Here is a 57,671-nt window from a genome sequence, read left to right as displayed (position 1 = left end):
ACAAGAATTAATTAAATTTATTACAAAAAAAGGTTCTGTAACGCTAGATGGAGTTTCCCTTACAGTAAATTCAGTTGTCGATCAAGAATTCACTGTGAATATAATTCCCTATACATGGAAAAACACAACTTTTCAGCATAATAAAACAGGTAATTACCTAAATTTAGAAGTTGATATGATTGCCCGGTACTTAGACCAGCTGATAAAATATCAATACAATTAATTTTACAACTTTGTTATTTACAACTATTATATCTTGAAAATCATATAGATACAAAATATGTTTTTCGATAGCCTAATTATCTTTATTATTGTCTTGTGTGTAATAATATCGATAACTAGAGGTTTTATAAAAGAGCTATGTGCATTAATGTTCTTGCTCTTATCAGTCTTTTTGACAGCTAGTTACTATGATTTTTTTATTATAAATTATAGTAAGTATTTTAACTCTAAAGTTACACAAAACATACTTTCTACAATCTCTGTATTTATTATACTTAATCTTACATTCATGACAATGAATAACTGGCTAATGTACATATTATCACCTATAAGGTTGGGATTAATGGATAGAGTTACTGGAATCTTTGTCGGAGCACTCAGAGGAATATTGCTTTCTTATGTACTATTTTTTGCTGTGCACTTATATTGCCACACAGTATATGATAAAAAAGAGGGAGAGTCTAAAATAGACGCAGAAGACATATTGCCCAATTGGATAATAAATTCACACTCTTATCAGGCTTTATTTGTGACAACAGAAGAAGTAATTAACATGTATGTACCAGAGTCATTGATACTAAAAATAAAAGAGATTGGTGAGGAAATGGTTGATCAAGAAAAACCTCAAAACAATAAAGAAAAGTGAGTGTTGATTTTCTATAGCTAAACTAGCCTAGACAGCTATTATCCACAGCAGTGAGCCATAGGTTACCAATTCCTATTACTAATCAAACAAAACTGCAAACATTGACGAATAAGTAAATCATCAAAAAAATTTAAATGTATAATTTTAGTTCATCAATGTAATAAAACAAAACTTTTTTAGTGAGTTCAAAATCTTCTAAGGTATTTCCTTCACATCTTGCTGTTATGCAGTTTTGCGTATTTGATACTCTAAGAAGCCACCAACCTTTATCATCAGTTACCTTAATTCCATCAAGCTCTGAAAATACAATGTTTTGCTGCTTTAGTGTCTCCTTGATTGATTCAATTATTTGAAATTTTTTCTCATCCTTCACCACAATTTTCACTTCATGAGTGATATATAACTTTGGTAAATCTTCAATCGCCTCAGATAGGCTTTGGTTTTTCTTAAGTAAAATGTCAATGGCTTTAATAGCAGAATATAGTCCATCATCAAAACCCAGCTCAGAAAAGAAAAAATGCCCACTCAGTTCACCGGCAAACTTGGCCCCTTCTTCTACCATCTTTTTCTTAACTAGTGAGTGTCCAGTGGCACAGGTAATTATTTGTCCTCCTAATTTGCTAACGAAATCATGCACTTTCATACTCATTTTTACGTTGGCAATAACTTTGCTTTTTGGGTATTCCGCCAATACTTCACGTGAAAAAATCATAAACAAGTGATCATTGGAAACAACATTACCTTTATTATCAATCAAGCGTACCCTATCACCATCACCATCAAGTGCAATACCAAGATCACATTTATCTTTCTTGACAATACTGATTAACTGAGCAAGATTTTTTTCTTCTATGGGATCTGGGTCATGCAGTGGAAACGTCCCATCTATAGAGTTATTGGTTATGATGTGTATATGACTTGGTAAAACTTTTTCAATATACCTTACAATTGTTGGACTATTGCCAAAATCCCAAGCTATTTTTAGTTTTTGTGTAGCGTTATTCTTGAGCGCATTTTTTAATATGTTAACGTACTCACTATATATATTCGTGTTAATTAAGCTTCCAATTTTCGTGCTGTTTTTAATTGTATTGCCTATAATTTCCTTCATTTCTTGATCTGAGTAAACTTTTTTACTACTGAAAAATTTAAAGCCGTTATATTCTCTGGGATTATGAGAAGCAGTGATCATAATCCCAAGATCTGCCTGCATTGTTGCAGCGTAGAGCATAGGTGAAGAACAGAGCCCAACGCGTATAACATTCGCACCGGATAAAATCAAGCCTCTGATTAATTCTTTTTCTATGCTTGGTGAATCTATCCTGCTGTCATAGCCTACACAAACGTTAGCTGCAGTTTGACCGAATTTTCTACCTATTTCATACCCATCACTGATTTGCAGGTCTCTGCCTACCACACCTCTAATATCGTATTTTCTTATAATAGTATTGTCCATACTGCACTTCTTGGAGTGGTTAATATATAACATTCCCGCCAAATACTCAAGTTTATTTAACTATAAGATTAGTTGATTTTTTAAGAAAATATGCTAATATTATAATATAGTTCTCTAAAAATAGAAATTATGCTAAAAGAAAACTTATTTATAGCTGAAAATCAAGGTTTAGATGTAGATGAGCAAAAGAAAAATGATATTTTAAGTTTCATTAAATCTTGCAAAAATTTTCAGGATTTTATCAGAAAACTAGAAGAAGAAAATTTAATCTGGTACTTTATTGGTCCTTTACACAAAGATGAGAACATTAAAGAACAGGTAAGTTCAAAGTGGAAAGAGGAGTTTCAAAAGTTTGAGCAATCAATAAATGCAACACATAAAAAATTCGCAGAATCTCTACCAAGTGAAAATTTCTTAGTATATACAACACAAGATAATGAATTTAAAATTAGATTTGAAAATAAAGAAAAACCAATAGAGATTAGCACCCTTTTAAGAGCCAGTGACGAAGGCAAGGTTTATAACCTATCTTTAGGGAAAGATAGTCAAATAACTGCAACCAAAAAAGGCAGCGAAAGGCACTATGATTTTACTGGTTCAAGCTCATGTGAGATGACCATTAACTGGCAAGCTAAGGATTCTAAAGGCAATAGCATAGATTGTAGCATGACTGTAGAAGTAAATTCTAAGGGCATAAAAAGAGTGATTGATGAACCAAAATTTGGAGAAATAACTGACCCAGAAGAGGTATTAAAATTAGTTGAGCAGAATAAAGAAGTTTTTATCAATGGCAAAACTCTATATCAAACTTTCACTGACATGGTCAAAAGTGTGAACGAGCAGCAAACACCAGCAGATGAAACATTTACAAAAGATTCACCACAGTCAGCTACACCAAGTAGCAGTGGATATTCTTCTCTTAATACACCTTCTTCACGCAGAAGTTCTTTGTCTATTAGTAGTGAGGTTAGTGATGGTGCGCCAAGGTGCGCCAAGGTGCGCCAAGAAGTGCTTGGAGAACAGTTGGTGAAAATCCAACACAAACAAAGTCTAGCCAACAGTTTGGAACAGACCACTATGTTGCATGAGGTAACGAGTGTAATAGAGCTAGTGGGATGGACAATGCAGGGTACAACGAAAGTGAAGGGATTGAGTTCCGAAATACCTGAAGACATAGAGGTCGACATTTTCATGGCCATGGAAGACAGCATGAAGGATAGCGTAAAGGCAAGTTATCACTCACTCTATCGGGATCTGAGACCGTGCCATGTATTGAAATGGACTTCAAGTGAACTTGGGAGATCCTATGCATTCCTACAAAGGTACGCTGGAACAAGTCAACAAAGGCAAGAACTAGCGGAAGATGCAGGGGAAGTCGGACTGATTGATAGTACTCAGAATGTGGGAAAGCCACGTACAAGGGGAAGCGATCAGCAATATAGTAACTGGAATAGGGATTGCTAGGCCAATACAACGGAGGTTGGAATAACATGCAAAATAAACTAAACCAGATAGCAGTAAGAGCAAAGCAAGATAAGCGACTAAAATTCACATCGTTAGTCCATCTGATAAATACAGAGAATCTTGCGAGATGTTATAAAGAACTGAAGCGTAACAAGGCTTGTGGAGTAGACCAGATAACAGTGGAATCATACGGAGAAAATCTGAATGAGAAACTCGAAGTGCTAGTAGAAAGTATGAAGAGGAAGCAATATCAACCACAACCAGTAAAGAGGGTATATATACCGAAAGCTGGAAGTAAAGAGAAACGCGGACTCGGAATACCATCGACCGAGGATAAATTAGTACAGATTATGCTGAAGAAGATACTAGAAAATATTTACGAGGCAAACTTTCTGGACAGCTCATATGGATTTCGACCTGGAAGAAACTGTCATCAAGCGGTAAATGCACTAGATAAAGCAGTTATGTACAAGCCAATAAACTACATTGTAGAAGTGGATATCAAGAAGTTCTACGATAATATACAGCATAAATGGCTAATGAGATGTCTAAGGGAACGAATAACTGACCCAAATTTGCGGTGGTTAGTAAAGCGGTTTCTCAAGGCAGGGATAGTCGAAGCTGGAAATTATGAAGCAACAAAACAAGGTACACCCCAAGGTGGTATAGTAAGTCCTGTATTAGCAAATATATACTTACATTATGTGTTGGATTTATGGATAGAAAAGAAATTTAAACCAAGATCCAGAGGATATATACAACTAATAAGGTTTTGCGACGATTTTGTGGTTTGTTGCGAAAGTAAGGTAGACGCGGAAGAATTTCTGGAATTACTGAAACAAAGGCTAAATAAATTTGGGTTGGAAGTATCTGAAAACAAGACCAGAGTAGTAAAGTTTGGCAAGAGGGAGTGGCAACAAGCGATAAGAGAGAAACGAAGGACGGAAAGTTTCAATTTTCTGGGGTTTACGCACTATGGTGCAAAAAGTCGTCGTGGTAGATTAATAATGGGACATAAAACCTCAAAGTTAAATCTAGCCAGAAAACTAAAAGAAATCAAGGAGTGGTTGAAAATAGTCCGCGGAAGTATTCGACTTAAAGCTTGGTGGCAAGTACTGAAGGCTAAATTAACAGGACACTATAACTACTTTGGTATTAGCGGAAATTATTGGTGTTTGAAACAATTTTACACATCAGTAAGAAAGCTAGCATTTAAATGGATAAATCGGCGTAGTCAGAAAAAGAGTATGACCTGGGAACAGTTTGTACACTACGTAGAAGTAAATCCATTACCAAAGCCAAAAATACATTTTTCTTTATATGCATAAGAGGGACGACTGTGAAAACTAATATTGATGAGCCGTGTGCGGGAAATCTGCAAGCACGGTTCTTTAGGGGGAGTTGTAGTAATAAAACTCAAACGAGAGGAGTAAAGCTACAGCTTCTACCGAACGAGATGAAGTATTTGAAAGTGATACGTTTAATGATGAAGAAGAGCATAAACAAGGAGGGAAAGGATTAGAAGATAGAGTAGCGGAATTAGAGAAAGAAAATACATATCTCAAGAAGGAAAATGCAGAGTTAAAAAGCCATAATACAAAGATAATACAAGAAGTTGATGAGGAACTAAGTAAATTAACTGAGGAAAAGCAAGATTTGGCAAAAGAAGTCACAAGACTTAAAGATGAATTGAAAAGAAAGGAAAAAGAGTTAGCTAAAAAAGATCAAGACATTAAGCAATTAGAACGAAAAGTAACCGTACTAGAACAAAGTCAAAAAGATAAAAATGTTAAAATAACACATTTAATGAGTCAATTGAACGATAAAGAAAGTGAGATTCAGTCAACAAATAGAATAAATGAGGAACTACAGGAAAAATTTAAGCAAAGTGAAGCTAAGTTAAGTACACTAGAAAAAAAGAATACAAATTTTGAAAATGATCTCAAGAAAATATTGGTAGAAGGTTCACAAGATAATCACGAAAAGCAGTTGGTAGAAGAATTGACGGAAGAAAAAGGGAAAAACAATACATTGGCTAAAAAGATGAAACAATTGTCTCAAGAATTCAATGAACTACAAAGAAAAAATGAAGATTTAGAGAGGAAAATTCGACAACTTGAACCCGGAAGATCACTTGCGGATGAGTTCAGTGAAGTAAATGCGAAAGTAGCTACTTCAACTGAAGCTGAATATGAAAGTAGAGGAATCGAGGCAAGTAATCACGAAACTACAGTTCCTAAAACACAAGACCAAGGTACACAAGCTGCGGATAAATCTTCAAGCAAAAGAATTAGTAAATTAGGAAAGGAAAATAAAAGTTTGGCTAGGGACAAACTAATGATATCTGAACAATTAAAGCAAAAAACAAAAGAGATTGGTGAGTTAAAGAAAAATTCAAAGCAATTACAAGAAGAAAATACACAACTAAGACAAAAAGCTACTAAAGATAAAGAAGTTAATGCATCATCTTCAACAGATCAAAAAAAGACTAATACAGTGGAAGTTCAAACTGATGTGCAAATGAATGATTTTCGCGATTTATATGATAAAGAAGGCAAATATGTCAGAACAGAACTATCAGATCCAAACACAGTTCCTGCTAAGACTACGGAAAAATCTACTCCTTCAAAAGGATGAGTTTTGCTTCAACTATAGCTAATCCAAACGAGATATTATATTGCAATAATCACTAATTTTCTGTGCTTTCAAAAAAACACATCAAGCAAAATCATTTGAGAGTAAGTGGACATTGTTAGATGAATTAACCCTAACTTAAGAATCAGATATATACAATATTAGTATGTTTAATTAATAGTGAGGTTAAAAATGTCACCTAGTGAAAAAAACTCTTCAAATTTTGTTGAAACTAAGCAAGATGATCTTAAAATGATTCAAGATTCTTCATTAAATTCAGATATCATTCACGATCCCAAGAAGCTAAAAGACAGAATTATGGATCTGTTAAAAGGAGATACAGAATTCTCCAAGATGAAGCAAGGAGATAAGGCCCTTGTAGTAGGTACAGCAAGTGGATTATTTGCAGCAGTGTTACCATTTTTGGCAGTTGGTGCAACACTTGCTATACCAAGTGCTATAGTTGGTCTTACTCTATTTTTCGCTGCGAAAGTTGCTGTAAAAGCAGTTCAATCTGGATATAAAGGGCTCAAATGGTCAGCAGAAAAAACAGTTGAAGGAGCGAAGCATATTGGCGGAAAAATCAAAGATGGTGCTGTATATGCCAAGAATTCGGTAAAAGAAACTGCAAGTTCTGTAAAACAGGCAACACAAGAGAGAGCTAGCTCTACATTAAGAAAAATGGGGGATAACATTCAAAACCTTGGAAGGAAGATGAGTGATAGTGGTGCAAGCGTGTCTAGTTTAGATGGCATCGCATATTCAATAGGTAATGAAGATCAAACTGTTATTTTGAAAACAAAAGAAAAAACGAGAAGTTTTAATAGTGTAAAGGAAATGTTTGTCAAGGAAGTTTTTGAAGACAAAGGTGTGAATAGCTCTGCTTTAACTAGGAAAATATTTTCTAAGCTGGGGGAAAAAATATTAGAGAAAGCTTATTCTGTTGATGGTCAACACAGTGCCAAAAAGGACCAGTTGATCAACCGATTGAAGCAGCAAATAGATTTTATCAATAAATTAGATGCTAAGAAGTTGCAACATTTGTTAGCTAAAGATAATAGCAGCCTATATGAAATTTTTTCTGAACATCATGATGAGATTAAGGAAGTTATTAAAGAATGCAAGGAAGAGCATACTCGTTTTAATACTTTAGAAAGGCTTAATAAGTCAGCAAAAAGGCATAAAGCAAGTTCTATGAATTCACTGGAAAATAGCTTATCAGGTAGTAGTTCAACGAGTTCTATAAGTACTGTTAGCAGCAAAGCAGAATTATTAAATCCTAATGAGCATAAGGAAGTAAAAGAACCTACTTCATTTTGGAGCAAGTTGTTACCATCACTAAAAGGTGGCAAAAAGCCAGAGGAAGCTACTTATATAAGATATCAAGATTCTGAGTTGGATCAGATACAATCTGCGGAGATAGGAAATAGCCGTTTTTATGTTGCTCCGGAGAAACCGCCAAGAAGCAATTCAACGGGTTCTTTAAGCACTGACAGTACTGCTACAACTTCTAGCTTTGCCAGTTACCGTCGTAATTCTGATAGTGGGTTCAATTCACCAAGTTCTTCTCCGCAACATGGTATGTTCACTGAGAAAAATGGCAAGCTAAAAACCCAAGCTGACTTAAGAAAGACAGGTTCTTTGGACAAATTGGTGGGACCTTCTTCAACAGTAACTGCTGAAGTCGATGTAGAGCATCAAGCTCCAAAAATGAAGATATAGAGAGTAAACAAAACTATCTATCTTCTTAAAAAAGATGTTACTCAGTGAGTAACATCTTTTTTTCATTTGATCAAAAACATTCGCTTATTTAAGATCAGTTTTCTAGCACTGGGCCAATTATGGAGTTTCTTTTGCCTTTTTTCTAGGTTATGCAAGAAACTTGAAAAATAAAATTTTTATTCAATAATTTGTGTATAAGGGATATCATTTTACTGCTAGCAAAATAAACCAGAATGAAGTCTATTTTATTGACAAGGCCTTTATTAGATTCGTTGAGCACAAGAAGCACGCTAAAAAAATATGGATACAAAGTTTTTATAGAGCCAGTATTCACAATAAAGTACTTAAATCCTGATATATCCGCGCACGAATTTGATGTTGTGATATCTACAAGTAAAAACAGTGTAAAGGCTTTCAGTCAAATATGCAAAGAGGATAACTTTTCGATTATTACAGTTGGTAATTCAACTATGCAGGCTGCAAAAAATTTGGGATTTTCCGATATAATCTCAGCAGACAGCAACGTTGATGGTCTGATATCATTCATAAAATCTCATTATTCAAATGCAATAAAGTTCTTATATATAAGGGGACAAGAAGTATCATGTGACCTAAAAAAAAGATTATCTGAAGAAGGTTTTAACGTAAGAGAAGTTGTACTCTATAAAACAATTACTAAAAGGAGTCTAACTAATAGGTGTAAAAATTTACTATTGGACGGTAAAATTGATAGCGTTGCTTTTTTTTCCTCACAAACTGCAAGGGTATTTTGTTCATTAGTTCTAAAAAGTGGGCTATCTCCTGTGATGAATAATACAATTGCATATACCATGAGTAAAAACATTGCTGATAGTTTAAAGTTAATCAAGTGGAAAAAAATTATAACATCGAGGTTGCCCACAGGGGAGAGTTTAATTGATATAATTAATAAGGATTGTTGATGCTAAAGATTGCAACTTGGAATGTAAACTCCATACGTAAAAGAATTAACCAACTTTGTAGTTTTATAGTTGATAGTCAGATAGATATAGTTTTGCTGCAAGAGATAAAATGTACAGAAGAGCAATTTCCTTATGCAGAGATAGAAAAGTTAGGATATGAATATGCTGTCTATGGACAGGTTGCAAGAAATGGTGTTTGTGTTTTATCTAAATATCTAATACTGGAAAAATTAAAAATTGATATTGTAGAGAGTCATCAAGAAGCACGTTATATAGAGTGTGTGATAAAACACACCAATAATAAGGTAAGGGTAGGAAGTGTATACGTTCCAAACGGTCAAAGCCCAGACTCTCATACTTTTGAGTATAAACTCAAGTTTTTTGATAACCTATATAAAAGGATGGGCACTTTGTTGAAAAATGAAGAGTTAACTATTATAGCTGGCGATTATAATGTTGCACTGGATGAAATTGATGTTTTTGATTCAAATTTATTAAATGGCCAAGTGTGCTTTCATATAAAAGAGCGTGAGAAATTAAGAGCGATCTTGAATCTTGGTTTTAAAGATGCATTTAGAATATCTCACCTCAACTTACAACAATTCACTTGGTGGCATTATCAAGGTAATTCACTCAGAAACAATCAAGGAATGCGAATAGATCATATGCTGCTATCGCCACAAGCTGCAGATAAATTGGAAACATGTTACATAGATGATAGGTTGCGTAAACTAGAAAACCCATCTGATCATACTCCTGTTGTATGTGTTATAAAACAATAAAAGACCTATTACACAATTCACCTTTGGCAAATAGGTCTTACTTGACTGCTGTCTTTTCTGTGCTTTTGGCTGGCTGATCTATAGTAATTTTTCCATCAAGCATAGTAAGCTGCTCACCCCCTTTATTTCCCACCTGAGGAGCTTGTTCCGGAGTAGGTTGTTTTTTACTCCCGTCAGCAATTGTTTCAAGAGAGCTTTCAATTGGGGTTTTTAAAATATCATCAATACCCTTGCGAATTTTTTCATTCAATTTTGCTCTCTTTTCTGTATCATCTTTATCTGGTGAGCTAGGGTCATATAAAGTACCTGGCCTATTATTTGAAAAAAGAACTTCAATTCCTCCCTTTACAGCAAATATTGTACCAATAACAGCAGCAACTATCGCAAGTGTAGTAGGACCAAAAATTAATATTGAAGCAATGGAAAAAAGAATAGGAAGAAAAACCTTACGTAAGCACTTTGTTACCATCTCTTGATCACTAAGTAGTGGTTCATCCTCTTCTTTTTTATCTCCACCTAAAAATGGTATTTTTTCTTTCACTCCATCCATAAAGGAGCCAGAAACATTTTTCGGGTCTATTTTTATTCCCAATGGGAACCCAACAAGTTTTATTAGTAAATCTTTAGCTTCTGTACCACGTACATCATCTAAGCATTCCTCTACTACTTGCTTTACTTTACTATCTTCCTCTCCAGCCAATTTTTTCTCTCTAACTTCTTTAAATATAGAAAGTAAAAACTGACAAAAATTCTCTTCACTGAGTGGTCTTATTTTTTCCGGATTGACATTAGTTAGTAGTATCTTCTTATAAGCTAATATAAAATAATCAGTTATTCCTTTGCTCTCCTTTAATTTGGCTTTAACTTCTAATACTTTTACAAAGTAATCGTAAATTTCCTTATGTTCCTTCTTGAAGAGCATCTCATTTTGCCCGGTCACCTGAGTAGATGACTCTAAAGGCTTATTTTTTGCTTTTGGAACTGTCATAACGATCTATTTGTACTAACCTATGCTATAATTATAGCATATTTTTCGCATTAATTCAAATTTCTTAGAACCTGTCTTGAAAGGGAAAAAAGAAAAGAATAAAGCAAGAAATAGAAAAGTAACAAATGATAAGGGAATGTAAAAAATTGCTTCCATATATTTTAAATCTGATTATAATTACAGTTAGAGATATTTTAAGAGCTCAAAATCTATCTTTGTCTGCAGACTTTTCAGTCAAATTTTTAATCAAAAAGCGTAGCGTATCTTCTTTAGTGCATGTAAATATGCTTAATCTCTGTTGTATGTGCGCTGCACTTTTTTCTAATCTTTTTTTTACACAGGGGGATTTTATGTCCAGAATTCCAGATATTTGACCTTTACTTTAGCTAAAAACCAATAGGCGCCTATTGTTTAACGCTAATTAAAATAAAAATTTTTCTAATATATAGAAAAATCACTGTTTACTGAAAACGGGGCAAGAAAGCTGCTAATGTCACAGAATTTTAGGTAAACGTTGTTTGCTTAACGTGCTCTCCTTACTTCAAGAACTCTTTAATATGACTACTATTATACTTGCGAAATTAACCACTCAAGGCATCCGTTCAGGGGTGTGGCAAAATAAGGTAAAAGTGAATTTACAACAATAAGGCAGTGCCCAGACACTGGAATCCAGCCTTTTGTAGTCTCATTGAAAGCGTTGCTTTTAATATCTATGATTAGGTTGCTTGTGAGCACCAGTGTCAAGCACTGGGATGACATTATTTTTGCTTCAATATTTACACATTAGCCATGCATCTGAACAGATACTACTTAAGTCCTTTCAAGACAGGTTCTTAGGGTCTACGGTATAATTAAGAAAAGCCCCAGTTGTCGCTAATTTTTATTTCTACTTCAAGTGGTATAGAGATTTCTATCGCATTTTCCATTACGTCTTTCATAAGTTTTGCTGTTTCTTGTACCTTGTCGTCCTCTACTTCAACTAGTAGCTCATCGTGAACTTGGAGGATTATTTTACCTGTTTTCAATTGATCAAAAAGCTGAATCATTGCACGTCTTATTATATCAGCGGCGGTTCCTTGCAGTGGTGCATTTATTGCTGCCCTTTCTGCAAATTGTCTTAGATAAGGAATTTTATTGTTGATGTCTCTTACAAAACATCTTCTACCAAACAAAGTCTCTACATAACCGTGCTGTCTTGCGATAGATACTGCTTTTTCCATATAGGCTTTTATTTCTGGATAACAAGAAAAATAGTAATTAATATATTCAGCAGCCTCCTGAAAGGTAATGCCAAGTCGCTTTGCAAGGCCAAATGGACTAATGCCATATATAATGCCAAAATTAATGGTTTTTGCTTTGCGTCTTAATTGCTCATCTATTTCTTGCACTCCAAAAACTTGTCTTGCAGTGATATCATGAATATCTTGCCTGTTTGCAAAAGCTTCTTTAAATGCGGTAACATTTGCAACGTGTGCCAGGAGTTTTAATTCTATTTGTGAATAGTCGGCAGAAATTATCTTGCAACCTTTTGGTGCAATAAATGCTTGTCTGATGAAATTTCCTTCTTCGCTCCTGATAGGAATATTCTGCAAGTTAGGGTTGCTCGAGCTCAGCCTTCCAGTTGCAGTCACAGTTGTTGAGAAACTTGTGTGTATTCTACCATCAATAGGATCAACTTGCTTTATTAGCGCATCAGTGTAGGTACCCTTTAATTTACTTAAATGTCGCCAATTTAAAATTTTACTTGCAATTTCTACTCCTTCTTCTTCAAGAGCCTCTAGAACTTCATAATTAGTGCTATACGACCCAGATTTTGACTTTTTCTTTTTACTTAGCTCCATTTTATTAAACAAAACATCACTTAATTGTTTTGGCGATGCAATGTTGAATTTTTCTCCTGCTAAATTATGTATATCGTTTTCAAGTACAGCAATTAGCTGCTCAAACTTATCAGACAATTCCTGTAGTTTTTGAATATTGAGCAGTATTCCATTTTTCTCCATATCAAATACTACTTTCATGAGAGGCCTGTCGAAGCGTTCGTAAATCGTAAAAAGTTTTTCCTGAAATAATCTTTGTGTCAGTTTCTCATGGATCGCCATTAAAGTTTTTGCCGAAAAATTTTCTACATTCTCACTCAAATTATGCGCAACTATGTTTGGAATGCTGTGATCATGCTTACCTGTGTCAAAACTATATGACATGATCATCAAGTCATCAATTGAGTCTAGCACTCTCTCTATTGTAGGAAATATTTCTCTGATCTTTCTAATATCATGTATTATTTTAAGCACCCCATTTGAAAATAAAGTTGAATTTATTATAGTGAGTGCATCTTGTAGGCAGCTTTGATCTATGTAGAAAATATTATCTTCACTGCAAGATAAGGAGATTTCGTTTAATGCATTGTTTTCAAAGTGGCAATGAATTGCAATTTTACCTTCATATCTGCAATACTCCAAAAATTTTTCTAATTCTTCACTACTATATTCTGTTTTCTCTTTTGTGCTAGATCCACTATAAGAAAAAAGCTTTTCTACTTTTCCTATCAATGAATTAAATTCATATTTCTTCAAAAAGGATAACAATTTTTCCATATTTGGAGGATGGACTTCATATTTTACAATATCATGTTGAAGATCTACTTTTTTGCATAGTGACAAAAGTTCTCTTGAAATTAGTGCTTTTTCCTTATGCTCAGTAAGAATATTACGAACTCTTGTTTGCTCAATGTTATTGATGTTTTCTATAATGTTATCCAATGAATCAAATTCATCTAGTAATTTAGCTGCAGTCTTTGGCCCTATTCCTGGAACGCCTGGAATGTTATCAGATGCATCTCCAGTTAGAGAAAATAAATCAAGAAGCTTATTTGAATTTACACCAAATTTTTCTATCACTTGTTTTTCATCTACGTATATATTTTTGATAGGATCAAATATTAGAATGTTGTAATTCAAAAGTTGAAATAAGTCTTTATCTGATGAGACTACTACTACTTTAAAGTCTTCGTGGTTGGCATATTTTGCAGCTAGTGTTGCAATTATGTCATCTGCTTCATAGCCTTCAATCTCTTCATAGCTGAAGTTAAAAGCTTCTACCGCTTCTCTCAGTATTGTAAATTGTGGAATTAGATCCTCAGGAGGTGTTACTCTGTTTGCTTTGTACTCAGAATATAAACTGTGCCTGAAATTTTTTTTGCCAGAATCAAGTGCTATAGTTAAGTAGTCCGAATGGGAAATATACTTCAGAACCATATTAAGAAAACCGTACACAGCACCTACTGGAATACCAGCTGTGGTAGTCAAATGATGCAAAACGTAATAAGCTCTGAAAAGAAAACCATAACCATCAATGATTGTGAAAGTTTTTTCTTTCATTGTAGATATTTATGTGTGCCTTTGATGGTCTGTTATTTAGCTGTAAAAATCAAGCTCTTGTTTCCTATAGCCAAAATAATCATAATGCTATAGTTACTATAAGAAAACATATTACGTAAGGGAATTAACTATTCTGCCACAATTTTGCTCTATCACACTTGCCATATTTAATATTCCAGCTTCATCGTAATAATTTCCAATTACTTGCAAAGCAAGTGGTAAGCCTTCATTGGAAAGTCCAACAGGAACAGAAATAGCAGGTAACCCCGCTAAGCTTGCCGGCACGGTAAACACATCATTGATGCACATAATTAGCGGGTCTGGCTTTTCATTTAAGCCAAAAGCTTCTGTTGGAGCAGATGGCACAAGTATGTAATCTATTTTTTCAAACGCTTTTATAAAATCATTTCTAATTAATGCCCTAATGCACTGTGCTTTTTCATAATACTCATTGTAATGACCTGAAGAAAGCGCATAAGCACCAATTAAAATTCTCCTTTTCACTTCTTTACCAAAACCTTCTGCTCTTGTTAGCGAATACATTTCTTCAAGGGTATCAGCATCAACCCTGAATCCGTAACGTACACCATCATAGCGAGCAAGGTTAGATGAAGTTTCAGCAGAACAAATTAGATAGTAAACCGGTATCGCATATTTAGTATGAGGCAGAGTAATGTCAACAACTTCAGCACCATTTTCTTTTAAATTGGAAGAAACTTTTTCCCAATGATGAACGATTTCTTCTGAAATTCCATCCATCTTATACTCTTTTGGTATACCAATGCGCTTACCCTTAATATCACCATTTATAAAACTGGAAAATTTAGGCACTGTCCTTTTGCTCGATGTTGAATCTTTTTCATCATAGCCACAAATTATTTCAAGCATTAATGCTGAATCAGAAACGGAACGAGTAATTACTCCTGCTTGATCGAGAGAACTTGCAAACGCAATCATACCAAAACGCGAACACCTTCCATAAGTTGGCTTTATTCCAACAACTCCACAATAAGCTGCTGGTTGGCGTACAGAACCACCAGTATCACTTCCTAGTGCTCCAGCACATAAAAACCCAGCAACTGATGCTGCAGATCCACCAGATGATCCACCAGGAACAACTTTTTCTCCGTCACTTTTTCTAATCCATACATTTTTAACAGGACCAAAATAGCTGTTTGTGTTCGCAGAACCCATAGCAAACTCATCCATGTTAAGTTTACCAAGCATGGCTGCTCCATTTTTTAAAAGCAAGTTAGATACCGTAGATTCATAAGTAGGGATGAAATTTTCCAGCATTTTTGAGCATGCTGTTGTTTTTATTCCTTTTGTACAGAATAAATCTTTAACACCAACTGGTATGCCCATAAGTGGTGAAATATTATCTTTTTGTTTCAAGAAGTATTCATCTGCTATTTTAGCAGCTTTTATCGCGATTTCTGGGGTTTTTGTTACAAATGCATTTAGTTGCTCATTTTCAACTGCATTAACATGCGTCTCTACAAGCTCAACAGCAGAAAAATCCCCCCGCCTTAGTCCATCATGCATCTCTGTAATAGTGAGCCTTCTCAATTCATTCATTAATATTCAATTTAGCAAGGTGTTAATTATAACAACAATAGGGCAGAAAATCTATATATTTATGATCGAAAACGGAAATACAACCGAGATCAATTCAGATTTCTGAAATGGATTGGTTAGTAGTACGTTTTAAATAGCCGGTTTGGCACACAATGCTAAGCCATAAGGGTTTAGCGTTTCTAAAATCAAATATCAACATCATGCACGTTAAGTGCATTGTTATTTATAAAGTCACGACGTGGTTCAACTATATCACCCATTAACACCGAAAATATACTATCTGCTTCTTCACAATCTTTTATTTCAACTTTTAACAGAGTTCTAGTTTCTGGATTGAGTGTAGTTTCCCAAAGCTGATCAGCATTCATTTCACCAAGGCCTTTAAATCTCTGCAGAGTTAAACCTTTTTTACCATAATCCATCACTATTTTTGCGAGTGCACTTGGAGACTTTATTTTTATTTCAGTTTCTTGCGACTGTAAAAATGAATCACCATTAAATAAGTCAATTATGTTATCAAGAGAACTCAATATATTCCGTATTTCTTTACTTTCAAGCATACTAAGCGAGAATACATATTTGTCTGCTAACCCTTGAAACAATTTAGCAATGTGAATTTCCTCATCTTTTACTTCTACTTCCCAATTATATTCACTATACATCAATTTTAAATATTTTAATATCTCATCAGCAGACAATAGAGCATTCTTTTTGCTTAAAATTAGCAATGATTCTAAGAGATCTTTTGGTATTTCCCTATCATAATTTTTGCTAATGTTTGAAATACTGAGGCACTTATTCAAAACGAAACGCAAATCTTTGCCTACACCATTTAATGTTAATCTTTTAATCGCTGAATTTACTATATACTCTTCAAAAGTTTCATCATCTTTGATATAAGTATCTTTAGCATTTTTTGTAACTTTATAGAGCGGTGGCTGCGCTATGTATAAATACCCTTTCTCAATTACTTCACGCATATGTCTAAAAAAGAAAGTTAGAATCAAAGTTCTTATATGCGAGCCATCAACGTCTGCGTCTGTCATAATGATAATTTTATGATACCTAGTTTTTTCAATATCGAAGTGCTCACTCCCTATTCCAGCCCCAATTGCCGTGATCAGAGAGCCAATTTCTGCAGATGAAAAAATACGATCCAGCCCTGCACGTTCTACGTTTAGAATTTTCCCTCTTAAAGCAAGTACCGCCTGTGTTTTACGATTACGTCCCTGCTTTGCAGTACCACCTGCGGAATTACCCTCTACTATAAACAATTCCGATAACTCAGGAACTTTTTCCTGACAATCGGCAAGCTTTCCCGGTAGAGTTGCAATATTAATATTGTTTTTATTTTTAACTAACTCTCGTGCTTTTCTTGCGGCTTCTCTTCCTTTTGCTGACCTAATCGCTCTTTCTACTATACTTGCTGCTAACTTGGGGTCAGTTTCAAGTATTGTACTCAACTTGTCAAAAACTATGCTCTCTACAACTGCCCGCGCTTCAGAACTGACCAATTTATCTTTTGTCTGTGAAGAAAATTTAGGATCAGGCATCTTGAGAGATAAAACACAAGTTAAGCCTTCTCTAACATCTTCTCCAGTCAAATTCACTTTTGCCTTCTTCAAAAAACCTTCATTGTTTGCATAGTTATTGATACATCTGGTTAGTGCAGATCTAAACCCTGCCAAATGCGTACCACCATCCCGTTGTCTTATATTATTTGTGAAGCATAGCATATTCTCATAGTAGGAATCATTCCACTCCATTGATATTTCTACACTGGTACCTAGATCTTTTACATTATCTCTAATGCTGGCAATTTTAGTAACATGTGTCTTATTCTTGTCTAAGTACCGTACAAAATTAGCTGTACCAAAATTATCTTCAGACTCTTTACTATCGTTAAAATGAGACTCTACATGTGGTTTATTACGGAGATCACGCAAAATGATCTCAATATTTGAGTTTAAAAATGCCAATTCTCTGATGCGACTCTCAAGAGTGGAGTAACTAAAATCAATACTACTAAAAGTCCCCGTTGATGGCATAAACGTTACTCTAGTTCCTCTTTTATTTGTGTTTTCATTAATTATCTTTAAAGATTCAATAGACTCACCATCTTCAAAGCGCATAAAATGTTCTTTTTTATTGCGCCAGATGGTTAATTCCAGCCAACTTGATAATGCATTCACAACTGAAATTCCAACACCATGTAATCCTCCGGAAACCTTATAGGTATTGCTGTCAAATTTACCTCCTGCATGCAATTGGGTCATTATTACTTCTGCTGCCGATATTCCTTCCTCTGGATGAATGTCTGTTGGAATGCCACGACCGTTGTCGGTTACAGAAACTGAACCATCTTCATTTATGCTAACTTCAATCTTACTACAATAACCAGCTAAAGACTCATCTATCGCATTATCAACAACCTCATACACCATATGGTGCAAGCCTGATCCATCATCAGTGTCACCAATATACATACCTGGACGCTTTCTTACAGCATCAAGACCTCTTAGGATTTTTATTGCGTCGGCGTTGTAGTTACTTTCCATGGAATTGCTTTATTTATAAATATTAATTAATATTACATTTGTATGTGCTGATTAGCAACATCTTTAAGTTGAGAGAAGGATCCTTGACATGTAGATAAAACATAACATATCACCTACACGAAGTGGTTTTACATGTTATTTCAATACATAAACTTAAGTTCAAATAATCATACAAAACTCTGCTTCATATTTTAAAATAAATGGCGACAATCAAATACAATTTACCTTCTCCTTTCAATTGGACTTTCTAGCTCAACACAGGATAAGTTGCTCATACACTCTTCTAATATTTCATTCTTTTTATCATTGTTTAATCTATTGCTGAACTCTTGACACCTTCTCTCAAGAGCTGAATGCGTAGTCATAATATACCTTACTGTTTCAGATGATAACTCTGGTAACTCGCTACGGATCCTTTCTTGTTCTGTTCCAGAGAAATTGGTGAAATTGGCTCTGGCCATTTCAGGGAATTTTTGTGTGATCGTTTCTTTTATCATTTCTCTAGCCTCTTCTCCATCGAGTGTAATAACCACTGATAGATGTAAGCCAGATAAAGACTCAAATAATTTATTGTATGTTCCACCTGCACAACTTTGACCTTGATTACCATAAGTTGTTGCAGCGTCTACAAGACCTTTTACAAACATATCCTTTCTATTTTTTATGCCTGCATCACTCAAAGGAATTCTTTGATTCTCTGTTCCTGTATTTCTATCATTGCAGGCTTTCCAACATAAAATAGCTGCTTGCTTTAATGTTAACTTACTATGATTGTCTTTAAAATTATCTCCTGTTCTATTGATAAATCTTAAGCATTCAAGTGCATGAGATTTATCGCCTTCTGTAAATTCATTTGATTGTTTGATGTACTCTTCAATGTCGGTTGTGTTGCCTCTATTTAGCTGTACATAGAATTCATCTTTGCTTAAATTCTCTTTATACTTTTCTATGAGTCTATCAACACTCAAGTTTATACTAGCAACTGCACTTGGGTCATGAGTAGTTTGTGCCATAAAAGGAATGGCTGCTAAATCTTGAAAGAAAATAGGCCTTTCTTCCTCTGGAATTTGTTGTATTAAATAGTTAAACTGCTGTATTTCTTCAATGAGTGATTTGTTTAGCAAACATAAGCACAATATAGGCAGTACCAAAAGCACACAGGAATTAATAATGTGTATAATTAAAAAAATGCTTAATGTTATTCTAATAACATTTTTTGGCCACGCTGATAATCTTTTTTCATTTTCCCTTGGTTTGAAAAAATAATTTACTAATGATAAATACAAAGAGAGCTGTACAAGAAGAAAAAATGAAGGAATCATACTTACTATTCAACCACTATGGATTAAAATCCAAAGATTGAGAGAGAGCATAGAATGCTAACTTTCGACTTGAAAGTCACCAAATTTATCTTCTTTTTTAGAGTGATTTTCAATATAATTTTTTATCATTTCGTCAGTTACATTTCCGCTAGTCCTGACAAAGTAGCCTACTGCCCACAACCCAGTATCTCTTTTTTAGCTCTGGAAAGTTTTGCTGGATTTTTCTGGAACTTTTTCCTTTTATTAACTGCACTAACTTACTAATACTTAAGTATGGGGGTACAGAAACGTATACGTGTACATGACTTGACGCAACTCTACCTCTGATAATTTCTACTTGATTATTTGCACATACTTCTTGTACAACTTCTTTAGCTTTCTTTCCAATATCTCCAACTAGTACTGGATATCGATATTTTGTTATCCACACTATGTGATATATATACAGAGTGACTGCTTTTTCTATAATATTCCACATTCTTTCAGATTTTTCACCTTAAAATTATATTCTTAAAAGGATGGACTTCAAGTCCAGGGTTTTTCTCCCAAATTTGGGACAATAAAACTATATTAATGAATCTTTTAATTTTATTAGTGTTGTTGTAAGCATTTTGCACTCTTTCTATTAAAGCCTGTACTCTATTTCTATTTTGCTGTTGATTATTATTTTGACCTGCAAACATAACACACACCCTATTCTAACATTAATATGTCATGCTATAGAAAGAATGTAAATAAAGCAAGGAATTTAGAGCTGCTTTTATTTTTGTTTGATTGGGGATACCACTTCTATACTTTCCGCTCCATCTAAGGTACTATTTGGTTTTTCTACAGTAATCTTGGGAGTTACTTTATTCTCGATATCTGCTCCATATGAGCTAAGTACTTCAATGGCCTTTTCATTCCCACTATTGAGTGCAATATCCAAGGCATCCATTCCAGCTTTATTTTTGTGATTGATAAAATTCTTCAACCGATCTCTACCAAAGCTTTCTATATATTGTTTAATGATGAGTTCCACTACTTTTCCAGGACAATTATTAGCAGCAGGAAAAAGTATTGTGTTGTTATTATTATCTTTTTTCGTTATGTCTGCTTTGAGTTTATTTATCAAATACTCGATAACTTCTACTCTGCTATCATCCTTTGCTTCAGTGCATTGCCTAATAGCTAAAAATAAAGCTGTACGCCCATTATTATCAATATCTTCAATATTCTGTCCCTTGTCAACTAAGGCTTGTATTACACTTTTATTTCCATATAAAGTAGCAAGGTGAAAAGGTGTATGTCCTTCAGTGCTTTCTCTTTCATCAATTGACGCACCATTGCTAGCTAGCAATTCTATAAACTCTGGCGTGTTTGCAAAAATTGCAAGGTGCATTGGTGTTAAGTCATCTTTGCCATGATTTCCAGTTTTTGCGTTAACGTTTGCTCCGTTATTTATCAGCAATTTCGCTATTTCAAACTGCTTATACCCGATAGCAATATGTAGTGGTGTACGATTACGTTCATAATTATCATTGACATTTGCACCAAACTTTATTAGCAGCTCTGTAGCTTCAATATCACCCATCCGAATTGCAGAGTATAAGGAAGGAGATTCATCTTTTTCTATTTCCCCTGTCATACGAAATTAAGAACACAACAATTCATATATTATTAAGAATTATTATTAAGTTTTTATTAAAATAATATTAACAATAGCTAAGAAATTAAATTTTCATTAAAAATTAATCTCTATCAATGGTTATATAAGCAAATGTTTATATAACCATTCCAAAAGTGAAGAAGTGAAAAAAAGCTTTTCATGAGAAATTATAAATGATAAATTGTTAATAATGAATTATCGAGAATAAATTATGTGCTTTGGTTTACCTAACATAAACAGAGAAGGTTATTTATTTATAGTTGTTTCCTTTATCGTAACATGTATAGCATTCTCTATATCTTGGGGAGCTGGAATTACTTGCTTATTTCCAACGTTATTATGTACCTATTTTTTTCGTGATCCAGCAAGAGCTGTACCAAACAATAAGGACTTTATATTAAGTCCTGCTGATGGTGTAATTTCAAAGATAGAAGAAGTTAGTTACTCTTTATCAGAAGAGAATGAAGAAGAAAAGAAGTTTACGCTTGTTAGCATATTTCTAAGCGTTTTGAATGTCCATGTGAATCGTATACCAATATCTGGTACGATAAAGGCAATGAGCTACAAGAAAGGCAAGTTTGTTTCTGCAATGAGTAATAGGTCCAGTAATGAAAATGAAAAGCAGATTATTGTGATTGAATATGAAAAGGGAAAAGAAATCATTGTGGAACAAATAGCTGGATTTATTGCACGCCGCATTGTTTGTAATTTGAGGACATCTCAGAGCGTAAAAGCAGGTGAAAGATTTGGAATTATAAGATTTGGTAGCAGAGTAAATATTTATATTCCTATTGGTATAGAAGTAAGAGTTTCAGAAGGACAAACTGTTATTGGTGGTGAAACAATTATAGCAGATTTTAATAAACAAGAAAAGCTTACTTTTGATGTTATATGAATAACGATGAAAGTAACAGTAAATTTTTACCTATTACCAAGTTATTCCCAAACTTTATAACTTTATTAGGTTTATGTGCTGGCCTTACTTCACTTAAATTCACATTTAATGAACAATGGGAATTTTCAGCAATTTTTATTATCATTGCAGCAATAATAGATGGAATGGACGGCAGGATAGCCAGAATTTTAAAATCAACCAGCGATTTTGGAGCACAACTCGATTCTTTTGCAGATTTTCTAAATTTTGGTTCAGCACCTGCTTTTCTTTTATATTTTTGGAAGTTAAATGAAATTAAAGTTGTAGGATGGATTTTAGTAATGATATATGTAATCTGCATATCAATAAGACTTGCAAGATTCAATGTTTCGCTACATTTAGAGCAATTATACTGGAAAAAATTTTTCTTTTCTGGTGTTCCAGCCCCTGTATGCGCTTTACTTGTTCTGTTTCCAATAATTATTACCTTTCAATCTCATGAAAGTGAATATCTACTTCTTATAGAGCAATTTTTTAACGTAAAGAATACAGCTTGTTACTTTTTGACCATCTCATTTTTTTCGATAAGTCATATTCCAACTTTCTCTGCAAAATACATTTATGTCCCTAAAAGTTTATCCTATATATTTGTGTCATTTTTTGGAATATTGATCATATTTTTTATAAGTAAGCCCTGGATAACACTACCAATTTTAGGTGTAGTTTATATCTTGACTATTCCAATAAGTATCGGACTTTATATACATTACGCATATAAAACTAGTCAGCTACATAAAAAATAGTGAGCAGCATGATTATAAAAGTAACTGATCTATTAAACTCTTTTTTATATATAAAGATATTCAACATACCATTTATAATTATTTGGGTAATTGCAACTGGGGTTTTTTGTACGATTCGATTCAAATTCATTAACTTTAGGTTGTTCAAATATGGAATACAAACACTATTCAACCTAGAGAGCCATAATAATAACGGCATAATCACCCACATTCAGGCATTTGCAACGGTAATTTCAGGAACAGTTGGTCTTGGAACAATATCAGGAGTTGCAATAGCTATTACAATAGGGGGACCAAGTGCAGTTTTTTGGATGATAATTACCGGGGTACTTGGCATGTCAATAAAATTTGCTGAAGTAGTGCTTGCATTTACTCATCGCTCTGAAAACACAACTGGTGGGGCTTTTTATTATATGGAACATGGACTTGCAAAGATTGGATTTATGAAGACTGGCAAATTCCTTGCATTTATCTACGCAGTTATGCTGCTTGTTGCAATGATTCTAGGCGGCATACCATTTCAGGCAAATCAAATTGCAGCGTTGTCAAGTAACTTATTTGAATACAACACATCTGTTATTATCTCGCTATTTGTATTAATTGTAATACTGGGAGGAATAAAGCGAATTGCTTTAGTTGCAACAGGTTTAGGGCCGATCATGATAATGTTATATATAGGCATGTGTATATATTTAATCTGTGTAAACGGAAATAATCTACTGAATGCTCTATCTATAATATTTCAAGATATCTTTAACAAATCAGCTATAGGAGGTGGAGTATTGAGTGGATTAATAGCAGGGGTAAGAAGGTCAGTGTTTGCTAATGAAGCAGGTACTGGAACAGCAGCTATAGCACATTCGATTGTAAAAGAGAAAGACCCAGTTAAAGTTGGAAGTGTTGCAATGATTGCACCATTTGTAGACACAATATTAGTCTCATTTTTGACTGGTATTGTGATAATTATCACCGATATGCATATCACTAATACCGTAGGTGATATTACGTTAGTTAGCTCAGCATTTTCAACAGCCTTACCTTTATTTAGCAAGCTAGCTCTTCCGCTGATAATGTTTTCCTTTGCATTTTCCACAATAATAGCTTACTATTACTACTGTGAAGTTGCCCTAGTGTACTTATTTGGTAACAAAAAAGTACTGATATTGTTTCAGTTTTTTATAGTGGGTTCAGTGTATATCAGCTGTATATCAAAAAATATAGAATTTATATCTTATTTAGGTGATAGCCTGTTTATGTGCCTTATGATTCCAAATGCTGTTGCGATATATCTACTGAGAAGGGAAGTCTTAATACAATAGATTCTTATTACAAAAGGTATTAAACATGATTTATAGAATGCTTTATATAGTGTTATTTTGCCTACCATTTAATGATGTATACGCTGCTTCAGTTTTTCATAAAAGTTATGACACTGCATTAAATGGAGTAAGCAACTTCATGAATGAAGTGTTGTTTTTCAAGATCTTTCATGTACCATTTATAATTCTTTTATTGGCCTTTGGTTATATATTTCTAACACTACGTTTTAGATTTCTCAACATAAGGATGTTTAAGCATGCGTTCGCTATTTTATGTGGAAAATATGACACAGATCATCATGATGGTCACATTACGCATTTTCAGGCATTTGTAACCGCGCTATCAAGCACAGTAGGTCTTGGAACTGTTGCTGGTGTTGCAATTGCAATTTCAATGGGAGGGCCAGGAGCGGTACCTTGGATGATGATCACAGGCTTTTTTGGTATGTCTGCAAAGTTTGCTGAAGTAACTTTAGCATTCAGACACAGAACAGAAGGCCAGGAGCAGTTATTCAGTGGTCCCTTTCAATATATAAGAAATGGACTAGAGGAATTTGGATTTAAGAAGCTTGGTATTGTGATAGCTGCAATATATGCAGTGTTTTTTGTATTGTCAGGTCTTGGTGGAAGTGTAGCATTTCAGACTAACCAAATGGTTTCAATATTATCTGGCTATTCAAATTGGATAGATGGTCATCCTTGGTTTCTCTCTTCCATAATTTCTACGTTACTTGCTCTGGTAATTATCGGTGGAATAAGGAGAATAGCTAGAGTATCTTCTGCACTAGTTCCTATTATGTCACTCATATATATTTTGAGCTGTGTCACAATCATTGCATTCAATATTCACAATTTTAGCAATACATTGAAAATATTGTTTTCCAGTATGATAGACTTCAATGCTGTTGGTGGAGGAGTAGTAGGAACATTTGTCGCTGGGATTCAAAGGGCAATTTTTGCCAGTGAAGCAGGTGTTGGTTCTGCTGCAATTACTCACGCTGTAGCTAAAGATGAGGAGCCAGTTAGAACTGGGCTGGTTGCGATGATAGAACCATGCTTTGATACAATGTTAATTTGTTGCTTGACAGGAATAACAATAGTAATAACAGGTGCATATCAGACCGGCATTGGCGAGGGAATATTGATCACCCAAAAAGCATTTGAAACAGTTTCTTCTTGGTTTCCTATACTTTTAACCATCGCTGCACCTTTGTTTGCATTTTCCTCAGTAATTTCATTTGTATATTGTTGTGAAATGGGATGGCTGTATTTGTTTGGTGTAAAAAGTGTAGTAGTATATCGTATAGCGGTGGTAGTAGTTGCATTTTTGTCAGGTTTGTCTAAAGATATAATGGCTATTGCTAATATTGGTGGGGCTTTATTTTCTTGTTTAGCACTCATCAATATGACAGCACTTATACTGTTTAGCAATCAAATTAACAATGAAGTCCAATGTTATCTAAAAAGGCTAAGGAATAATAAAATTAGCTAGATTTCTGCTATGATAGAGATATTTGTAGTCTTTGTATTATCTTACATATTAGGTTCAATACCGTTTAGCTTAATTATTGCAAAAATAAATGATATAAATTTAAGAGAAGTAGGTTCAGGGAACATTGGCGCTACAAATGTTGCAAGGACAGGAAATAAATTTCTTGCTGCTATTGCGTTATTTCTGGATACCTCTAAAGGGTTTATCGCAGTTTATACAGCACAACAATTTTGTGATAATAACGATTTTTATATATATGTATCTGCAATTTTAGCAGTTCTAGGGCATATCTTTCCTATTTGGCTAAGGTTCAATGGAGGAAAGGGAATTGCAACAACTTTGGGAGTTTTGATAGCACTTAACATTTCTATATCATTAGCATTTGTATTTGTCTGGCTAATAGTATTTTTTATCTTTCGGTACTCCTCTCTTGCTTCCTTGGCTGCTACTGCAGCAGCTGTTATAGCATCTTTCTTTTTTCAAAAGGAGTTATTCCTTATACTACTCACTGTAGCGATATTAATTTTCTTGAAGCATTACAAAAATATTGCAAATCTTCTGCAAGGCAAAGAGCATAAGTTTTTATAAGCGATTAGATGTTAAATCACTGACACTTAAACTACGAGATAAACTGCTTGATGGTATTATTTTATCTTCTTTATTTAAGATTGTAATTTTTACTCTTGTTATACTCTCTACTTCTTGAGGTATTAAAAATTCATCTTCAATGAATCTTTGCTTCACTTCTTGTATTTTTTCATAAAGTGTGGTTACATTGCGCTTATTTTGATTATAAATATCTTCAATCTCTATCTCTAGCCTGTGTGAAGCTTCTTTTTTTAACATGTTATTTATCACTGCTTCTGTTATTGCTAGCTTTTCTTGCAGAATTTTCTTTATTTCTTCTTTATCGTCTCTGCTATTTTTACTCAGTTCCGTGTATACCCTATAACACCTTTTCTCTAGTGGTAACGTTCTTAAACTATCTAACATTCTGGCCACTTGACCCTTAATAGTCTTCTTGGCTTTCAATTTTAATTCTTTTACTTCTTCTTTTATTATTTTGCTAGCTATTCTCTTAGCTTCAGTTAAAGATGAGTCCTTGAGAAAAAAATCTGTTCTAAGTAAATTTTGGTTTAAAAGCTCCAAAAAGACTTTTCCTTTGATGTTTTCGAGTTGATCGTCTAAACCATCCCCCTGTAGTTTATTTGTTATGTGCTGAGACAGCGCAAAGTGCTCTAATTTATTTAACTTTACAGAGTTAATATTTTTCATTAACGTCAGCACAATTTGTTCACTATATTGAGAAGTAAAACTCAGTAAATTTCTCATTAAGGAAATACTTACTTCTGCAATAAAATCATCAACTATTTTTTGACTTTTATCATCTTCATAATTATTTTGGGCGTTATACCAAGCCCTAAGAATTTCTTTACTGTTCTTCTTATTTTTTAGCCTGTCTAACATAAACTTACGTGCTTCATTTTCTGCTTCTGTAAGGAGCATTTGTCTAGGTGGTGTAAATTTAATCTCTGGATCGGAATGAATACCCTCTAATGTACTTAACATTCTGTAGATAACACCAGTAAAACATGTGTTAGGAATTCGTTCTTTTCTAGAGAAAGTTTGGCTATCTAGTAAATTTGCAATCAACGCGTCTTTTTTATTTTTTACAGCTTCTCTATCTCCATCATTGCAGGCTCTAAGAACTAACAGAAGAATTTGTCCACCAGTGAAGCCAGAGCTATGTTTCTCATTACCTTTGCAAAAATCTTGCAAAAACATTACTAATTTTCCCTTATTCTCATTACTAAATGGTTGGCCATCAAGCATATGTAAGTGATTTATATATTCAATAAATTCTTTAAATCCCTCATTATTAATAGTGTCTTCAGATACTTGTTCAGTATATTTATCTTTTAATTTGTCAATATTTTTAATGATATCATTATTTAATTGATGGGGTAGTAAATGTTCAAGCTTAATATCAAAGCTATTGACTAGCCCACGTGAGTTTTCTTTTATGCCTTCTAAAAAGAAACTAATAGCAGCTTTGAGTAACGTAAATGGATTAAAATCCTTTGGCCTTAATTCACTTTGTAATAGAATTAAAACCATTGCAAGTGGTATTGTTGCAAGTAACGAAACGAGCAGAAAAGTAGTTGTAAAGGTTAGATATGTTACAGAAGCAAAAAATAAAAGGAAAGATGCTATTTTAATTTTATTTTTCTCAAAAAATATTTCCCCATATTCCTTTTTACTTATTTTTTCCTGCTTTGCAGCTTTTATGTCTTTATAAACGTAAAAAGTTTTTATTTCAGATCTAAAAAACAATGTGGCAAAAGATAAAAAGACATTGGCAGGATTAACTAAAATGCTTAAAGAAACAAAAGCTGCGAAGTAACTTGCTGTCTTTAATCTGTAAGAATCCTTTCCAGGAAATTGTATTTGGGAAATACCTATCATAGCCTACTCTCTATAATATTATGATATTGTAGTAATAACAAATAGCCTATAGATGTCAATGCTTAAGTATTTTACTGTCTACGCACTCATCGTATTCAATTTCAACTGTAGAGTGCGCAATTTCGAACCTATTTAATAGTATTTTTTTTATCTCATACAAAATATTAGTGTGTTGTCCATTTTGCTTTATCTTGGCATGCATAGTAAGTATAAAATAATTATCAGATAGTGACCATGCATGTATATGATGCACATCTATCACTTCAGGTAACTTAGATACAATCTCACTTTTTATCTCCTCAGCAGATACACTCTCAGGTGTACCTTCAAGGAGTATATGGCAAGAATTCTTGAGAATTTTATAGCCACTGTTTAAGATTATTACACTGACAAATACTGACAAAATAGGGTCCACTATTTGCCATCCGGTAAACATGATAATTATGGATGCAAGTATAGCAGCTACAGAACCTAAAATATCTCCGATAACATGCAATACAGCACTTTTTATGTTTATATTACTTTCGCATTTACTATGTAATATAAAAAAGACTATAATGTTAGAGATCAGGCCAAGTGTGGCAATTATTAGCATTACTTTCCATTCAACATTGACCGGACAAATGAATCTCTTTATTGATTCAATTATAATGACCGCTGCAATGAAAAATAGAGTTAAACCATTAACAAATGCTGCAATTATCTGCAATCTGTGATACCCATATGACCTCTGTAAATCAGATTTCTTAGCTGAAAATTTGTGTGCTATCCAGCTTAAAACCAAGGCAAAAAGATCAGTGAGCATATGTCCTGCATCTGATAGTAGAGCAAGCGAATGTGAAATTACTCCACCTGCTATCTCCATAAGCATTGTTATTGCGACTATTATTATGGAATAAATTAAGCGCTTGGACTCTGCTATTGAGTGTTTGCCATTGTGCACTGCTGTCATATAAAATCTTTTTATGAGCAAAAAAACGTGGGTAACACTGGGCTCGAACCAGCGACCCCTTGCACGTCAAGCAAGTGCTCTACCAACTGAGCTAATTACCCATCGTAGCTTTAGTATAGTGCTTCAGTGAAATGGAAGTCAATTTGCTTTTAGACTTCTTGTTGAATGAAATTCCTTGACAAACCTTCCCACTTTCCTTATCATACCAATAAGAGTATTTATCCTTGTTTTTGATCCGCGCGGGTTCAACAACAAAAATTCAGTAAAAAACTCAGATATTTATTGGCAAATTACATAAAAATTATAGCGGCTGCATGTCTTTTTTATTTTTTCTACATTCAGCCAAAATCCGCTTGTTAGCACATTATCAATTTACATTATTAAAACTCGCTATATAGGGATTTTTTTGCCTTTTTTAAAATTGATAAATTTCTTAATATTTATAATTCCGCTACTTATTAACAGCTATGGAATTTTAGCTATATTCTCGATTTTTCATATTGAGTTAACTATCTATACTTTTTTATTAAGATATAAACTATACTAATATGAGAATTTACGTTTTCTTCAGATGAGTCACTTTATGCTTGATATTGTAAAGACTAATAAATTAGAGGTTAGAATTATGACAATCAATCAACAAATAAATAAATAAAAATATAACTAAAGAAGAATACTTTAACAATAAGCATATCATAGAAGTTAAAGATTTAAATATTAAAGTAGAAGTTTATTCTCATAATTTAAGAGCAAGTAAAGTTGCTCACATTGAAAGTGAGATAAGAGAAACAGCTACTAATTTTAAAGATGCATTTAAGCTGGAGCCTGGTAGCTCAGAACAAACATTCAAAATTTATGTGTTTGATGATAAGGCTGATTACACTCACCTTGGTGGAACCGAACGTTTTGGTTCTTACCTTGGAGATGAAGGTGGTAAATGTTACTACAAAGGAGAAGCTGATGTTTTTGCTGAGATGTATGTCTATCAGCAAGGCGGCGTTCATAACCTTCAGCATGAATTTGCGCATGGTTTGACTTACTTGGCTACAGGAGGAAAATCTCTACCTACAGTATTAATGGAGGGAATTGCAGATTACTTTGAACATCATTCAGATCACAAGTTCAATGCTCAAGGGTCAAGTATCGATAAAACCGAAGCTGCAAATCTAGATTTAGATAAAATTTTAAGTTTAAAATATTCAAATAACAGCGAAGAAAATAGTTTGGTTTATAAGACAGGCCATGCGTTGATAATGTACTTACAGGAAAAAGATCCTAGTTTATTAAGAGACTACCTAGATGCTTTACGTCAAGGTAACTCAGATGAATCAAAAAGTTTCTTGAAAGACATAAAAGGACATGATGCTGACTTCAAAAGTTGGCTTGCTGAGAATGATACAGAAACTGCAATGGAACATCTCAACGCTTTGCAAGTTACAAAAGGAGATTTTATAGCAACTGGTCAAGAAATAGTGGGTGGAGAAATTAAAGATGTATCGTATTATAAAGCAAATATAGAAAAAATAGATGGAGAAAACGTTGGAAGTTTTTCTCCTGTAGAACATGTTGCGTTTTATGATGTTGCTCGTGCTATAAATAGAGCAACAAATGATACACTTGATATATCAAAGGAATATCATTTCCTTAAGGTAGTAAAAACTTCCGATGGACAGGATAAACTAACTTACTCTGACCAACAAGGTAATGAATACCAAAACAGTCTAGAGTATAAAAGTCAGGCTTTAAGGACATTGTCAAATTACGATGAGAATTTAAAAAAAGTTTATGATAATGCATTGAAAGCCCTGGATGAGCAGATTCGCAAGGAATCCGATGCAGTACGTGAAAAATACCATAGGCAAGAGATTTCTCGTGAAAAACTTTTGGAACAATATAATTTCATTACTTCTTCCTCTCGATATGAAGAATTGAAAAAATCCTTGCTTGATGAGATGATAAGCACTGGTTCAAAACAGTTAAAGTCAACTCAGAACATCGATGTAGAAAAGATGTTAGAAGAGATGGTTAATATCGATCCAAACCTAATCAGAGGTGCTCATATTAATCTACAAGAAGGTAAAGTTTTCTCTATCAAAGCTCTTGGTCACGGAGATATGGGTGCACTATCTATATATGATGGGAATACAAAGCTTGGAGAGTTGTCGAGCGAATCGGGCTTTTTTAAGCAAGTTGAAGGTCAAACTAAAGAAACTTTTGTTTTCGAGGACATATTGCACAACTTAAATGTTCAATATGATGGAGGTGCTTATATGGCTATTACAAAAGAAAATGGTCATTATAAAGCTTCTCTAATAGATGGCAGAACAGTTGAACGTGATGAATACTTTGATGAAGCACATTTACATGAAAATGAATTGTTGCATCCTAGCACTGGACACATTCAAAAAGATTTAGATTCTCTGCTTCTTAGAGGGACCAAAATTCTAAATCATCAGGATTCAAAGCATGCTCAATATTCTGATGAGCAAAGAGAAAGCGGCGTAATCATAGAAAAAGGAACATTATTGGATGATAAAGGGACTGATAGAACAGACGACGATGTATACGAAGCGGTTGTAAAGCAAGGAGGCGAAAATCTACATGCATTCAAAAATATGGGCTTCTATATCACTGAAGAGATGAAAAATGAAAGAGGTGAAGTTATAAATGAAAGTAACTTGTTCATTCATGATCATGGAAAAAACATAAGGTTTCAATTGCCAGGCAATGTTACTCACCTAAAATTGGTGAAAAAAGATGGACAATATAAATTAGCACCATCTGATTCTGAAGGAAGAGAATACAGTAGCATACCAGACGAATACAAATATATTGACCCAGTATTTGCACATGAATATGAAAAGAGAGATTATTCTCATAAACATATAAATGTGGGCCTTATAAACTTAGAAAAATATGCCCCTGGTAAACTTTTTACCATTAAACATGATCCAAATGATTATCAGATACAAAGAAACTCGAGTGGTGAAATAGTGAGAATCAACAATCAAAGATATTTCACTAAAGTAAAACTATTTGATGGTGATACTGATGAAGAAATTGGAATGTTATCTAATAATTTCCATAACTTCAAAGGAAAAATATTCTTTTCTGCTGATTATAACTACAGTTATAACGATTTCCTATCATCTGTTTCTCCTCAAGTTGAAATTGAGGATATGGGAAATGGAAGTAAAAAAATAACTTTTGATCAAGGTGATGGCGATATCAGTGACACTAATAGAGGCTACACTGACTATCAAAGGATATACACAAGGGAAACCGAAAGTCCAAAAGGGCAAGTAAGTGAAACTAAGACAGAAGTTCATAGTACTACTAATGTTGTTGCTGAAGAGAGAAACGACAATAGTGAAATACAGTCTGATCAACCACAAATTCCAACAAGGGCAAAAAGGTCAGCTTCAGTGGAGGAGAAAGAGCAGGTAGTGTTGAAAGACACAATCTTGAAAATAGAAAAGAGCTATGATAGAGATGTAGAAGGAAAGCATAAGGCAAATGTAATCATAGATTATAATGATGTGAAAGCCTTGTATAATAGAGCAGAAGGAGCAGATAAGCAATCTGTGTTAGATTTTTGGAACAAACTGCATACATCGGATTATAAGATTGGTGCTTTGCCGGAAGACAAGTATTACTTTAAAGATGGCAAATTTCTAATTCACGATAGTGACACGAAAAAGCTTATAGTGTTACCTGAAGATAAGGTATCCATCAAAATAATGAAGGATGGTGATAGTTATAGTTTGGCTATATCAAATGGTAATGGCAAAGTAATAAGCAGCATTAGTAAAATAGATAATCCAAATTACGAATTGCTATCAGATTCAAGTCACTTCAGCTTAGAAACACAAGATAACTTTGAGTTATTAGATCAACATCATGAATATAATCTCTATCTAGAGAATGGTTTTGTGAAAATATTCGACTGCGCAAGCGATCACGTTTATCACGATCATAACTCAGCCTATATCTAATATATAAGGAGGGCCCTGCCCTCTTTTTGTTATTCCAATGCCCAGACACTGGCATCCAGTTAAATTTGCTAGTATAAAAGTAATCAACGTTTCTTATGATGGAAAAATGGATTCCAGTGTCAAGCACTGGAATAACACCAAAGGGGCTACTAGGATGACATCGTCTGCTACATACTTAGATCACAAGAGAAGAATTCTGAAGCGAAAAGCTTCAAGGAAATCTTATGCAAAATCTAGTATTTACGGAATTTATATTATTTTCATGCACATTATGGTTTTTATAATTAACGGAAAGTGATATGGCTAGTTTAATTTTTAAAAACAGTGCTGGAGTAGATGTAGCATCCCCTACCATTAAAAGCATAATTTATGAAGATGCTGCACAGAATAAGTATACCTTTGGTGTAGACAATGCTACTAATGTTTTCAACACTTTTAAGTATGAACCTAATGGTGCTGCTGAAATAGATTACAGTGCTACAGCAACAAAGTTCATGACTGGAGGTGCAATTGCTACATTATTAGGTATTGGAACTAATGTAGATGCAATAAAAACTAAGACTGATTCTATTCCAGCTGACTTAAGCGCTGACTTAGTTACCATAAAAACTCAAGTCGGAACAGATCTGATATCAGGAATAAAGGCTAAGACTGATAAGATTACAGATACCTTAGGAGCTGATGTCACTGCTATAAAGGCTAAAACTGATACTATTCCAGATGACTTAACAGCTAAAGTAACTGCTATAGAAACTGCTACAAATTCTGCTAATTTAGGAGATAAGGTTACTGCAATACAAACTAAGACTGATAAGATTACAGATACCTTAGGAGCTGATGTCACTGCTATAAAGGCTAAGACTGATAAGATGCCTGCTGATTTAGGAACTGAGTTAGGTAATTTAGCTAAATCTGCTGAACTAGCTCCTTTAGCTAAATCTGCTGATGTTACTGCTATAAAGGCTAAAACTGATACTATTCCAGCTGACTTAACAGCTAAAGTAACTGCTATAGAAACTGCTACAAATTCTGCTAATTTAGGAGATAAAGTTACTGCAATACAAACTAAGACTGATAAGATTACAGATACCTTAGGAGCTGATGTCACTGCTATAAAGGCTAAGACTGATAAGATGCCTGCTGATTTAGGAACTGAGTTAGGTAATTTAGCTAAATCTGCTGAACTAGCTCCTTTAGCTAAATCTGCTGATGTTACTGCTATAAAGGCTAAAACTGATACTATTCCAGCTGACTTAACAGCTAAAGTAACTGCTATAGAAACTGCTACAAATTCTGCTAATTTAGGAGATAAGGTTACTGCAATACAAACTAAGACTGATAAGATTACAGATACCTTAGGAGCTGATGTCACTGCTATAAAGGCTAAGACTGATAAGATGCCTGCTGATTTAGGAACTGAGTTAGGTAATTTAGCTAAATCTGCTGAACTAGCTCCTTTAGCTAAATCTGCTGATGTTACTGCTATAAAGGCTAAAACTGATACTATTCCAGCTGACTTAACAGCTAAAGTAACTGCTATAGAAACTGCTACAAATTCTGCTAATTTAGGAGATAAAGTTACTGCAATACAAACTAAGACTGATAAGATTACAGATACCTTAGGAGCTGATGTCACTGCTATAAAGGCTAAGACTGATAAGATGCCTGCTGATTTAGGAACTGAGTTAGGTAATTTAGCTAAATCTGCTGAACTAGCTCCTTTAGCTAAATCTGCTGATGTTACTGCTATAAAGGCTAAAACTGATACTATTCCAGCTGACTTAACAGCTAAAGTAACTGCTATAGAAACTGCTACAAATTCTGCTAATTTAGGAGATAAGGTTACTGCAATACAAACTAAGACTGATAAGATTACAGATACCTTAGGAGCTGATGTCACTGCTATAAAGGCTAAAACTGATACTATTCCAGATGACTTAACAGCTAAAGTAACTGCTATAGAAACTGCTACAAATGCTGCTAATTTAGGAGACAAGGTTACTGCAATACAAACTAAAACTGATAAGATTACAGATACCTTAGGAGCTGATGTCACTGCTATAAAGGCTAAGACTGTATTTATTCCAGATACCTTTACTGCTGATGTTGCTGCTATAAAAGATGCTACAAGTGCTGCTAATTTAGGAAAGAAGGTTACTGCAATACAAACTAAGACTGATAAGATTACAGATACCTTAGGAGCTGATGTCACTGCTATAAAGGCTAAGACTGATAAGATGCCTGCTGATTTAGGAACTGAGTTAGGTAATTTAGCTAAATCTGCTGAACTAGCTCCTTTAGCTAAATCTGCCGATGTTACTGCTATAAAGGCTAAAACTGATACTATTCCAGCTGACTTAACAGCTAAAGTAACTGCTATAGAAACTGCTACAAATTCTGCTAATTTAGGAGATAAGGTTACTGCAATACAAACTAAGACTGATAAGATTACAGATACCTTAGGAGCTGATGTCACTGCTATAAAGGCTAAGACTGATAAGATGCCTGCTGACTTAAACGCTGAGTTAATTAAGTTAACTACAATAGGAAATGCTATAAATGGTAATGGTAACGTCACTGAAGCTGCTAAAGCTGTACTAGAGAGCAGTTTCAAGAAAGCTATTAAAGAAGCTGGAGAAGATGGTAGCGAATGGCTTAAAAATGAGATAAAAGAGATAGTGTCACAGCCATCCTTCGAGATTCCAACAGATTCAAGTTCACCTCTTTCTTGGGATTGGTAATGTAAGTGCTAGTGAATGACATCGCAAGATGTCATTCACTGTTGTCATTCCAGTATCACATGCTGGAATGACATCCTTGTTTTATTGCAACTAATTTGCAGTGATTTTTGTTTTAATGTAAATGGAATATAGTCCTATTGCTGCTGCGTTTGAAACATTTAGACTATCAATTACGTTTGACATTGGAATTTTTAAAAGATAATCACAACTTTCTTTCACTAATCTCCGCATTCCTTTCTCTTCAGAACCAAAAATAATTACTCTTTTTTGCCCAAAATTCTTTATTTCATCTATATTTTCCTTTGCATTGCAATCAAACCCATAACACCAGTAGCCTATCTTTTTTAAAGACTCCATCGTTTTTACTATGTTTGTAACGTATATTAGAGGAACAATATCCAGTGCTCCACTTGCTGCTTTTGCGATAGATGCATTTTCGCTCGGTGAATGGTGATGTGGTAAAACCAGTGCATCAATGTTGAAACAAGCTGAGGTTCTTAAAATCGACCCTATATTGTGTGTATCAGTAATTTGATCTAAAATGACTATAGTAGAGCTGTCACCTGAACCTTCAGCTATTTCTTCGATATTTAAGCTGTGAAAAATAGGAGCAACTTTTAAAGCAATTCCTTGATGATTGACACCTTTGGGTAAAACATCATTGAACATTTTGTTCTCTACCAGTCGAGGTTTAATGCCCTTACTATCTGCACATTGTTTAATTTCTTTCTCAAATTCTCTGTAGAAATTTTCTGTTACTAACAGTTCTATACACCGCCTATTTTTGTTTCTTAATGCTGAAATACAAGTGTGCTTTCCATATATCCAACAGTTTTCATTAGCTTTTGATGATTTCATCTCATTATTGAAAATCAGTTTTTTATAGAATAAGCAATATTTTACTGTGTTTATATATTGTTGTAAAATTATGCAGTTCAATTAATGAATTTATGTCAGATGATGAGTTAGATTGGCAAAAAAATGTTAAGCCAATAGAATGTGGAAAAGTTACTTTGAAAGTTGATCACAAAGTAAATATAAAATCTATGATTGATAAAGGTGCCTCTAGTTTACAAGAAAATTTTCTTAATACTGATAATGGTGATTCATCATTTTGTCTTGACTACAATACAAAATTAAAGATCGATAGGGGCAAATATTTTATAAGCGATAAACTCGATTTGCATGGCTATAGTATAGATAATGCTTATTGTAAATTGATAGATTTTATTATCAAAAATTATCAAGCAAGGAATAGGTGCTTATTGGTAATTACGGGGCATGGTAATAGTACAGATAAAATAGACACTATAAAGAATAGCTTAAATAAGTGGTTGAATGACACAAAAGTTCGAAATATGATCTTATACTATCAGCAAGCCATAAAAAAACATGGTGGCAAAGGAGCTTTTTATGTCTTATTAAGAAGAAATAAAGGTTAATTTTAGAGTACCTATTTAGGAGTACCTTTCTTAGAATTCACGTGTTGAAGAATGATTTCTGCTAAACCTTTACTAATTCCAGGTACGTTTTGAATTTCAGCTAGAGAAGCTTTGCTTATATTTTCTACAGAACCAAAATGAGACATGAGTGCCTTCTTTCTTTTACTGCCAACACCGGATATTTCACTTAATTGTGAAGCAAAAAACTGTTTATCGCGTTTTTTTCTATGCGAAGTTATCGCAAAACGGTGAGCTTCATTACGCAGCAATTGTAAATAAAGCATGACCTTACTGTCACTTGCTAGAGTAAATTCTTCTCTGTCCGGCACATAAAATCTTTCATTTCCTGCATTACGATCATGACCCTTTGCCATACAAGCAAAAGGAACTTTTATATTCAATATTTCCAACACATTCTGCACTATGGAAACATGTCCTGGACCGCCATCAATCAGTAAAAAATCAGGGATTATATCTTTTATATTGCCAGAGAAACGTCTAGTCAGCACTTCTCTCATCATTTTATAGTCATCACCTGAAATTTCTTCTTTTATAGTAAATTTTTTGTATTCACTTTTTAAAAAACCTTCCTGCCCTGCAACAATCATCACACCAACTTGTTGATTTCCAGATATATGGCTATTATCATAAACCTCGATACGCTTTGGAATATTTGGTAACGAGAAAATCTTCCTAAGCTCTTCGAGCTTTTCTAGGTTATTTCTATAATCAGTAAGCTTCTGTTCTAGACTATGCTGAGAATTATTGTAAATAAAATTCAACAAATCACGTTCTTTACTATTTTTCGCATGCAAAACTTTTATTGATTTTTGAGTAAGAGCATAAAGTGCTTGTTCTATAATTTCCTTATCCTTAATAAAATCGGGAACGTAAATTTGCGCTGGTGGTGTGTTAACTGGATTATACAAATTGACCAAAAAGGTGGATAAAATTTCATCATTTGAATGATCACTACAATTCTCAATGAAGTAAGGAATGCTTCCATAGTTACCTTTATCTCTGAAAGATAGTACACCAATGCATGCTAAGTCTGCCTCACGTACAACGCTAAAGAAATCTGCATCTTCTTCAAAAGAAAAATCCATTGGCTGCATTTGAATTTGCTGAAGAAATTTCAATCGATCTCTATAGACAGCAGCAAGCTCGTAGTTCATCTCCCTACTGCACTTTTCCATTGTAGAAAATAGCTGTCTTTGCACTTCTTTATTCCTTCCTAGCAGAGTATCTTGTGCTTGTTTTACTGATTTGCAGTAATCATCTTTTGTAATTTTATCTACGCATGGTGCTGAACAGCGCTTAACTTGATACTCAAGACATGGTCTTTTTGTTGAAGAGAAATATTGATCTGAACATACTCTTAAGAGAAAAGCTTTTTGCAATGATAATATAGTGTTCTTAACAGCAGCAGCAGATGGAAAAGGGCCGTAGTAATGAAACTCATTCTTCTTAAACTTACCTCTATATTTCGCTATTCTTGGATAATCATGCTTAGAAATTGTTATATAAGGATAAGATTTTCCATCCCTAAGCAAAATATTATAAGATGGTTTTAACGATTTTATTAACTGTGCTTCAAGAAGCAATGCTTCGATTTCATTCTCAGTGATGAATATTTCAACCTTAATAACCTGTGAGATCATTACTCTGATTCGTTCAGAAAGGTTTTCGAATTGAAGGTAGTCAGATAATCTCGACTTCAAGTTTTTTGCTTTACCAATGTATAAAACCTTACTCTTATCTCCAATCATCTTATAAACGCCACAGGATTGTGGAGATGATTTGATTTGTTCCTTATATTGCCTGAGCATTTATCAATTGTTTAACCTGTATAAGGTTAAACTCTGCTACTAAATGAAAGGTAGAAACAACATTTGCAAGCAAAGATAACCTGTTTATTCTAAGCTCATTAGAATCACAGTTAATCTTTACACTGTCCATAAATTGATTGATAAATGGAGCAAAACGAGCAAGTTCATCAAGCGCTGTATTAAAGTCGTTATTTTCTATCGCTTGTTTGATGTTTTTACAAGCAGCTATAGCACAATTTGATAGCGCAATCTCCTCATCTTCAATCAAAAACTTCTTACTGTAAGATGCATTATAAGTAGTGCCATCACTTTTTCTCACTTTGCTCATCATGTTACTGGCTCTTTTATAAGTGCTTAGAACCTGTTCACCTTCTTTTGTACTAAGATAACGATCCAATATCACAGTTTGCTTTTCCGCTTTCAGCAGATCATTAATATCGACTTTATATAGTATTGAATCTACAACATCTTGCCTTATATTTCTATTTTTTAAAATAATCTTGAACCTTTCTAAGCAGAATTTAAATACTAGTTCTAAAATTTGTTTTTCACTTGGCTTATCAACTGGAGTTATATTTTTATTCAATAGAAGCCTTGAACATAAAGATACTGACTTATCTATCAGCAATCTAATTGGAATATGCAAATTATTTTCAAGTATTGTTCTAATTATACCAATTGTCATTCTACGCAAACCAAACTGATCATACGAACCAGAGATTTTCTCACCTGCTGCAATTAAGCCAACCAAACTATCCATTTTGTCTGCAATAGCTACAGCAATCGCAGTAGGAGATCTAGGGCATTCTTGGTCCGATCCAATTGGCTTATAGTGCTCAGTTATAGCTTCCACTACTTCTTTATCCTCTTGAAAATAAGAAGCGTAGTATCCACTCATTACTCCTTGCAATCCCGGAAATTCTTTCACTATCAACGTTGCAAGATCTGCCTTTGCTAAATATGCAGCACGTTCAACTTTAATTAATGAAGCATGTGGAATAAATATCGCTATATACTTTGAAAGAGCGATAATACGCTTCACTTTTTCTTCTACGCTACCGAGCGAAGCATGAAATGAAATAGAGCTCAATTTTTTGACATAGTAATCTAGGTTTTCCTTCTTGTCTTGAGATATCAAAAACTGGGCATCAGCAAGACGTGCTTCTAATATTCTTTCATGGCCTTTGACAACTTCATTGTTGTTAACATTTACAACAGTAACAAAATGTGATATTTTCTGTCCATCACTTAAAGCAAGATACTTTTGCTGCGTATTAATTATACTAAGTATTACTTTCTTCGGTAATTCTGATGATTTTACTTTACCAAATAATACTATTGGCCACTCTATAAGCCCTGCCAATTCATTAAGTAAATAATCATTTTTTTCAAGTTGTAAGTTCTCCTCTTTTGTAAACTTATTAATCTGATCTAGTATAAATTGCTTTCTTTTGTCCAACTGGAGAATGACATTATTTTTTTCTAACAATTCAAAATAGTCTTTGGGTGTTTTAACAGTAAGTACTGCATCACCTGAAAGAAACCTATGACCATACGTCACGTTGCATGCTGTAACCCCTGCAAAAGATATAGGTATTATTTCGTCATTTAAAATACATAGAATATTTTTAATTGGCCTAACCCATCTCTCTTTTCTTTCACTCCATCTCATACTCTTTGGCCAAGAAAAGTTTTTTAGCATTTCCTCCAGTTGATTTTTGAGAAACCCGTTGATGTTAAATAAGCAGCTTTCTCTCTTAATGAAGTAAAAATCTTCATCATTTACTTTGCGAATGAGTAAATCTTCTTCACCTTTCCGATTTTTTCTCAAAAAACCTTCGATAGCACTTTTCGGTGCATTAACTCTTGGTCCTTTAATTTCATTGTTAGAATCTTTTAGCTCTAAAGCACTTATGCCATCAATAAAAAGAGCAATGCGACGTGCAGTCACATAAACTTCTATAGATGCAAATTTCACATTATTTTTACTAAAAGCATTAGTGATATAGCTCTTAACCTGAGCTGCAGATGAATTCTGCATTCTTGATGGAATTTCTTCTGAAAGACATTCAAACAATAATTGTGACAACATATTCTACTTTGCTCTATATAATTCACAGCATTTTTTTGTTAACTCTCTCACTCTACCAATATAGGCTGTACGTTCATTCACACCAAGCACACCTCTTGCATCAAGTAGATTAAGTAGATGGCTCGTTTTAATACATTGGTCATAAGCTGCTATCGGCAATTCTTTTTCAACAAGGAATTTACACAGTTTTTCTGTATCCTCAAACTGCTGTTGTACTACTTTAGTATCATAATAATCAAGTGCCAGGTAAGAAAACTCTCGCTCTCTTTGTTTAAAAATATCTCCATAAGTTACACCATTATCGTTCCACATTATGTCGTAAACATTATCTACACCCTGTATGCACATTGCTAAACGCTCTAACCCATATGCTACTTCACCAGGAATTATTCTGCAGTCAATACCTCCCACTTGCTGTATATAAGTAAGTTGTGTTACTTCCATTCCGTTGCATGTAACCTCCCAACCAAGACCGGATGCGCCAACACTTGGGTTTTCCCAATCATCTTCAATAAACTTAATATCATATTCTTTTGTCGATACACCAAGAGCTTTTAAGCTATTTAAGTAAATATCTTGCAAATTGCTGCCAGATGGTTTTATTATAACTTGGTATTGATGATGCTGATATAAACGATTAGGGTTGTCGCCATAGCGTCCGTCTGCAGGTCTGATTACTGGTTGTAGATACACAATTTTTGTTGATTTTTCGTCAATCGCTGACATGATTGTTGCGGGATGTAGTGTTCCAGCTCCAACTTCAGACGTATATGGATGAAGTATAGTACACCCTTCATCTGCCCAAAAATCTTGTAATCCCTTTATTATATCCTGTAGATTCACGCAAACTGTATATCTTTTAAACTGAATACATAAGCAAATAAGTACTATTCTATACTTATTTTTTTAATAGTGCCATGAAAATAGTCACTCAAGGCTATTGAACTTTCTTTTACATACTCAAATATGCTTTTGTTTAAAACAATCGCATCATGCATAGTCAGATCGCAGAATATAAATGCAGTCAAGTACAATAAAATCACTGCATAAAACACATGAAAAATCCCTTCAAATGTGATTGATATTGCATTGTTATAACTAAGCTGTATCGTACTTATCGGCCATGGTTTTATTACTTCTACAATATTAAAAAATAAATAAGGTATTATAAAGAAAAAGAACAAATGCATAAGATCATTAAACCAAAATGGACATTGAAGTATTGCCTTGCATATACTTAAATAGAATTTACTTACAATATAATAAATTGACATTATTGCCGGCATCGAAAACGCAACAGTCATCACCTGTCCTGATGCTATTTGTATTACTATATTCTCATCACTGCTGGCTGAAGGATCTTGAGTATGAAAAATAGATATGCCAACTAATTGCAGCACTAACATAACTATTGCTAGCTTGGTAAAAATAGCAGCTACAACTATGCCTGAATTCGGCATTTTATATAGTATAAAATCACCTCCGTATGTAAGCATTAATATAATGTCGGTAATAAATAATATTAGAAAAGAAGACCAATAATGCTGCCAACCCGGTAAATATCCTACTCCTAAAAAAGAGCTTACTATTTTGGCAGGAAAAACCTTGCCTAGCATCTTACCCAAAAATTGAAAAAAAATCCCCATGTCCTAACTAACACTTGACTTATATTTTTCACAATACTGAATTGTAATGGACTTATCAATACACTTCTTGCATAGAAAAAAGGCAAATAGTTAAAAACGATCTAAACCGTTGCCCCTTTATACTAGTAGCCTCCTTTTTTGTCATCCCAGTGCTATCCCCTTCTTGTCATTCAAGTAGCTGACACTGGGATGGCTTTGTTGCACCACTCAAGGAAAGAACAGGCAGTTACTGATGGAATTTGTTATAAAATAGATATTTAGCCGACAAAGGAAAAATATGCCAATAAGAATGAAAGTCAGTAACTGCAATGAATATAACAAATTTCTTCAAGAAAGGGGAAATGTTTTTCATTATATCAACGATGCCATTGAAAATTGGTACGAAAATAGTCCAAAAGTAGCAGGTGGCAACAATGTCTACAGCGACAAAGTAGTGATTCTAATTCACATAATAACCTATCTATTCAGGATTGGTCTTAGGCAAACAGTGGGATTTATAGAGAAATATCTTGAGCAAATAGGGAAAATTTTGCAAATTATCAGCTATTCGCAGGCTTCAAGAAGGTTTAAAAAGCTTAATATCAAAATCAACGACTGCAGAGTTGATAAGAACGATATGGAAGATATTGAAATTGCTATAGATAGTACAGGTATCAGCATCTACAATAATATTCCAGGCCATAGTAAGGCAAATGGTACAGATAGAAAGTATCGCCGCTATGAGCAAACAAGAAAGCTACATGTAATGCTAGAGATAGGTAGTAAAAAAGTTATAGCTGCAAAATACAGTAGTGGAGTTTATTCCGACCACTATGGAGCCTGTGATCTTATTGAAAGAGTGGATACCAAGTATAACATAAGCACGATATATGCAGATAGGGCATATAATCGAAAGAAGTTATACAAACTGTGCGATGAGCTTGACATAAAGACAAGGATTCCTCCGCAAAATAATGCAGTAGAGCATCCAAAGTTGGATTATATGAATGAGAGAAATTCTACAATCAAGCTCATAAAGTCATATGATGAAGATGGTATGAAGAGGTGGAAAAAAGAGATAAATTATTGGAAGAGATCTTATATAGAAAGTTTTTTCTCGCGACTGAAGCAAATATTTGGATTTAGTTTTAGGAATAAATCTGAGATTAATCGTGAGAAGGAACTGCTACTCAAGTGTTATTTGCTTAACAAATTTACTGAAATAGGCATGGCTAAGTTTGATATAGCTTCATGAATTTATTATACATTACCCACTATCCGAAGAGCTGTGCAACAAAGCCATTCCAGCATCAAGTGCTGGCCTGAAGCTTTAACTATAAATATTAAAAAATTTACCAAGCGAGAAAAAGGCAAAAGAATCCCCTAGTAGTGAGTTTTGACCCTATAATAATGTAAATTGGCATTGTAATAATGTGCTAACGCTTATTTTAAGCGCATTTTGGCTGAATGTAGAAAAAATAAAAAAGACATGCAGCCGCTATAATTTTATGTAATCTGCCAATATATACCTGAGTTTTTTACTGAATTTTGTTGTTAAATCTGCAGAGATTAAAAACAAGGATAAATACTCTTATTGATATGATAAGGAAAGTGGGAAGGTTTGTCAAGTCACTTCAGCCAGCTACTTAGATGTTCCAGACTGCTAAGTAGATACCAAATTTTTTGCAACATCAAGTGCAGCATAGGTAAATATTGCACTTGCACCTGCACGTTTAAAACCAATTAAGGACTCATAAATCACTCTGTTATAATCCAGCCAGCCATTATTTGCTGCAGCTTTTATCATTGCGTATTCACCGCTTACTTGGTAAGCAAAAATCGGAAAATTGAACTTTTCATTTGCTGTTTTTATTACATCCAAGTATGGCATACCTGGCTTTATCATAATAAAATCTGCACCTTCATCTATATCCATTTCGATTTCGCAGATTGCTTCACGTGCATTTCTATAATCCATTTGATAACCACTTTTGTCGATGAAATTTGATGATGCGCACGAACCGACAACTTGCCTGAACGGCGTATAGAAGCTAGAACAGTACTTTACTGCATAGGACAATATTGACACATTCTGAAAGTTATTATCATCCAATGTTTTTCTTATTTTTCCTATCCTGCCATCCATCATATCAGAAGGAGCAACTATATCGCATCCTGCTTTTGCTAAAACAAGTGCTTGCTTACATAATGCTGACACAGTCTCGTCATTTTCTACATCTATCCTACTGCTTTTTAAAATGCCATCATGACCGTGAGTAGTGTATGGGTCTAGTGCAATGTCTGCAATAATGCCAATATCCGGTACATTTGATTTTACAGCACAAATTGCTTTACAGATTAAATTGTCAGGATTGTACGCTTCCTCGGCGTTTTCAGATTTTAGTTTACTATCAACTACAGGAAAAATTGCAACAGCATTAATCCCCGAGTCCTTAGCTTTCTGAATTATAGAAATTAATCCATCTATTGAATAACATTTGATATCAGGTAAGCCAGAAATTGGCTCAATTGTTTCTTCTCCGTCATGAACAAATAAGGGAAAAATCAAATCATTTACTGATAAAGTGCTTTCACTTGTTAAATTGCGAATCCACTTGCCTGAGCGCCTACGCCTTAACCTTGTATTTGGGAAATTAAACATTGGATCCAGGCAAATTCCCAGTAAAAAGCAACACTCCTGAAATGAGTATTACCCAAAGTACCGATATTGGCAAAAATACTTTCCAACCAAGACGCATTAATTGATCATAACGATAACGAGGTATTGTAGCTCTAATCCAAACAAATATAAACAAAAGTACAACTATCTTCAAAACAAACCAGATTAAACTAGGAATTTTATACAGCAAACTAAGCTCTAATGGAGGATACCACCCTCCTAGAAAGAATATTGTCATCATAGCGCTTGCTAAAATCATATTTGCATATTCTCCCAAGAAAAAGAGAGCAAAAGGCATTGATGAATACTCGACGTTATACCCAGAGACGAGCTCTGCTTCAGCTTCTGGTAAGTCAAATGGGTGACGATTAGTTTCGGCAAGCAAAGAAATAAAAAATATTATTCCTATAGGCATTAGTAATAAATCAATCCAAAATGGCATATTATGTTTCGCTACCACCATCTCTCCAAGATTTAATGTGCCAGTTGTAATAACAACTGTAGCAACTATTAGACCTATTGAAACTTCATATGAAATCATTTGAGCAGCTGACCTTATAGCGCCAAGAAATGCATAATTAGAATTACTAGACCAGCCTGCAATAATAATGCCATATATTCCCAAAGAGGATATAGCTAGCACATAAAGCACTCCAACATTAATATTTGATATTACCTTAGGGATTATTACCTGCTGTCCATTTTCTGTAATTATTTCAGCTCCAAATGGTATAACTGCCCAGGAAATTAATGCTAAAATAAAGGTGAGCATTGGAGCCATAATAAACAGTATGGTGTTTGCTCTAAATGGTATTATCGGCTCTTTAATTATCAATTTGATAGCATCTGCAAATGGCTGTAGTAGCCCAAATGGCCCTACTACACTTGGACCATGCCTTAGTTGAATTGCACCAATAACTTTACGCTCAAAGTACACTAAATATGCTACTGAAAGCAAAAGTGGAATAAGAAGAAAAAGAATATCAAATATCAAGTACATGCAACCCTAAATCAAAAAAATAGTTCATAATTGTGGCAATAAAAAATACAGCAAATGCTCTAGACACAAAAGACAATGTCCCTATTGAAATCAATAGGACAACACTTTTCTGTACAGCATTTAGCTTAATAGAATAGTAAAATGATATGCATATGAATGACACTAGTGACATCATAATTAAGATCATTGTGAGAGGCAAATAATTCCCTCTTCCCTCGGTAACTATAATAAATGTTATTGCCATCCATACATATCCTTCCGTAAATAGTGCAATAATATCATTGATAAAATCAACTAGCTTATAAACGAACTGTTTTTCTAATGTATTTTGTTCTTTACACAAAAATATAGAGTTTAATTTTCGTTGAAGATATACCAGAGTTATTAGTAATAATGGTGTTAGAATAAATAAAATATTAAGTAGAGTGTTCATAAAAATCCTTAGTACAATCTGCCATTATTTTTGAAGCACGACCTATTGAGTCTGTCATATAAAAATTACACTCCTTTAAAGTAAAAGGCGTATTACTTAAATTTATTTTACCATTGCTGATTGGTACCCATGTATTTTTTACCACTTGATCAACACTTCTAAACTGTGGACCGATAGTATCTAATTTTTTTCTCACATCAAATAAACTATCATATAACAAGGAAAGGCTCAAATATTGGGATAAATTTTTAATAATCAACCAATCTTCCTTTGCTTCACCAGGAGGAAAAACAGCTAAATTTGTTCTCTGTACTCGCCCTTCAGTATTTACATAAGTTGCATATTTTTCTGTGTATGCAGCTCCAGGTAGAATGACATCTGCTATATGCGCTCCCCTATCACCATGGTGGCCTTGATAAATTACAAATGTATTTTCTAATTTTGATGTATCAATTTCATCTGCACCAAGAAGATAAACAACTTCCACCTCGCCACTTTCTGCCTGTTTTAGCATCTGATTAATGTCTTTTCCACCTTTGCTAGGAACAAATCCAATATCGAGTCCACCAACCCTTGCTGCAGCCTTATGCAGTACGTTAAAGCCATTCCAGTCATCTCTGATCATGTTAAATTTTTCTGCAATTTTGCCAGCTAGAGCTAAAACTGATTCAGAATCATCTCTTATTAATGCATCTTGACCGATAATTAGCATAGGGTTCTGAGCCGCACTCAGTAACTCGCAGAATTTGTGATTTCCCTCTTCTATTTCTTTTAGAACGTTTGGACCATCACCTAATCTTTCAACATTATATAGATATTCAAGATTAGGACCAATATTTGCAATAGTGAAATTACCTTGTAAATATCTCTTTCTCAATCTTGCGTTAATTATTGGTGCTTCTATCCTTGGATTCGTATTGATTAGCAAGCATAAATCTGCACTTTCTATACCCTGAATAGTGGTATTGAACACATAAGATCCACGATTACTTGATATAAGATTTGCACCATCTTGCCTGCAGTCTATATTCCCCGAACCAAGATTCTGCATCACTTCTTTGAGTAGAAGCATAGACTCACAATCTGCTAAATCACCTGCAATTGCAGCTATTTTGTTTGATTTCGTACTCTTTAGTTTCTTTGCAGCAAAAGCCAATGCTTCATTCCAATCAACTGGAATTAATTTGCCCTCTTTTTTTATATAAGGTCGATCGAGGCGTTGTACTTTGAGTCCATCGTAAGCAAAACGAGTTTTGTCTGATATCCATTCTTCGTTCACTTCTTCATTGAGTCTTGGCAATATTCGCATAACTTCAGGACCACGACAATCAACTCTAATATTACTTCCCACAGCATCTAGCACATCTATAGTTTCACAATGTGATAGCTCCCATGGACGTGCTGTAAAAGAATAGGGCTTTGAAGTTAAAGCTCCCACCGGGCAAAGATCTATAATATTCCCAGATAATTCAGAGCTAATATGCCTTTTTATGTAAGTACTAATCTCTATATTTTCTCCCCTTCCAATTCCTCCAAGTTCATTTGTACCTGCAACATCAGACAAAAATCTAACACACCGAGTGCAATGAATACACCTGTTCATTGCAGTTTCAATCAGCGGACCAAAATGTTTTTTTGGCACAGCCCTCTTATATTCATCAAGTCTGCTGATTCCTTTACCATAAGCCATCGTGATATCTTGCAAATCGCATTCACCACCTTGATCACAAATTGGGCAATCAAGCGGGTGGTTTATTAGCAAAAACTCAAGCACACCTTCACGCGCCTTTTTTACCTTGGGAGTATCCGTGTGAATAACCATACCCTCTGCAACTGGCATTGCACAAGAAGCTACTGGTTTTGGAGGGCCACCCTCAACTTCAACCAAACACATTCTGCAGTTACCAGCAATTGCTAAACGCTCATGATAACAAAACCGCGGAACTTCAACGCCCACAACTTCACAAGCTTGAATTATAGTGAGCCCATGCTCTACTTCACATTCCTTAGAATTAATAGTAACTTTAACCACAACTACTATACAGCTTCCCACTTTATAGGATTGCCGCTTACCTCATCTTCAACTAGATTGCCGTTATCGTATTGAGCAGACATATAGTTCATACGTGAATCACGGTCTATATATCTAACTGGCTTTACCGGTCTATCCTTATACATTTTTTGTTCTGCTTTCTTACGCTGAGTAGGGTTATTTTTACTAGCTGTTTTCGCTTTTCCGCCTGCTGCCATATAAACTCCTAAAAACTTCCTATTTTATTCTAACACTTAAGTATATACCGTCAATACCAAATAGCTTTAAAGTTTTAATAGTCCATCATTACAATCATCATTTGAACAAAATACTTTCTCTTGATGCTGCTCAAGTGTGTAACTTTAGAATCCCCAAAAAAGAAAATGTAAGTTACTTTGATGATATCATTTTCTACGTCTTATAAATAGACATTCATGTAGCCGTAAATTAAGCTATAAACTCAATACAAAGATCCTTAATTATTAATCTCATAGTACTTCTCAACCAACTTATTTAGCAACCTTACACCGAAACCTACTGCCCCTCTTGGAGAAATATCAGTGCCTTTTTCGTGCCAAGCAGTGCCTGCAATGTCTAAATGTGCCCAACAAGTGTCGTTTACAAAACGCTGTAGAAACTGTGCAGCCATTATACTATCTCCACCAGAACCTGCAGGAGCTATATTTTGCACATCAGCAATCGGCGAATCAATAATTTTGTTATAAGTTTCATTCATAGGAAAGCGCCATAATTTCTCATTTACTTCATTTCCTGCATCAATCAGATGATTCGCTAATTCATCGTTATTTGAAAAAAGACCAGCATATTCATTACTTCCCAGTGCAACCACTATAGCACCAGTTAAAGTTGCAAGGTCGATCATAAATTTCGGTGCAAATCTATCTTGTGTATACCATAAAGCATCCGCAAGTATTAGTCTTCCCTCTGCATCGGTATTTAATATTTCTATTGTTTGTCCAGACATTGAAGTGACTACATCGCTCGGTCTTTGAGCATTACCATCCACTGCATTTTCTGCAAGTGCAACCACACCAATTGCATTTACTTTTGCTTTTCGCCCAGCTAGAGTATGCATCACTCCAACTACAGTAGCAGAACCTGCCATGTCATATTTCATTGACTCCATACCGCGTGAGGGTTTAAGTGACACTCCACCAGTGTCAAACGTTATACCCTTGCCTATAAAAGCTATTGGTTTTTGTTCTTGAGAAGCCCCATTCCATTTTATCACCACTAACTTTGGCTCTTTACTACTTCCTTGTGCTACTCCAAGCAGGGCTCCCATTTTTTTCTCTTCCATTTGCTTTTTATCAAGCACTTCAACCTCAAGACCAAGTTTAGTAAGTTCAGCTTTTATACGATTAGCGTAAGACTCTGGATATAAAATATTAGGTGGCTCAGTAGTAAAAGCACGTGCAAGAAAGATACCTTCACCTTCGTGTTTTAAACGCTCAAATGATTTTTCAATGCTACTTAACTGTTCATCTTTTACTAATAATGTAATTTCCTCTACTTCTGTAATTTTTTCATCCTTTTTAGTTTTATACTTATTAAACTTGAAACTGCGCAGAAATGCTCCATATGCAACATTTGCTGTACTGCCCTCGATTGAAATAGCTGCTCGCTTGATTCTTAATCTGCTTAGCTCACAATATATTTTACCACCAATATTTAATCCTTTGCTTTCATCCCATTCATCTCTCATTCCAAGACCAGCAACTATAATATTTTTTCCCTCTGATGAAGTAACGGAGAAAAATTCACCAAAACCTCCATTAAAACCACTAAATTTCTTGATGTTATCTATAGCTTGCTTATCTTGTAGAACATTAGTTATGAGCTTATCACCCTCAAACAAACCTACCACTAGCGTCTCAAAATCGGGTAAAGCTTTAGAAATTGTTATCTTCATCGTTGACATCTCCGTTGCAAATAATTGTAAGCTGCACATAAAACATAGTAAAAACATTAGTAAGATATTTTTCATATACATTTTAAGTACAATAGCGCTTAAGACTACTATGAACTCCCCTGATATGCAAGGGCTTTATCTTTTATCAGAAAATTTGTTATGCCCACCTAGGGTTATATTAAATGTGTAGGTCTTCATGGCCTGATTGTTATAAGTAAATGTTGCTATCAGAAGGCTTGCAAGTCCACTCTCAATAAGATTACCAAGAAGAAGATCATCACAGTTATCGCAATTATGATCAGCAAAAAACATTTGTGTTGTGAATTCTGGAAAATCTGGATGTTGGACCAAAAAGTTGATGTGTGGAGCCCTATCACCAATTTTACCTGGTACTATTGTAATAAAATTATAATAGCCAAGGTTATTTACTACAAATCTTCCTGATCCAGCAAAATTTGGATCAAGCTCCACATTTTCATCATAATAGCTCATGCCAAGTGAGTCTGCGTGCCATATAGAAACCACAGCATTTTGTATCGGCAAGCAATTTACATCAGTAACTCTACCCACTACATTTATTAATTCTCCTGCTGCATTATTTGGAGAGCCAGGTTTTCTTCTTAAATTATTTGAAGAGTTAAAGCTTTTTGGCCTTGTTTCAAGATCATAAATCCCTGGAGTTTCAATACAATTAAGCAAAATAGGATCAGCCGCAAATAATGACAAATCGAATATAAGTTGTACTAAAAACGCTAATAAGATATTTTTTACATTCATTTTGTTTATAGTGCTTTTATCAGAATTATAGCAACCTTTTTCTTTTATTAAAGACAAGACTTTCTTTGAAGCCTCATTAGAATCACAACTATCCTTTCAATGTATGAGTTTTAGGTTTTAGTACTGCATACACAACTGCACGGACTTCCAATTTAGAAATTGCAAATCAATCCAAACACGCAAGTTTAATGTTACCGCCACATGCTGTAGTGTTTACACTTACAACCTTTTCTATAGAAAAACGTTGCAGATAATTAGGACCACCAGCTTTTGGTCCGGTACCTGACAGTCCTCTACCGCCAAATGGTTGTGTTCCAACTGCTGCACCTATTTGATTGCGATTGATGTATACATTTCCAACTGATATTTTCTTGCTTATTAAAGCGATCTGACTTTGTACACGGCTTTGCAAAGAAAACGTAAGTCCATATCCTGTATTGTTTATATCACTTATAACTTCATTTAACTGCGACTTATTAAAACGTATGATATGTAAAATAGGCCCAAACACTTCTTGCTTTAATTGCGAAATTTTTTGTATCTCATAAATGTACGGAGGAAAGAAATAACCATTATAAGAATTTGTATCCATTGGTACCTTGAACAAAAGGTTTGAATCTTCATCCCTTGATATTTTTTCCGTATGTTTAGTGAGCATATCAATAGATGCTTTGTCAATTATTGGACCAATATCTGTGCTCAGTTGTATTGGGTCACCTATCTTTAGTTCTTGAGCTGCATTGCATATCATTTTTACCTGTTTTTCTGCTATATCTTCTTGAATAAATAGCACTCTGAGAGCAGAACAACGTTGACCGCCACTGCGAAATGCAGAAATTAAAACATCCTTAGTTACCTGCTCTAAAAGAGCAGAACTATCAACAATCATAGCATTTAATCCACCAGTCTCAGCGATAAGTGGCACAATAGGACCATCTCTACTAGCAAGCATTCGATTAATTATTTGAGCAGTTTGTGTTGAACCAGTAAAAGCTACACCGGAAATTCTATTATCTGGTACTAATGTTTTACCTAAATACCAACCATCCCCTGGAATAAGGTGTAGCACATTTTTTGGTATTCCAGCTTCGTGTAGTATCTTAACGGCTTCATAGGCAATAATCGGCGTTTGCTCTGCCGGTTTTGCCAGCACTGCATTACCTGCTGCAAGTGCAGCTGAAACCTGTCCAATGAAGATAGCGAGTGGAAAATTCCACGGTGATATGCATAAGAAAACTCCTCTGCCTTCAAAAAAGATGAAGTTATCTTCACCTGTTGGACCTGGCAATTTTTTCCAGTCATTCAGTTCATTTTTTGCTATCATTGCATAATAGCGCAAAAAGTCGATTGCCTCTCTTACTTCTGCTATTGCATCGGATAAAATTTTTCCTGCTTCTACAATCAGAATATAAATTAACTCTTTCATCCTTTCCTCAAGCAAATCTGCAGCTTTTTCAAGGCATTTAGCGCGCTCTTCTGCTGAAACATTCTGCCACTTAGTAAAAGCACTATGTGCTATTTCAAGAGCATTTAAAGCATGAGCACTTGTTGCACTTGACACTTCCCCAATTACATTTTCCAAATGTGCAGGATTCACTACTTCGGTAAATTCCGCACTGTCAAGAAACGACTCTCCATCAATTATTGGGCCAACCTGCCATTTCTTTTCACTAAATTCCCTTACATCATTTGCAAATTGTGAAACTGCAATTGAATCGCTAATATCCATTCCCAAGGAGTTTTTTCTTTCCTCTCCAAAAATATCTCGTGGCAACGGAATGCTTGGATGAGGCTCATATTCTAAGCTTTTTACTTTTTCTAATGGATCTGAGACTAATTCTTCAATTTTAACGTCAGAATCATTTACTTGATTGACAAACGAGCTATTAGCTCCATTTTCAAGAAGACGCCTAATAAGGTATGGCAATAAATCACTATGTTTACCAACTGGTGCATATATACGACAATTGATGCTTGTTGCAAGTTCTGAAATTGCATAATCATACAAACTTTTACCCATTCCATGTAAGCGCTGAAACTCAAACCCAGGATGATTTTTATCGGCAAGCTCTATTATAGTAGCAAAAGTATAAGCATTATGAGTTCCAAAACATGGATAAAAGTGATTCTCTTTGCTTAAAAGTTTCTGCGCACAGGCAAGGTAGCATACATCTGTGTGGCTTTTTCTAGTAAACACCGGATAACCAATTAACCCTAATTCTTGTGTGCGCTTGATTTCCGAGTCCCAATATGCTCCTTTCACAAGTCTCACCATAACCTTATGCTTTGATCGAATGGCAACATCTTCAACAAAATCAAGAACAGACAAAGCACGTTTTTGATACGCTTGCACAGCTAGACCAAGCCCTTCCCACTCAGAAAGTGACTCATCAAGACGCAACTGTTCAAATAACACGAGCGACATCTCAAGCCTTTCTGATTCTTCTGCATCTATACACAATGAAATATTATACTTTTTTGCTTCATGACAAAGTTCCAGTACTTTAGTTCTCAGTTCTTCAGCCATATTATCAAATTGGCTAAATTCATAACGTGAGTGCAGCGAAGACAATTTGATTGAAACCCCCTGAGATTTAAAGCAATCATTTATGTCAGCAGATTCACCTATGGCTTTTATTGCATGCATGTATAAATTAAAATACTCTTCCGCATCCTCAACTGTGCAAGCAGATTCACCAAGCATATCAAAAGAGCATAAATACTTACTGTAGTCATCTGATTTCACACTTTCCAATGCTTTTTCTATAGTTTCTCCAACAATAAAATGCTTGCCAAGAATGGATATTGCTTGTTTTACCGCTTTGCGAATTATTGGCTCTCCTAAATTTTTCAATAACCTGGAAATTATGTTATAGAATTTTGAATCCTCTTCATTGTTTCTTAATATACTGCTTCCTATAATTAAACTCCATGTAGAAGCATTAACAAACAATGAAGAGGAACGCCCCAAGTGTTTATTCCATTCTTGGTTGGCAATTTTATCTTTGATCAATTCATCTATTGTGTAATCGTCTGGTATTCTAAGTAATGATTCAGCAAGACACATTAGTGCTACTCCTTCATCATTAGAAAGTGAGTACTGTTGTATAAAAGAATCTATAATGCCTAATTTACTACCTCTAATCTTTTCGACAATTTGTTTTGCAATATTGTAAATTCTGTTTTTCGAATCAACCGAAAGTTCTACTTTTTCTACAAGATAACGTACACAGCTTTTTTCATCAGTACGATAAAATCCTTGTAAACGTTTTCTGAGTTCATTAGGTTCTTGTATAGAGCTAATCATAATTATCTATAAAACACCTTTACTATATGTAAGGTAAAATTATATCATAACTTCGCATAGAACAAATCATTATTTAAAAGGACCAGGGCTGGAGCTAAAAGAAGTCTAGTACTTACTTTTACTAAGTCGAAAGAAGTATGTAGCTTAACACTCCACCACTCATTAAGTATTTAATCTCAGTTGCGGTTTGTACACAGCATTTGAGTTGTATTGATTGCTTTGAATTATCCTGTCTTTTAATGATACATTCTAGATTTCCATTTGATACTATTTCACCTTTTATGCTTATTATCTCACTACCATCAAATATCTTTCTGGTTATTCCATTTTGGAATATAAGTGGAAGAACACCCATGCCGACCAAGTTGGACCTATGTATGCGTTCAAAACTTTCTGCAATCACAGCTTTAATTCCCAGTAATGCAGTACCCTTTGCTGCCCAATCCCTACTTGAACCTGTACCATATTCTTTTCCTGCAATGACAACTAATGGAACAGCTTCTCTTTTATATTGCATTGCTGCATCAAAAATTGACATAGTTTCTTGAGAAGGAATATGTTTTGTATAGCCACCCTCAGCGCTCACCATTTTATTTCTTATTCTGATATTAGCAAAGGTTCCACGCATCATTACGTTGTGGTTACCGCGGCGAGATCCATATGAATTGAAATCTTGCGGTTCAACTCCAAGACCTTTTAAATATATGCCTGCAGGACTATTTGAGGCAATATTTCCAGCAGGGGAAATGTGGTCGGTAGTGACGCTATCGCCAAACATCGCTAGTATTTGCGCATTCTTTATATCAACTATGTTGCTTCCATTGTTCTTAGTCGATAAATTATCAAAATAGGGAGGGTTTTGTATATAAGTGCTTTTCGTGTCCCAATCATAGATTTCACCTTTCTCACACTTTATCTTTTGCCAATGCTCATCACCAGAAAAAACATCCTTATACTTTTGTATGAACATTTCACGCGTCACAACACTTTTAACACAGCTCTCAACTTCATTATTTGTTGGCCATATATCTTTGAGATAGACATCATTTCCATTCTTATCTTTGCATATTGAATCTTTTGTCAAATCAATTTGCACAGTGCCTGCAAGTGCATATGCAACAATAAGTGGCGGAGATGCCAAGTAATTAGCTTTGACTAACGGATGAATTCTTCCTTCAAAGTTACGATTGCCAGACAAAACTGCAGCAACAGTTAAGTTTTTGTTTTTTATATCATCCTCTATATCCTTATTAAGTGGACCAGAATTTCCAATGCAAGTTGTGCAGCCATATCCAACTAGATTAAAACCCAAAGCATTTAGATCTACCTGCAATCCAGACTTTTCTAAATATTCTGTCACAACTTGTGACCCTGGAGCAAGAGAAGTTTTAACCCAAGGCTTTGATTTTAATCCAAGTTTAATTGCATTACGAGCTACAAGACCTGCAGCAATCATCACACTTGGATTTGAGGTGTTAGTGCAGCTTGTTATTGCTGCAATCACTACGCTGCCACTCTGGAGCTGATCGCCATAGATAGGTTCCAACGGAGGTCTGTTTGTCTCATTAATAGGAAAAGATGTAGAAAAAGATTCCGCTACTTCTGAAAGGAAAATCTTATCCTGTGGTCTTTTAGGACCAGCCATCACTGGCTTTACGCTTGATAAATCAAGCTTCAGTGTGTCAAAGAACGCCAATTCTTCATTACTACGCCACAGCCCTTGTTCTTTTGCATAGACTTCAGCTAATTTAACCAACTCTTTTGGCCTTCCGGTTAAGTTTAAATAATCTAGTGTCTTCTGATCAATTGGAAAGAATCCACAAGTTGCACCATACTCTGGAGCCATATTAGCTATGGTTGCTCTATCTGCCAAAGATAAACAATCTAAGCCATCACCATAAAATTCCACAAATCTGCCAACAACGCCTTTTGTTCTCAGGATATTAGTAATCGTTAGCACTAGATCAGTTGCTGTTACTCCCTCTGAAAGTCTTCCTATTAATTTAAATCCTACTACTTCTGGAATTACCATACTAATTGGTTGACCAAGCATCACAGACTCAGCTTCTATTCCACCAACACCCCAACCAAGAACCGATAAACCATTTACCATAGTAGTGTGACTATCTGTACCGACTAAGGTATCTGGATATAGAACTCCGCTATCGTTACATACAACTTGCGCTAAATATTCAAGATTCACTTGGTGGCAAATTCCAGTACCTGGTGGCACTACTCTAAAATTTGTGAAGGATGACTCTCCCCATTTTAAGAATTGATACCTCTCCAAATTTCTTTTTACTTCCAGTGCAACGTTTTTACCAAATGCAGAAGTGCTTCCGTAACTATCTACTTGAACAGAGTGATCGATCACAAGATCAACAGGTACAGATGGATTTATTTTGCTGGGGTTACCTCCGTTTTTCTTCACATAATTACGCATTGAAGCTAAGTCAACGACAGCAGGAACTCCTGTGAAATCCTGCATCAAAACCCTTGCTGGCTTGTAGCTAATTTCGTGATTAATGTGTTTCTTGA

The 57,671-nt window shown here is 34.5% G+C and carries 41 protein-coding genes, 1 tRNA gene and 2 pseudogenes (2 of these 44 only partly in view); 18 read left to right on the top strand and 26 right to left on the bottom strand.

Annotation, left to right across the window (positions count from 1 at the left end):
- On the top strand, positions 1-223 hold the 3' portion of the coding sequence (locus tag ABWU28_RS06945) for a riboflavin synthase (RefSeq protein WP_007302503.1). 374 nt of this gene lie to the left of the window's left edge; the window shows 223 of its 597 coding nt (coding positions 375-597); its start codon lies off the left edge, out of view; the stop codon is at positions 221-223.
- 57 nt (positions 224-280) lie between these two features.
- Positions 281-868, top strand: coding sequence for a CvpA family protein (locus tag ABWU28_RS06940; protein ID WP_007302502.1), 588 nt, complete (start codon positions 281-283; stop codon positions 866-868).
- A 130-nt stretch (positions 869-998) separates the two neighbouring features.
- On the opposite strand, the gene ABWU28_RS06935 is transcribed toward ABWU28_RS06940, so the two are convergent.
- A complete protein-coding gene (locus tag ABWU28_RS06935) occupies positions 999-2,324 on the bottom strand; it encodes a phosphomannomutase/phosphoglucomutase (RefSeq protein ID WP_029237536.1) in 1,326 nt (441 codons plus the stop codon).
- 129 nt (positions 2,325-2,453) lie between these two features.
- On the opposite strand from ABWU28_RS06935, the gene ABWU28_RS06930 reads away from it, so the two are divergent.
- From ABWU28_RS06930 to ABWU28_RS06900, 7 genes are all read left to right on the top strand, one after another.
- Positions 2,454-3,788: a hypothetical protein gene (locus tag ABWU28_RS06930; RefSeq protein WP_353275207.1), complete on the top strand. Its 1,335-nt coding sequence runs from the start codon at positions 2,454-2,456 to the stop codon at positions 3,786-3,788.
- A gap of 26 nt (positions 3,789-3,814) precedes the next feature.
- A complete protein-coding gene (gene ltrA / locus ABWU28_RS06925; RefSeq protein ID WP_353274935.1) occupies positions 3,815-5,116 on the top strand; it encodes a group II intron reverse transcriptase/maturase in 1,302 nt (433 codons plus the stop codon).
- Positions 5,117-5,127: 11 nt separating this feature from the next.
- Complete coding sequence (locus tag ABWU28_RS06920) at positions 5,128-5,310, top strand: hypothetical protein (protein WP_353275205.1); 183 nt, start codon at positions 5,128-5,130, stop codon at positions 5,308-5,310.
- 134 nt (positions 5,311-5,444) lie between these two features.
- Complete coding sequence (locus ABWU28_RS06915) at positions 5,445-6,425, top strand: hypothetical protein (protein WP_353275203.1); 981 nt, start codon at positions 5,445-5,447, stop codon at positions 6,423-6,425.
- A 189-nt stretch (positions 6,426-6,614) separates the two neighbouring features.
- Positions 6,615-8,144 (top strand): hypothetical protein, encoded by a 1,530-nt coding sequence (locus ABWU28_RS06910; protein ID WP_052264853.1) that lies wholly within the window; start codon positions 6,615-6,617, stop codon positions 8,142-8,144.
- A gap of 233 nt (positions 8,145-8,377) precedes the next feature.
- A complete protein-coding gene (locus ABWU28_RS06905) occupies positions 8,378-9,085 on the top strand; it encodes a uroporphyrinogen-III synthase (protein ID WP_264376735.1) in 708 nt (235 codons plus the stop codon).
- A complete protein-coding gene (locus ABWU28_RS06900; protein ID WP_213863914.1) occupies positions 9,085-9,867 on the top strand; it encodes an exodeoxyribonuclease III in 783 nt (260 codons plus the stop codon). The genes ABWU28_RS06905 and ABWU28_RS06900 overlap by 1 nt, the downstream gene beginning before the upstream one ends.
- A gap of 37 nt (positions 9,868-9,904) precedes the next feature.
- Here the strand turns inward: ABWU28_RS06900 and ABWU28_RS06895 are convergent, their stop codons facing one another.
- The 8 genes and pseudogenes from ABWU28_RS06895 to ABWU28_RS06860 form a co-directional block, all read right to left on the bottom strand.
- Positions 9,905-10,855: a hypothetical protein gene (locus ABWU28_RS06895; RefSeq protein WP_353275200.1), complete on the bottom strand. Its 951-nt coding sequence runs from the start codon at positions 10,853-10,855 to the stop codon at positions 9,905-9,907.
- A gap of 851 nt (positions 10,856-11,706) precedes the next feature.
- Positions 11,707-14,235, bottom strand: coding sequence for a DNA polymerase I (polA, locus tag ABWU28_RS06890; RefSeq protein ID WP_353275198.1), 2,529 nt, complete (start codon positions 14,233-14,235; stop codon positions 11,707-11,709).
- Between the two features lie 111 nt (positions 14,236-14,346).
- The gene (gene gatA / locus ABWU28_RS06885; RefSeq protein WP_254229927.1) at positions 14,347-15,813 is read right to left on the bottom strand and encodes an Asp-tRNA(Asn)/Glu-tRNA(Gln) amidotransferase subunit GatA; all 1,467 of its coding nucleotides are present in this window, start codon (positions 15,811-15,813) and stop codon (positions 14,347-14,349) included.
- A gap of 185 nt (positions 15,814-15,998) precedes the next feature.
- Complete coding sequence (gene gyrB / locus ABWU28_RS06880) at positions 15,999-18,371, bottom strand: DNA topoisomerase (ATP-hydrolyzing) subunit B (protein ID WP_052264704.1); 2,373 nt, start codon at positions 18,369-18,371, stop codon at positions 15,999-16,001.
- A gap of 221 nt (positions 18,372-18,592) precedes the next feature.
- A complete protein-coding gene (locus ABWU28_RS06875; RefSeq protein WP_353275196.1) occupies positions 18,593-19,495 on the bottom strand; it encodes a hypothetical protein in 903 nt (300 codons plus the stop codon).
- Positions 19,496-19,750: 255 nt separating this feature from the next.
- Positions 19,751-20,169, bottom strand: a pseudogene (tnpA, locus tag ABWU28_RS06870) (IS200/IS605 family transposase).
- A gap of 15 nt (positions 20,170-20,184) precedes the next feature.
- Positions 20,185-20,376: a hypothetical protein gene (locus ABWU28_RS06865; protein ID WP_353275195.1), complete on the bottom strand. Its 192-nt coding sequence runs from the start codon at positions 20,374-20,376 to the stop codon at positions 20,185-20,187.
- 77 nt (positions 20,377-20,453) lie between these two features.
- Positions 20,454-21,320, bottom strand: a complete 867-nt coding sequence (locus tag ABWU28_RS06860) for an ankyrin repeat domain-containing protein (protein WP_019236893.1) — start codon at positions 21,318-21,320, stop codon at positions 20,454-20,456.
- Positions 21,321-21,552: 232 nt separating this feature from the next.
- Here ABWU28_RS06860 and ABWU28_RS06855 point away from each other — a divergent pair, with 232 nt between their 5' ends.
- The 5 genes and pseudogenes from ABWU28_RS06855 to plsY all read left to right on the top strand — a co-directional run bounded on the left by ABWU28_RS06855 (position 21,553) and on the right by plsY (position 26,417).
- Complete coding sequence (locus tag ABWU28_RS06855) at positions 21,553-22,236, top strand: phosphatidylserine decarboxylase (protein ID WP_353275194.1); 684 nt, start codon at positions 21,553-21,555, stop codon at positions 22,234-22,236.
- Positions 22,233-23,018 carry a CDP-alcohol phosphatidyltransferase family protein gene (locus ABWU28_RS06850; protein WP_015588307.1) on the top strand — a complete coding sequence of 262 codons (786 nt, stop codon included), beginning with the start codon at positions 22,233-22,235 and terminating at the stop codon, positions 23,016-23,018. Before ABWU28_RS06855 ends, ABWU28_RS06850 begins: the two co-directional genes overlap by 4 nt.
- Before the next feature lie 8 nt (positions 23,019-23,026).
- Positions 23,027-24,360, top strand: a pseudogene (locus ABWU28_RS06845) (alanine/glycine:cation symporter family protein).
- A 2-nt stretch (positions 24,361-24,362) separates the two neighbouring features.
- Complete coding sequence (locus ABWU28_RS06840) at positions 24,363-25,829, top strand: alanine/glycine:cation symporter family protein (RefSeq protein WP_353275193.1); 1,467 nt, start codon at positions 24,363-24,365, stop codon at positions 25,827-25,829.
- Between the two features lie 9 nt (positions 25,830-25,838).
- Positions 25,839-26,417, top strand: coding sequence for a glycerol-3-phosphate 1-O-acyltransferase PlsY (gene plsY / locus ABWU28_RS06835; RefSeq protein WP_410541994.1), 579 nt, complete (start codon positions 25,839-25,841; stop codon positions 26,415-26,417).
- Here the strand turns inward: plsY and ABWU28_RS06830 are convergent.
- From ABWU28_RS06830 to ABWU28_RS06820, 3 genes are all read right to left on the bottom strand, one after another.
- Complete coding sequence (locus ABWU28_RS06830; protein WP_353275192.1) at positions 26,412-28,295, bottom strand: hypothetical protein; 1,884 nt, start codon at positions 28,293-28,295, stop codon at positions 26,412-26,414. The two genes, plsY and ABWU28_RS06830, sit on opposite strands and share 6 nt — an antisense overlap.
- A 55-nt stretch (positions 28,296-28,350) precedes the next feature.
- Positions 28,351-29,247 (bottom strand): cation diffusion facilitator family transporter, encoded by an 897-nt coding sequence (locus ABWU28_RS06825; RefSeq protein ID WP_007302486.1) that lies wholly within the window; start codon positions 29,245-29,247, stop codon positions 28,351-28,353.
- 28 nt (positions 29,248-29,275) lie between these two features.
- Positions 29,276-29,348, bottom strand: a tRNA-Val gene (locus tag ABWU28_RS06820).
- Between the two features lie 546 nt (positions 29,349-29,894).
- Here ABWU28_RS06820 and ABWU28_RS06815 point away from each other — a divergent pair.
- Both ABWU28_RS06815 and ABWU28_RS06810 read left to right on the top strand, forming a co-directional pair.
- Positions 29,895-33,242, top strand: coding sequence for a peptidase M2 (locus ABWU28_RS06815; protein ID WP_410541995.1), 3,348 nt, complete (start codon positions 29,895-29,897; stop codon positions 33,240-33,242).
- A 299-nt stretch (positions 33,243-33,541) separates the two neighbouring features.
- Positions 33,542-35,983, top strand: coding sequence for a hypothetical protein (locus tag ABWU28_RS06810; protein WP_353275190.1), 2,442 nt, complete (start codon positions 33,542-33,544; stop codon positions 35,981-35,983).
- A 90-nt stretch (positions 35,984-36,073) separates the two neighbouring features.
- Here ABWU28_RS06810 and rlmB read toward each other — a convergent pair whose 3' ends face one another.
- Positions 36,074-36,841, bottom strand: a complete 768-nt coding sequence (gene rlmB, locus ABWU28_RS06805) for a 23S rRNA (guanosine(2251)-2'-O)-methyltransferase RlmB (protein ID WP_007302490.1) — start codon at positions 36,839-36,841, stop codon at positions 36,074-36,076.
- Between the two features lie 92 nt (positions 36,842-36,933).
- Here rlmB and ABWU28_RS06800 point away from each other — a divergent pair, with 92 nt between their 5' ends.
- The gene (locus ABWU28_RS06800; protein WP_007302491.1) at positions 36,934-37,425 is read left to right on the top strand and encodes a Smr/MutS family protein; all 492 of its coding nucleotides are present in this window, start codon (positions 36,934-36,936) and stop codon (positions 37,423-37,425) included.
- An 11-nt stretch (positions 37,426-37,436) separates the two neighbouring features.
- Here the strand turns inward: ABWU28_RS06800 and uvrC are convergent, their stop codons facing one another.
- The 4 genes from uvrC to ABWU28_RS06780 are packed head-to-tail and all read right to left on the bottom strand — an operon-like array spanning position 37,437 to position 42,992.
- Complete coding sequence (uvrC, locus tag ABWU28_RS06795; protein WP_012481994.1) at positions 37,437-39,254, bottom strand: excinuclease ABC subunit UvrC; 1,818 nt, start codon at positions 39,252-39,254, stop codon at positions 37,437-37,439.
- Positions 39,238-41,346 (bottom strand): glycine--tRNA ligase subunit beta, encoded by a 2,109-nt coding sequence (gene glyS / locus ABWU28_RS06790; RefSeq protein WP_007302493.1) that lies wholly within the window; start codon positions 41,344-41,346, stop codon positions 39,238-39,240. Before glyS ends, uvrC begins: the two co-directional genes overlap by 17 nt.
- Before the next feature lie 3 nt (positions 41,347-41,349).
- Positions 41,350-42,189, bottom strand: coding sequence for a glycine--tRNA ligase subunit alpha (locus ABWU28_RS06785; protein WP_007302494.1), 840 nt, complete (start codon positions 42,187-42,189; stop codon positions 41,350-41,352).
- A gap of 44 nt (positions 42,190-42,233) precedes the next feature.
- A complete protein-coding gene (locus tag ABWU28_RS06780) occupies positions 42,234-42,992 on the bottom strand; it encodes a hypothetical protein (RefSeq protein WP_007302495.1) in 759 nt (252 codons plus the stop codon).
- A gap of 277 nt (positions 42,993-43,269) precedes the next feature.
- Between ABWU28_RS06780 and ABWU28_RS06775 the strand changes: the two genes are divergently transcribed.
- Entirely contained in the window at positions 43,270-44,226 is a 957-nt protein-coding gene (locus ABWU28_RS06775) for an IS5 family transposase (RefSeq protein ID WP_213863789.1), read from the top strand.
- A gap of 408 nt (positions 44,227-44,634) precedes the next feature.
- On the opposite strand, the gene hemB is transcribed toward ABWU28_RS06775, so the two are convergent.
- The 9 genes from hemB to acnA all read right to left on the bottom strand — a co-directional run.
- Entirely contained in the window at positions 44,635-45,633 is a 999-nt protein-coding gene (gene hemB, locus ABWU28_RS06770) for a porphobilinogen synthase (protein ID WP_353275189.1), read from the bottom strand.
- A complete protein-coding gene (gene nuoH, locus ABWU28_RS06765) occupies positions 45,626-46,651 on the bottom strand; it encodes an NADH-quinone oxidoreductase subunit NuoH (RefSeq protein ID WP_010404403.1) in 1,026 nt (341 codons plus the stop codon). The genes hemB and nuoH overlap by 8 nt, the downstream gene beginning before the upstream one ends.
- The gene (locus ABWU28_RS06760; protein ID WP_353275188.1) at positions 46,635-47,084 is read right to left on the bottom strand and encodes a hypothetical protein; all 450 of its coding nucleotides are present in this window, start codon (positions 47,082-47,084) and stop codon (positions 46,635-46,637) included. The genes nuoH and ABWU28_RS06760 overlap by 17 nt, the downstream gene beginning before the upstream one ends.
- Positions 47,068-49,137 carry an NADH-quinone oxidoreductase subunit NuoG gene (gene nuoG / locus ABWU28_RS06755; RefSeq protein WP_353275187.1) on the bottom strand — a complete coding sequence of 690 codons (2,070 nt, stop codon included), beginning with the start codon at positions 49,135-49,137 and terminating at the stop codon, positions 47,068-47,070. Before nuoG ends, ABWU28_RS06760 begins: the two co-directional genes overlap by 17 nt.
- Positions 49,122-49,334, bottom strand: coding sequence for a hypothetical protein (locus ABWU28_RS06750; protein WP_353275186.1), 213 nt, complete (start codon positions 49,332-49,334; stop codon positions 49,122-49,124). The genes nuoG and ABWU28_RS06750 overlap by 16 nt, the downstream gene beginning before the upstream one ends.
- A gap of 257 nt (positions 49,335-49,591) precedes the next feature.
- The gene (locus ABWU28_RS06745; protein ID WP_264730013.1) at positions 49,592-51,049 is read right to left on the bottom strand and encodes a leucyl aminopeptidase; all 1,458 of its coding nucleotides are present in this window, start codon (positions 51,047-51,049) and stop codon (positions 49,592-49,594) included.
- 135 nt (positions 51,050-51,184) lie between these two features.
- On the bottom strand, positions 51,185-51,826 hold the full coding sequence (locus ABWU28_RS06740; protein WP_265024953.1) for a protocatechuate 3,4-dioxygenase: 642 nt from the start codon (positions 51,824-51,826) through the stop codon (positions 51,185-51,187).
- Between the two features lie 166 nt (positions 51,827-51,992).
- Entirely contained in the window at positions 51,993-55,133 is a 3,141-nt protein-coding gene (gene putA / locus ABWU28_RS06735) for a bifunctional proline dehydrogenase/L-glutamate gamma-semialdehyde dehydrogenase PutA (protein ID WP_007302469.1), read from the bottom strand.
- A 121-nt stretch (positions 55,134-55,254) separates the two neighbouring features.
- Positions 55,255-57,671, bottom strand: the 3' portion of a protein-coding gene (gene acnA, locus ABWU28_RS06730) for an aconitate hydratase AcnA (RefSeq protein WP_052264762.1). It continues 205 nt past the right edge of the window; the window shows 2,417 of its 2,622 coding nt (coding positions 206-2,622); its start codon lies beyond the right edge, outside the window; the stop codon is at positions 55,255-55,257.

The sequence above is a fragment of the Wolbachia endosymbiont (group B) of Pilophorus perplexus genome, assembly GCF_964028155.1.
Taxonomy (GTDB): domain Bacteria; phylum Pseudomonadota; class Alphaproteobacteria; order Rickettsiales; family Anaplasmataceae; genus Wolbachia.
The sequence above is the reverse complement of the archived record's forward strand: the minus strand, read 5'-3'. Positions and strand labels throughout refer to the sequence as shown.

Coding starts and splice junctions, on each gene's coding strand:
- plsY (WP_410541994.1), top strand. CDS start 25,839: ATGATAGAGATATTTGTAGTCTTTGTATTATCTTACATATTAGGTTCA.
- ltrA (WP_353274935.1), top strand. CDS start 3,815: ATGCAAAATAAACTAAACCAGATAGCAGTAAGAGCAAAGCAAGATAAG.
- ABWU28_RS06905 (WP_264376735.1), top strand. CDS start 8,378: ATGAAGTCTATTTTATTGACAAGGCCTTTATTAGATTCGTTGAGCACA.
- ABWU28_RS06935 (WP_029237536.1), bottom strand. CDS start 2,324: ATGGACAATACTATTATAAGAAAATACGATATTAGAGGTGTGGTAGGC.
- ABWU28_RS06745 (WP_264730013.1), bottom strand. CDS start 51,049: ATGAAGATAACAATTTCTAAAGCTTTACCCGATTTTGAGACGCTAGTG.
- ABWU28_RS06930 (WP_353275207.1), top strand. CDS start 2,454: ATGCTAAAAGAAAACTTATTTATAGCTGAAAATCAAGGTTTAGATGTA.
- ABWU28_RS06900 (WP_213863914.1), top strand. CDS start 9,085: ATGCTAAAGATTGCAACTTGGAATGTAAACTCCATACGTAAAAGAATT.
- ABWU28_RS06860 (WP_019236893.1), bottom strand. CDS start 21,320: ATGACAGGGGAAATAGAAAAAGATGAATCTCCTTCCTTATACTCTGCA.
- ABWU28_RS06855 (WP_353275194.1), top strand. CDS start 21,553: ATGTGCTTTGGTTTACCTAACATAAACAGAGAAGGTTATTTATTTATA.
- ABWU28_RS06910 (WP_052264853.1), top strand. CDS start 6,615: ATGTCACCTAGTGAAAAAAACTCTTCAAATTTTGTTGAAACTAAGCAA.
- ABWU28_RS06740 (WP_265024953.1), bottom strand. CDS start 51,826: ATGAATGTAAAAAATATCTTATTAGCGTTTTTAGTACAACTTATATTC.
- ABWU28_RS06775 (WP_213863789.1), top strand. CDS start 43,270: ATGCCAATAAGAATGAAAGTCAGTAACTGCAATGAATATAACAAATTT.
- ABWU28_RS06940 (WP_007302502.1), top strand. CDS start 281: ATGTTTTTCGATAGCCTAATTATCTTTATTATTGTCTTGTGTGTAATA.
- polA (WP_353275198.1), bottom strand. CDS start 14,235: ATGAAAGAAAAAACTTTCACAATCATTGATGGTTATGGTTTTCTTTTC.
- ABWU28_RS06865 (WP_353275195.1), bottom strand. CDS start 20,376: ATGTTTGCAGGTCAAAATAATAATCAACAGCAAAATAGAAATAGAGTA.
- ABWU28_RS06800 (WP_007302491.1), top strand. CDS start 36,934: ATGTCAGATGATGAGTTAGATTGGCAAAAAAATGTTAAGCCAATAGAA.
- rlmB (WP_007302490.1), bottom strand. CDS start 36,841: ATGAAATCATCAAAAGCTAATGAAAACTGTTGGATATATGGAAAGCAC.
- ABWU28_RS06850 (WP_015588307.1), top strand. CDS start 22,233: ATGAATAACGATGAAAGTAACAGTAAATTTTTACCTATTACCAAGTTA.
- ABWU28_RS06810 (WP_353275190.1), top strand. CDS start 33,542: ATGGCTAGTTTAATTTTTAAAAACAGTGCTGGAGTAGATGTAGCATCC.
- ABWU28_RS06750 (WP_353275186.1), bottom strand. CDS start 49,334: ATGGCAGCAGGCGGAAAAGCGAAAACAGCTAGTAAAAATAACCCTACT.
- nuoH (WP_010404403.1), bottom strand. CDS start 46,651: ATGTACTTGATATTTGATATTCTTTTTCTTCTTATTCCACTTTTGCTT.
- uvrC (WP_012481994.1), bottom strand. CDS start 39,254: ATGCTCAGGCAATATAAGGAACAAATCAAATCATCTCCACAATCCTGT.
- ABWU28_RS06830 (WP_353275192.1), bottom strand. CDS start 28,295: ATGATAGGTATTTCCCAAATACAATTTCCTGGAAAGGATTCTTACAGA.
- putA (WP_007302469.1), bottom strand. CDS start 55,133: ATGATTAGCTCTATACAAGAACCTAATGAACTCAGAAAACGTTTACAA.
- gyrB (WP_052264704.1), bottom strand. CDS start 18,371: ATGGAAAGTAACTACAACGCCGACGCAATAAAAATCCTAAGAGGTCTT.
- ABWU28_RS06895 (WP_353275200.1), bottom strand. CDS start 10,855: ATGACAGTTCCAAAAGCAAAAAATAAGCCTTTAGAGTCATCTACTCAG.
- ABWU28_RS06780 (WP_007302495.1), bottom strand. CDS start 42,992: ATGGGGATTTTTTTTCAATTTTTGGGTAAGATGCTAGGCAAGGTTTTT.
- ABWU28_RS06840 (WP_353275193.1), top strand. CDS start 24,363: ATGATTTATAGAATGCTTTATATAGTGTTATTTTGCCTACCATTTAAT.
- glyS (WP_007302493.1), bottom strand. CDS start 41,346: ATGTTGTCACAATTATTGTTTGAATGTCTTTCAGAAGAAATTCCATCA.
- ABWU28_RS06760 (WP_353275188.1), bottom strand. CDS start 47,084: ATGAACACTCTACTTAATATTTTATTTATTCTAACACCATTATTACTA.
- gatA (WP_254229927.1), bottom strand. CDS start 15,813: ATGAATGAATTGAGAAGGCTCACTATTACAGAGATGCATGATGGACTA.
- ABWU28_RS06825 (WP_007302486.1), bottom strand. CDS start 29,247: ATGACAGCAGTGCACAATGGCAAACACTCAATAGCAGAGTCCAAGCGC.
- hemB (WP_353275189.1), bottom strand. CDS start 45,633: ATGTTTAATTTCCCAAATACAAGGTTAAGGCGTAGGCGCTCAGGCAAG.